Below are 57671 nucleotides of genomic sequence, written 5' to 3' on the forward strand. Positions count from 1 at the left end.
TCCTTTTCTTCATCCCAATTAGAGTCCCCCCGGGTGGAACACGCAAAATCCTACCAGAGGAAACGGAAAATAAAAGACAACGCAGGGGTCTCCTCGAGCAGTTTTCGGTTTAAGGGGGCAGGTTGCACAAACCCCAATGCCGGGTACAATACCTTGGCTAAATTCTAATGTAAACGCCGAAGTGCTGGCATTAACAGCGGGATCCAGCGCAGCAGTGTGGCAGGTACGCTCCCCGGAACCACTCCCCTAAAGACTTTGCAAAAGTAAAGGGGGCGGGCGTATAATTTTTTTTGGATATCAAAATCAATTAAGACGGAAAAACCGCAGCTTAATAACACGCGGAGGGAACCATGACAGCGAAGAACGAAACGCTCCGTCAGCACCTGGCCGCCGTCAAGGCGGGAGAAAGGGTATTCGAAAACGCCTTCCAGGGGATCATCAGGATGATCCTGGAGCCGGGGTTCGAGAAGGTCGTCGTGAACGGCAAGACGACCTACGACTTCAACATCTTCCGGACCGGGCGCAAACACACCATCGGCATGTACGACGAGATCAACAGCTTCGTCTCCTTCGTGAAGGACGCGGCCGAAGGTGGCTCCAGCAAGGAGATGGCGTTCGTACTTGTGGGGGAACCGGGCAACGGCAAGACCTTCTTCGTGGAGTTTCTCTGCGGCAAGTACCGCAACTTCCTGCAAGGTCGCAACCGGAAGTACAGCTTCAGGTTCCTGAACATGGATCAGCTCGGGAACTACGGCCGCATCCGGGAGATCGACTCGGAGACGTACGAAGACCCCATGATCCTCGCCATGAACCTCTTCGAGGACCCGGAGGAGAGCCGCCGCTTCATCGGCGAGCAGGGGTTCTCGGAGGTCGAGCTGGACAACCTGTACCGGAACTACCGGCCGCTCGGCGCGAGCACCGGCTACATCCTGAACGAGATCCGGATGCACCACGACAACGACATCGAGAAGGTGCTCGACTCTATCGCGGTGCTACCGGTCCCGATGAGCGAGAGCCTCGGCACGTTGACCGGCAAGTACCCGGCCAAGGACAAGATCACCTCTTCGGCGGTCGACCTCCTCGGCGAGGAGTCGATACAGCGCCTCTTGCACCTCTCCGACACCAACAACCCGTACCGCTTCGACCTGCGTCGCGGCGCACTCGCCCGCGTGGCGGGCGGCGGCATCCACTTCTCGGATGAGATCTTCAAGAACAAGAAGGACCTGGTGCAGGTGTACTTGGGGGTGATCCAGAACCGCGCCATCGAGATCGACGGGTACAAGTGGCCCATCGATTCCATGATCATCGCGACGAGCAACAACTCCGAGTTCAACCGGTTCCTGGCGGAGAAGGAGGAGGCGCCGATCGTCGACCGCTGCCGCATCTGCTACGTCTCCCACAACACCAATTACCGGATGCAGGAGGGGCTCACCGCTTACGCCATCGGCGGCGAGTCGAAGACCACCCTCACCAAGGAAGAGCTGCACCAGGACCCGAACCTCAATTACGCGGCATCGGTGGGGGTCGTGCTGACCAGGCTCCCGAGATCGGAAAAACTCACCCCGATCGAGACCATGAAGCTCGCCGCGGGCGAGGTGGCCGGCGAGAAGAGCATCAAGGCGCTCGCCGAGGTGATCGACACGCTCGGGCAGGAGCCGGACATCACCAAGCGCTTCGGGCAGCGCGGGCTCGGGCACCGCAGCCTCGGGAGGAGCATCCAGATTTTGAAGGAGAGCTCGGAGACCAACGAGGGGCGCTGCATGGTCGCCTACGACGTCTTCAAGAGCCTCGAGCGGGTGGTGCTTGACTACGTGGTCGAGCCGAACGAGCGGGCCAAGTACCTCGAAGACCTGAAGACCGGTAAGAAGCTATACCGCGAACGGATCATGACCGAGATGTTCAACGCCTACATGGACGAGCCTTTCGCGATCAAGAAGGACGTGCAGAACTACGTCAACATGATCATAGGCATCGACGCCGAGAACCTGGGGCCGGACCGGATGTGGAAGTACAAGGACCCGCAGAGCGGCGAGCTGAAGGCCTTGAAGATCGACGAGCGCTACGTGAAGAGCGTCGAGGAGCGCATCGGCCTCAAGACCGAGGAGCAGCGTGCCTCGTTCCGGACCTCGATCAGAAAGATCTACGGCCAGAAAATCTCGGTGGACCCGAGCTACGACTTCATGGACAACCTGGAGCTGGTGAAGGCGGTCACCGACGTGCGGCTGAAATCCGACATCGCCGGCGCCGGGAGCCTCATCGGGGCGCTGGCCAACCGGACCAACGAGGAGAACCAGAAGCTCTACGACAGGATGATCGTCACCATGCTAGGAAAACTCGGCTACTGCCGCACCTGCGCCCAGAAGACCATCGAGTACTTCTGCACCCAGGAGGACGAGAGCTAGCTCAGTGATGCCGGCGAAAGCCCGATCCCTCTCCCCCCGGGAGAGGGTGGCCGGAGGCCGGGTGAGGGCGTTGCCGCGAAGAGACGGATTGCAGGGGACTGATGCCCTCACCCCTGCCCCTCTCCCGAAGGGCGAGGGGGTGGACGCAAACGATAGGGGCGAATGATCATTCGCCCGCCTTTATAGAGGCGGCAGACGCCATGAAAGATCCTCAAAAATACCTCGAAGAGCTGAAGGCCAAGGGGCTCGAGCCCGAGCGCGAGGAACGCTTCAGGGAGGAGCTGCGCGTGACGAGGGAGTTCCCTCCTGACCGCGGGCACGGTCCTTTCCCCGACTTCTCCCGAAGCCTCTACGCCTGGCAAGACCTCGCCGTCCTCATGGGGCAGGAGCGGGTGCCGAACCCTTACCAGCTCCACATGAAGGCGCTGGACGATCTTCTGGAAAGGGACCGGCAGCGCGAGAAGGACGGCTTCCCCAGGAAGATCCGGGTGGGGCGGCTTATCAAGCCGGGCAAGGCGGGTAAAGGGAAAATCGTCGTCGTCCCCTCGACGGAAGAGGAGAAGTTCCTTCACGACCCGACCATCCGCCCTCCCGGTGAGGGGGGCTCCACCGGCGGCTCCGGCAAGGGTGAGGAAGGTGAGGTCATCGGCGAGCAGAAGGTGCGCGAGACCGGCGAAGAACCGGGGCAGGGGCCCGGCCAGGGTGAGGGGGAGGCCCACGAGATGGGCGCCTCGGCTTACGAACTCGGGCGGGTGCTCACCGAACAGTTCCAGCTCCCGAACCTGAAAGAGAAAGGGAAGAAGCGCTCCTTCACCCGCTACATCTACGATCTCACCGACCGCAACCGCGGCTCGGGGCAGGTGATGGACAAGAAGGCGACGCTCAGAAAGATCGTCGAAACAAACATCTCGCTCGGCAACCTGCCCGACCCGGCCGACCTCGATCCCACCCGGTTCCTCATCTCGCCGCGGGACAAGGTCTACCGCATCTTCTCGCAGGAGAAGGATTACGAGCCCCAGGCCATGGTCTTCTTCCTGCGCGACTACTCCGGATCCATGGCGGGCAAGGTGACCGAGCTCGTGGCAACCCAGCACGTGATGATCTACAGCTGGCTTTTGTACCAGTACGCGGGGCAGGTGGAGTCCCGTTTCATCCTGCACGACACCGAGGCGAAGGAGGTGCCGGACTTCGACACTTACTACAACTCGCGCGTGGCGGGGGGGACCGAGGTGGCGAGCGCCTACCGCCTGGTGAACGAGATCGTGGAGAAGGAAAACCTTGCCGCCGACTACAACATCTACGTATTCCACGGCACCGACGGCGACGACTGGGACACCGGCGGCGACAAGTCGATCCCCGAGCTGGTGAAGATCCTAAGCTACGTGAGCCGCATGGGGGTCACCATCGCCGAGCACGCCGGTACCCAGTGGACCGAGGTGGCGCGCTACCTTGAGAACTCCGGGCTCCTGCGCGACAAGCCCGACCTTTTGCGCATGGACATCATGCACGAGGACGCCGAGGAGGCCAGGGTCATCGAGGGGATCAAGCGACTCATCTCGTAAGAGGCAGTCATGGAACTCATCAACCAACATACCAAAGCGATCATGGAAGGGTGCAAGGAGCGGGCGCGGGCCGCCGGGCTCACCTTCACCGACGAGAGCCTCGAGTACATCGTCACGAACCGCGACCTGATCGAGCTCTCCCCGAAGGTAATGATCCCGACGCTCTACGACTACTGGGTGCACGACGTCGAGGTGCTCCGCGGCAAGGGGGAGTACGAGCTCTACCCGCACAACCCCTACGAGACGGTGATCAATACCCGTCCCCCCATCTCCTTCTACAACGACAACAACCCGGACTGGCTCAACGTGATGATCTTCTATCACGTGCTGGGACACATCGACTTCTTCCAGAACAACCTCTACTTCCGCCACACCTGGGAGTACGACTTCACCGGTCAGGCCCTTTCCGACAAACGGGTCATCGCGAAGCTGAGAGCGGAGAAGGGGCGCTGGGTCGACTACATCCTCGAGTTCGCCCGCTCCATCGACAACCTCGTGGCCTACCACGACGAGCTTTCCCCGCTCTTCGCGGCGCCGGAGGCCGCCACCTCGAGCCGGCTCGACTACTACTTCGACGTGTTCTTGCAGGTGGAGAAAAAGCTCCCGGTAGGCGATTACCTGAAAGAGGTGGCGCGTTACAACGAGGCCATCGCCCAGAACAGGGAAGAGGGGGAGCGCATCTTCTTTGCCGAGGTGACCGCGAAGTACCCGGAAATGGAAGCGCATTTCGCCAAGGCGCAGAACGTCAAAAGGGTGGAGCGCCGCGACCTCATGAAGTTCCTGATCGAGAACTCGGAGTTCCTCGCCCGCGACGAGAACCAGTGGATGCGCAGCGTCCTCGAGGTGGTGAGAAAGACCTCGATCTTCTTCCAGCCGCAGATCCGCACCAAGATCATGAACGAGGGGTGGGCGAGCTACTGGCACGAGAAGCTCTTCCTCGTCGATGACCGCATCAAGGGGCACGAGGTCGACTTCGCCCGCGTTCACGCCGGGGTCACCTCGATGCCGCGGGTGGGGATGAACCCGTATGCGCTCGGCATGCGCCTCATGTACCAGCTGAAGGAGGCGGGGGACAAGGGGAAGACCGGTTACGAGTTCAACCGTCTCTCGGACCGCGAGCAGAGGCGGCACTTCGATACCGAAGCCGGCAAGGGGGAAGAGTACCTCTTCAAGATCAGGAGCAACTACTGCGATTACCTCTTCATCAAGGACTTCATCGACCAGGACTTCACCGACCGCTACGACCTTTTCGTGACCGGCAAAAGGCTCGACCCGCAGCGCATGGTCTGGCAGTACTACGTGAAGAGCCGGGACGCCGGGGAGTATCGCGACATGGTGCTCGCCTCGCTTTACCACCCGCCCCACATCGAGATCGCGCCGGAGCGGGGCGAGGAGGGGAGCCTTTATCTGGTGCATCATTTCGAAGGAAAGCAGCTCGTTTCCGAGTACATCGCCAACACCATGGTGGGGATCGAATACCTTTGGGGGGCGCCGGTGCAGCTCGAAACGAGCGAGGCGCACATCGAGCAGCCGCGCGGCGGCGCAGGGCGTGATGGGATGGAAGAAGCGGACATCACCTGGCAGCGGGTGGTCTACACCATGAAGGACAAGGTTCTCAGCCGGCAGGAACTGTGACAGGCGGATAAGCTATGCCAGATCTAGAGACAGTCATGAAGCAGTTGAGCCGCACCATCGTCGAGCACAAGAAGGCGGCGAACATGTCGTTCGAGGAGTATATGCGTCTCGCCACGGAGCAGCCGGAACGGGTGATGCGCAACATCTTCCAGCTTTTCCACGACATGGTGCAGAGCTACGTGAACGAAGGGAACGACGAGTATCCCGAAGACCCGGAGTCCATCAACTTCGTCCCGTACGACACGGGGAAACTCTTCGTGCGCGACTCCGACCGCCCCTTCTTCGCGGACCGCCTGTTCGCCAACCGCTTCATGAACCATGTGGCCGCCATGAAGAGCGGGGCGCGCCAGAACAAGATCTACATCTTCGAGGGGCCGCCGGGCTCCGGCAAGAGCACCTTCCTGAACAACCTCCTGATGAAGTTCGAGGAGTACGCGAGCACCGAGGAGGGGAAGACCTACGAGGTGGTGTGGCACCTCGACCGCCGCGTCCTGGCGAGCTTCAAGGAGCACCAGGTGAGCGCCTTCGTCGAGAAGCTTTCGCACCTTCTGGACGAATACGAACTGGAAACCCACGACCACATCGACCCGCGGGCGCTGTTGCGCGGCGGCGACGTCGTCGAGGTCCCCTGCCCGTCGCACGACAGCCCGCTCCTCATGATCGACAAGGCGCAGCGCCGGGCCTTCTTCGACGACCTGTTCCAGAACGATTCCTTCAAGTGGAAGCTCTTCACCGAGAAGGAGTACGACTGGGTCTTCCGCGACTCCCCGTGCACCATCTGCACCTCCATCTTCCAGGCACTCTCTGCGCGGCTCGAGGACCCGGCCGAGATCTTCAGCATGATCAAGGTGCGTCCCTACCGCTTCAACCGCAGGCTCGGCGAGGGGATCACGGTCTTCAACCCCGGCGACAAGTCGATGAAACAGAACATCCTGACCAACGACATGCTGCAGAGGAAGATCGATCTCCTTTTAGGGGACAGCAACGAGGTGAAGTACCTCTTCTCGAACTTCGCAAAGACCAACAACGGCATCTACGCCCTCATGGACGTTAAGTCTCACAACGCGGAGCGGCTCCTCGAACTGCACAACATCATCAGCGAGGGGATCCACAAGGTGGAGGACATCGAGGAGAACGTGAGGAGCCTTTTCATCGCTCTCATGAACCCCGAGGACGAGCGGAGCATCGAGGGGGTACAGTCCTTCTCGGACCGCATCGAGTTCATCAACATCCCCTACGTCATGGACCTGAACACCGAGGTGGAGATCTACCGCAACATCTTCGGCAAGCACATCGATGCGAGCTTTTTGCCGCGGGTTTTGCACAACTTCGCCCGGGTCATCATCTCCACCAGGATGAACGTGAAGTCCGACGCGCTTTTGGAATGGATCGGGGACCCGGAGAAGTACCGCCTCTACTGCGACGAGAACCTGCAGATCCTGAAGATGGAGATCTACACCGGCCACATCCCGGACTGGCTCTCCGAAGACGACAGGAAGAGGCTGAACGCGAAGCGGAGGAAGAAGATCATCGCCGAGAGCGAGCACGAAGGGGACCACGGCTTCTCGGGGCGCGAGTCGATCAAGATCTTCTCCGACTTCTACGCCGCCTACGCGCGCAAGGACAAGATGATCAACATGAACAACCTGTCCACCTTCTTCACGAGATGGCACAAGGAACTCAAGGAGTCGATCCCGGACGGCTTTATGGAGAGCCTCGTGCACAACTACGATTACGTGGTGCTCCAGGAGGTGAAGGAGGCGCTCTACTACTACAACGAGGCGCAGATCGAGCGCGACATCCTGCACTACATGTTCGCGGTGAACTTCGAGCCGGGCGCCGTCGAGGTCTGCCGCTTCACCGGCGAGAAGCTCGAGATCACCGAGGAGTTCCTGGCCTCGATCGAGCGGCGCCTCCTGGGGGCGAAGGTGGAGGACGAGGCGCGTCTCGCCTTCCGCCAGGAGACCCAGCGCGAATACACCGGCCGGACCCTGACGCAGGAAATCATGGTCGAGGGGAGAAGGGCCCAGGAGACCCAGCTATACCAGTCGCTGCACGACCGCTACGTCTTCAACCTGAAGGAAAAGGTGCTCGAGCCGTTCCTAGAGAACGCGAACTTCCGCCGCGCCATCAAGGACTTCGACACCGAGGCCTTCAAGACCTACGACAAGAGGATCCGCGACGACGTCACCTTCCTGATCAACAACCTGAGCTCCGAGAAGTTCAAGTACACCAAGCAGTGCGCCAAGGAGATCTGCGTGTACGTAATCGACAACGACCTGGCGCGCAAGTTCCATGTGTGATCAATTGACAATGGACCATTGACAATTGACAACTAAACCCGCTGTGCCTCGGGAGCAAAAACAAGGGGGATGACTGCGATGCCTTTCGGCGGCGGTCCATCCCCCATTTTTGTTTGCGGCTAAGTTGTCGCCCAGGTTCTTCGCTTTACGTCGTCAATTGGTTTTAAACCGGTTCACCATCTCCTGCAGCGACTGTGCGGAGCGGGCGAGTTCCTCGGCGGCGAGGGCCGACTCCTGGGCTCCGCTCGCCGTCTCACGCACCACGTCCATGATCTGTCGCATGCTCTCGGAAATGTCGTTGGTCGTCGCGGATTGCTCCTCGGCGGCGGTGGCCACCTGGGATACGTCGTCCAGCAACGGGGTGATCTGTTCCTTGATGGTGCCGATGGCCCGGCTGGAGTGATGCACGTCTTCCGTCCCGCTTCTGACGCTCGTCGCGCTCCGCTCCATGAGCCCCACGACGTTTCTTACATCCCCCTGCAGCGATGCGATGATGGTCTGGACTTCCCTGGTCGACGAGGTTGTCCGCTCGGCAAGCCTTCTCACCTCGTCCGCCACGACGGCGAAGCCGCGCCCCTGCTCTCCGGCCCGCGCCGCCTCTATGGCGGCGTTCAGTGCCAGGAGGTTGGTCTGATCGGCGATGTCCTGGATGGCCACCACGATGTCGCCGATCTTGTCGGAGTTGGTCCCCAGTGCTTTCACCGCCTCGACGGTACCGGTAACCATCGTCTCGATTTCATCCATCACCGCGATCATCCGGGCGATGGTCTCTTCCCCTTTGCTGGTGGCGCTGTTGGTGCTGCCGGCGCGCTCGGCCATCTTCTGGCAGCTCTCGGCGATGTTGTTGCTCACCCCGGCCATTTCCCCGACCGCACTCGAGACCGAGTGCGACTGGTGCGAGGCATGCTCGGTTCCCTGGGCGATCATGGTAGAGGTGCTGCTCAGATCGTTGGAGGCGCTGGTCAGGTGATCGGCGGTTTGCTGAATCCCCGCGATCATGCCGCGCATCGAGCCTTGCAGCTTCTGCAGGGCACGCAGCATCTGGCTGATCTCGTTGCGGCGGTTGATGACGATTTCCTCGCTCAGATCGCCCTGCGCCATGGTCTCCAGGTAGCCGACCGCCCTTACCAGAGGAGTCCTGATCGACCAGATGTTGATACAGCCGAAGATCCCCCCCAGCACGATGAAAAGTGCGACGGAGCCGTACTTGATGATGATCGAGTCTGCCTGGGCTGCCCATGCTGCCGCGATGAGACAGAGGCTGTAGCAAAAGCACAAGAGGCTCAGCCTGAATTTGATGGTGAGGTTTAGGTAGTAGTTCCAGATTTGAGTCATTTCCATCTCCTTGCGTTGCAGCCGCTGCCAATGAAACAGTTCCTCACGCCTAGCAGTGATCCTTTAACGGACATGGCTCTTATCGGGGGAGGAGGTTCGAACTTGAACGTTTCTTCAAGGATAACAACGGAGTTAGAGGAAAATAATGCAAAAAAAGGGGCACCCAGCCGATGCTGAGTGCCCCTCTGTACATGTAACGTCGCCGGGTCGGTTATCCTTTTTCCTTCCCTTTCGCCGCCATCGCCATCTGCATCGCCTCTCCCATCCTCGTCGGGCTCGATGCCACGATGACGCCGCACTCGGTAAGGGTGCGGATCTTGTCTTCCGCCTTCCCCTTGCCGCCGGTGATGATGGCGCCGGCGTGCCCCATCCTCTTGCCCGGCGGGGCGGTCACCCCCGCAATGAAGGCGGCCACCGGCTTCTTCATGTTCTCCTGGATCCAGTGCGCCGCCTCTTCCTCAGCGGCCCCGCCGATCTCGCCTATCATGAAGACCCCTTCGGTACCCGGGTCCTCGTTGAAGAGCTTGAGCACGTCGACGAAGTTCATGCCGATGATGGGGTCTCCCCCGATCCCGACGCCCGTGGACTGGCCGAGGCCCGCGTCGGAGAGCTGCTTCACCGCCTCGTAGGTCAGCGTGCCGCTGCGCGAGACGACGCCGATGCTCCCGGGTTTGTGGATATGGCCAGGCATGATGCCGATCTTGCATTCGCCGGGGGTTATGACGCCGGGACAGTTGGGGCCGACAAGGCGCATCTTGCTCTGCTTGAGGATCGCCTTCACCGGGACCATGTCCCGGACCGGGATCCCCTCGGTTATGCAGACGGCGAGCTCGAGCCCCGCGTCAGCCGCCTCGAGGATGGCATCCGCCGCGCCCGGGGGCGGAACGAAGATCATGGATACGTTGGCGTTGGTGTATTTCACGGCCTCGGCCACCGTGTTGAAAACCGGGATCCCCTCGATGTGGATCCCGCCTTTGCCCGGAGTCACCCCCGCGACGATGTTGCTGCCGTACTCGCGGCACTGCTGGGTGTGGAAGAGCCCGCTGCGGCCTGTGATCCCTTGGACCACGATTTTCGAGGATTTATTTACCAGTATGGACATGTCGCTATCTCCCTGAAGTTTCGATCCCTACCCCTTTGGGGGGAGCTATCCAAGCATACCCACGATCTTGGAGGCCGCGTCGCCCAGGTTGTCGCTGCACTGGACGTTCAGGCCGCTCTCGGTGAGGAGGCGTTTCCCCTCCTCGACCTGGCTGCCGTCCATGCGCACCACGATGGGGAGGGTGCAGTTCACCTCGCCGGCCGCCTCGATGATGCCGTGGGCGATGACGTCGCAGCGCATGATGCCGCCGAAGATGTTGACGAAGATCCCTTTCACGTCGGCGTCCTGCAGGATGATCTTGAAGGCCTCGGCGACCTTTTCACGGGTGGCGCCGCCGCCGACGTCGAGGAAGTTCGCGGGCTCGCCGCCGTACTCCTTCAGGACGTCCAGGGTGGCCATGGCAAGCCCGGCGCCGTTCACCAGGCAGCCGATCGAGCCGGAGAGCTTGATGTAGGCGAGGTCGTACTTGCCGGCGTTGATTTCGAGCGGGTCGAGCTGCGAGTAGTCCATCATGTCGGGGTACTCGCGGTGCCTGAAGATGGCGTTGTCGTCGAAGGTGATCTTCGCGTCCATCGCCATGAGCCATCCGGCCCGCGTCACGACCAGCGGGTTGATCTCCACGAGCGCGCAGTCCTTCTCCAGGCAGACGCGGTAGAGGTTGAGGATCAGGTTGACGCAGTCCTCGCAGACGCTGCCTGAGAGCCCCAGTTGCAGTGCGATCCACCGCGCCTGATAGGACCTGAGACCGGTGAAGGGATCGATGGTGAGGGTGTGGATCTTCTCCGGGGTCTTGCTGGCGACCTCCTCGATCTCCATCCCCCCTTCGGCGGAGGCGATCAGGACGTAGCGGGAACTGCTGCGGTCCAGCGTTATGGAGAGGTAGAACTCGCGCGCGATGTCCACCGCCTCCTCCACGAGGATGCGGCGCACCTTGAGCCCCTCCGGACCGGTCTGCGGCGTGACGAGGGTCTTGCCGAAAAGCTCCTTCGCGTATTCCTGTGCCTGTTCGGGATGGTGGATCAGCTTGACGCCGCCTGCCTTGCCACGGCCACCGGCGTAGATCTGGGCCTTGACGACGCAGCGGCCTCCCATCTCTTTGGCGGCTCGTTCCACCTGATCGGCGGTGAGCGCCACGCGGCCACGCGGGATAGGGATGCCGTACGCATTCAGTATCTCCTTGGCCTGATACTCATGAATGTTCATCACGATCTCCTCTGATGCGGCTATGGATTTTCAGAGCTTGCGGGGTAAGCGTCCGTTCTGCTTGTCTTTATCGCCAAGCGGCATGTGGGACTTATCGGCAGCAACGGGTGGAATTTCAAATTAAGAGTAAATAGTAACATAGTTTAAAAAAAAGGAGCCCGATGGGGCTCCCGTTTTGACCGCAGTTACGACTATTCGGATGAGGTGCTAAGGCAAGGTCTGCAGCGAGCGGTGCACCTCGAAGCTTTCCGTCCCCCTGGTGCAGTGCAGCTCCACCTCCGAGACCGCCCTGAAATTGCCGCCGGGATTTTTGCGCGCCGCCCTTGCCTGGCGTTCGCGCGCGATGATCTTGCATTGGGCGAGGACCGCGTTCACGTCGCTTCCGGTGACGTCGGCCACCTCGAAGCGGTGCTTGCGCGCCACGATCCCTTCCCCCTGGGTGCTAAAGATGTTGCCGCGGCAAAAGAGTTCCTCCGCGCCGGCGGTGCCGGTCAGCAAAAGAAGCAGGATTGCCGGTGCCATGGATCTCTTCACGGGGTTCCTCCGGGGCGTATTATTCGTCCGCCGCGTTGATCCGCGCCCTGCGGGCCGCCCGGCGTTCGGCGAAGCTGGTGGGGCGGCGAGAGGATGGCGTGGTCGCCTGCGGCTGCGGTGCCGGCTGAGGCTGAGCTACAGCGGCCGGCCCAGGCGGGGGCGTCGCCGGTTGCCCGGCAGCGGCTGCGGCAGGATCTGGTGAGGGGGCCGCGGTGGGCGGTGCGGCAGGCTGCGCGGTCGCCGGAGCCGGCAGCGCCAGTGGCGCCCTTGCCGTGGCGGACGCCACCGGTTGCGCCGGTGCAGCGGGCTGCGCGGTGGCGAGGCCACCCAGCTTGCCCGTGGCCACGTCCAGGACCCGAGCCTTTTTCAGGTACTTCGCAGGGATCTCGTGCAGGCTGTTGGTGTAAAACCTGGTTCCCTTGTTGTCTTTCCAGGTGTAAATGTCGGCCGACGCGGCGGTGGCCGAAAACGTGAGCAGCAATAATGCCAGAAGCGCCTTCATCTTCCCTCCAGATGCTGACTTGCAGCGTTACCTATTATTCAGGATAAGCTCTCCCTGTTCAACCCCAAACTGGCATTACTCTTCGGCAAAGAGCGATGAATCTTCAGTCCGGAGCTGCCATGCAATAATTGACGCCGTATGTTATCCTGAGTCTGTGCAACAGAAGACGTTCCAACAGTGTAGAGGAGGCAGACGCCATGAAGAAGGCCGGACTGATAATGGGCTTTTTGTTCTTTCTGGCGACGGCATTAGGTATCGAGGCCGACGCCGCTTCCAAGCTCAAAGTGTACTCCGCGGAAAAGGGGAGTTATATCATGACTGAAGAGGTAGTAAAGACCAACGCGGAATGGAAGAAGATACTCACTCCGGAGCAGTACCACATCCTCCGTGAGAAAGGGACCGAGCGCGCCTTCACCGGCAAATACGCGACGACCCATGACCACGGGGTTTACCGTTGCGCCGGGTGCGGGCTCGACCTGTTCAAGTCGGAGGACAAGTTCGAGTCGGGCACCGGGTGGCCAAGCTTCACCCGTCCCATCGCGCCGGAGAACGTGAAGACGGCGGTGGACAGAAGCTTCTTCTCCACCAGGACCGAGGTCCTTTGCCGCCGCTGCGGCGGGCATTTGGGTCACGTCTTCAATGACGGTCCGAAGCCGACCGGGCTGCGCTACTGCATGAACTCAGCGGCGCTGCAGTTCGTGGCGACCAAGTAGCTGAAGGCTGTTTTGGAGAGACGACTATGAAAACTCTGACTGCAGTGACGCTTGCCTTCCTGTTCCTGCTGACGGCGGCGGGTTCGCTGCCGGCCGCCCCGCTGCAGAAGGCGACCTTCGCCGGGGGGTGCTTCTGGTGCATGGAGCACCCCTTCGACGAACTGCCGGGGGTGGTTTCCGTCACCTCCGGGTACACCGGCGGACATACCAGGAACCCGACCTATGAGGAGGTTTCCGCGGGAGGCACCGGCCACGCCGAATCGGTGCAGGTCATCTACGATCCCGGGAAGATAAGTTACGACAAGCTCCTCACGCGCTTCTGGCACAACATCGACCCGACCTCCAAGGACCGCCAGTTCTGCGACTCAGGACACCAGTACCGCAGCGCCATCTTCTATCACGACGAGGAGCAGCGCCGTCTGGCGCTCAAGTCCAAGCAGGCCCTCGAGGCGAACAAGCCGTTCAGGGGGGCGATCGTGACCGAGATCGTACCGGCGACTGAGTTCTATCCGGCCGAGGAATATCACCAGCACTATTACAAGAAGAACCCGTTGCGGTACTCTTACTACCGCTTGAGCTGCGGCCGCGACCACAGGCTGAAGGAGCTTTGGGGCGACCAGGCCGGGCACTGAGCTAGACGACGGAGACGAAATCGCATCGCACCACCCGCCTTGATCGTTCGTGCAGCGTCCCCTCCCCCGGAGGGGGAGGGCTAGGGAGGGGGGAGGTCCGTATGAAAAACCGCGAGATAGCGCGGATCTTCGATGAGATCGCCGACATCATGGAGATCCGGCAGGACAACATCTTCAAGATCAGGGCCTACCGCAGGGCGTCCCTGAACCTTGAAGGGCTGAACCGCGACCTCGCCCAGATGACGCACAAGGAGCTCCTGGAGATCCCGGGTGTGGGGGCGGACCTCGCGGCGCGCATAGAGGAATACCTGCAGACCGGCGCCATGGCCTACTACGAGCAACTGAAGAAGGAGATCCCGGCGGGGGTGTTCAACATGCTGGCCGTCCCGGACCTGGGCCCGAAGACCGCCAAGGCGATCTACGACGCCCTGCAGATAGCGAGCCTCGAAGAGCTGGAGAAGGCCGCCCTGGAACACCGCTTGAGCGGCATCAAGGGGATAAAAGAGAAGACCGAGGAGAACATTCTCAAGGGGATACAGGCGGTGAAGCGGGGGCGCGAGCGCCAGCCGCTCGGGCGCATGCTGCCGGCGGCCGAAGAGCTGGTGGCGGCGCTTAAAGAAAAGGCGCCCATCGAGCGCATCGAGGTGGCCGGGAGCATCCGGCGTCGCCGCGATACCATCAAGGACATCGACATCGTCGCCACCTCTCCCGATCCCGCGGCTGTGATGGAGGCCTTTCTCGGCCTCACCCAGGTGCACGACGTGATCATGAGGGGACCGACCCGGGCCAGCGTCACGATTCGGGAGGGGGTGCAGGTGGATCTGCGCGTGGTCGAGCCAGCCTCGTACGGCGCGGCGCTCGCCTACCTGACCGGTAGCCAGTCCCACAACGTTCGCTTGAGGGAGATGGCGCAGAAACGTGGGCTGAAGATCAACGAGTACGGCATCTTTCGCGAGGAGGACAACGCCCGGCTCGGGGGCGAGAACGAGGAGGACATCTACCGCCTGCTGGAGCTTTCCTTCGTCCCTGCGGTTTTGCGCGAGGACTTAGGTGAGATCGAGGCGGCGCTCAAGGGGCGGCTGCCGCGACTGATCACCGCGCAGGATGTGCAGGGGGACCTCCACGTCCACTCCCGTTGGAGCGACGGCGCCCACGGCATCGCGGAGCTCGTCGAGGCCGCCCGGCTCAGGGGGCTCTCCTACATCGCTGTTACCGACCATTCCCAGGGGCTCGGCGTCGCCCGCGGTCTCACCGTGGAGCGCCTCATGGAGCAGCAGGCGGAGATCCGGGCACTGAACCGGGAGCTCGTCGGTTTCCGGGTGCTGCACGGCACCGAGATGGACATCCGCAATGACGGCTCCCTTGATTTTCCCGACGAGGTGCTGGCGAAGCTCGACGTGGTGGTGGCATCGATCCATTCCGGCTTCAACGGGACGAAGGAAGCGATGACGGCGCGCATCGTGGCCGCCATGCGCAACCCGCACGTGCACATCATCGCGCATCCGACCGGCCGCATCATCGGGGAACGTGAGGGGTACCAGCTCGACATGGAAGAGGTGCTGCAGGTCGCGAAGGAGACCGGGACGGCGCTCGAGATCAACGCCTATCCCCTGCGGCTCGACCTCGAGGACCGCTACGTGCGCCGCGCGAAGGAACTCGGCGTGAAGATCGCCATCAACACGGACACGCACGCGAAGCTGCAGTTCGAGACTCTGCCTTGGGGAATTTCCGTGGCACAGCGCGGCTGGCTCGAGCGGGAGGACGTGCTGAACACGCTGTCGGCGGAGGAACTGCTGAAGCGGTTGAAAAGGAAGAAAACGAAGTGAGGAGCACAATGAAAGGAACACAAGACATGCCAAACTACTGGCTCTTCAAGAGCGAACCCTCCAGTTTCTCCCTCGACGATCTCAAAAGCCGTCCCGATGCCACCGAGCACTGGGACGGGGTCCGCAACTTCCAGGCGCGCAACTTCCTGCGCGACCAGATCAAGGTCGGTGACCAGGTCCTCTTCTACCACAGCAACATCGCGGAGCCCGCCGTCGTGGGGCTCGCCGAGGTGGTGCGGGAAGGGTATCCCGACTTCACCGCTTTCGACCCCGCAAGCAAGTACTTCGATCCGCGCAGCAATCCGGAAAAGCCGACCTGGTTCATGGTGGACGTACGCTTCGTGCGCGCATTGCCGCGGCCGGTGACCCTGGCGGAGCTGAAGACCATCCCGGAACTCTCGGAGATGGCTCTCTTGAACCGCAGCCGCCTGTCGGTCCAGCCGGTGCGCAAGGAAGAGTGGGACAGGATCATGAAGCTCGCCGGCATCGCCCCCTGAAGTACCGCGCGGAACATAGCACCTGGAACATAGAACCGGGGTTCCCATGACATCCATAAAGAAGCGCTCGAAAAAGGCGGGCCTTGCGCCGGGCACGCTGATCCATATGGGGCGCGCCAAGGCGGGCGCCACCAGGGTGGACCTGGTGGAATACGACGCGACCCACCTCGAGAAGCACGTGGTCTCTTCCCTGGACCGCTGCCTGATCCGGCCGGACGCACCGACCGTCTCGTGGGTCAACGTGGAGGGGCTCTCCGACCTGGAGGTACTCAGGCACTTCGGGAGTTGCTACGGCATCCATCCGCTGGTCCTCGAGGACATCCTTGCCACGGACCAGCGCCCGAAGGCCGCCGACTACGGGGACTACCTCTACGTTGTCTTGAAGATGATCGAACTGGACGACGCGACGGGGGAGATCAAGAGCGAGCAGGTGAGCCTGGTCCTGGGGCGAAACTACCTCATCTCGTTTCAGGAGGGGCTGGAGGGGGACGTGTTCGAGCAGGTCCGCAACCGGCTCGGCAATGAGAAGGCGCGGCTGAGGGGCATGGGGGCGGACTTCCTGCTGCACGCCCTTTTGGACGTGATCGTGGACCACTACTTCCTGGTGCTCGAGAAGCTCGCCGACCGGATCGAGGACCTCGAGGACGAGGTGATCGAAAATCCCGCCCCTGCCACGGTGCAGTCCATCTACCACCTGAAGCGGCAGATGCTCTTCCTGCACAAGGCGGTCTGGCCGCTGCGCGAGGTGGTGAGCGGCCTGCAGCGGCGCGACTCCCGGCTCATCGACGACGCCACCATCATCTACCTAAGGGACCTCTACGACCACACCGTCCAGGTGCTGGACACCCTGGAGACCCTGCGGGACATGCTCTCCGGCATGCTGGACATCTACCTCTCGAGCGTCTCGAACCGGCTGAACGAGGTGATGAAGGTGCTCACCATCATAGCCACCATCTTCATGCCGCTCGCCTTCGTGGTGGGTTGGTACGGCATGAACTTCAAAAACATGCCCGAGCTGGACTGGAGCTTCGGGTACCCCATGGTCTTCATCCTCTGCCTCACCATCGCCGGCGGCATGCTCATCTATTTCAGAAGGAAGCGCTGGCTGTGAGGTGTCCTATCGGCTCGAGTGCAGCAGCGCGTAGTGCCTGAAGGCCTCCCCCACGTTCTCCTTGATGTCGTTCTCACCCCACGGTTTGTACATGACCTTGTAGACCGCCCCGAGGTTGACCGCATTGGTGATCGCGTTGATGTCGGCGTACCCGGAGAGCATGATGCGCACCGTGTCCGGGTAGAGCTCCCTCGCGCGGCGCAGAAACTCGGCGCCGTCCATCCCGGGCATCCTGAAGTCGGAAAGGATCACCAATACCCGGTTGAGCGACAGCAGTTCGAAAGCCTCCTCCGCGCACGTCGCCGTAAGCACGTTGTATCCCTCATCGAGAAGCACACGCTGCAGCGCCCCGAGGATCCCCTCGTCGTCGTCCACCACCAGCACCGTTTTTTCCGGGCATACGGCTCCCGGCTCGCGGACCCGGAGCAGCCTTTGTTCCGCGAGGAGCCTTTCGAACTCACCCGCCGGGACCGGCTTGCTGAGGAAATACCCCTGGATCTCGTCGCACCCCTGGCTCTGCAGGTAGTTCAACTGCCCCTGGGTCTCCACCCCCTCGGCGATCACCTTGAGGTGCAGGCTGTGCGCCATGGAGATTACCGCCTTGGCGATGGCGGCGCTGTCGGGATCGCGGGTTATCTCCCGCACGAAGGACTTGTCGATCTTAAGCTTGTCGAAGGGGAAGCGCTTCAGGTATCCGAGGCTTGAATAGCCGGTCCCGAAGTCGTCCATGGCGAGGGTGAGCCCCATCTGCTTCAGCTCCCCAAGCACGGCGGTGACCCGAGTCGCATCCTGCATCACCATCCCCTCGGTGATCTCCAGCTCGAGCAGATGCGGTTCGAGCCCGGTCTCGGCGAGGACCTGCGCCACCACCGCGGTTATGTCATGCTGCCGGAACTGGCGCGGCGACAGGTTGACGGCCACGGGGGGGGACGGTATCCCGGCGTCGCGCCAGGCGCGGTTCTGGGCGCAGGCCGTCTTCAGCACCCAGGCCCCGATGGAAAGGATGAGGCCGGTCTCCTCGGCGAGCGGGATGAAGGTGTCGGGGGGGACCACCCCGAGCTCCGGGCTGTGCCAGCGTAAAAGGGCCTCCATCCCGACCACGGCGCCGGAGGAGAGGCTCGCCTTGGGCTGGTAATAGACGACGAACTCCTGACGCTCCAGGGCGTGGCGCAGGTGGTTTTCCAGGGTCATCCGGGCGAGGGATCGCGCGTTCATCTCGCCGGTGTGGAACTGGAAGTTCTGGTGCCCCAGTTCCTTGGCGCGGTAGAGCGCGGCCTCGGCGTTGCGCAAAAGCGTCGGCGCGTCCTCGCCGTCCCTGGGATGTACCGCGATACCGACGCTCGCCGTCACCGCCACCTCCCGCCCCGCAAGCCGTACCGGGCGGGCCACTGCCTCCTGGAGCTTGCCGGCGATGAGGGCTGCGTTGTCGGAGGCGGCGGGATCCGAGATGAGCACCACGAATTCGTCGCTGTCGCGGCGCGCCACGGTGTCTTCGGCCCTGACGCAGCCGGCCAGGCGTTCGGCGATCACCTTGAGCAGGCGGTCCCCCTCGTCGTGGCCGATGGCGTCGTTCACCGCCTGGAAGCTGTCCAGGTCCAGCATGAAAAGTGCGACTTCGCGCCGCTCCCGGCGGGACATAAGCAGCGCCTGGCGCATGCGGTCGGCGAGCAGGTTGCGGTTCACGAGCCCGGTCAGGAGGTCGTAGCTCGCCTGGTATTCGAGCTGCTCTTCGTATCGCTTGCGCTGGGTGATGTCCTCGAGGGACTCGATCACCGCCAAGAGCTTCCCGCTCCCGGAGCGGACCGGGGCGGCGTCGAACACGATGTAGCGGTCCTGCCCGTTCAGGTCGCTGTACCACCCCTCGGCCTGGAGCCCTTCCGGGATGAGATGGGACTGCCGCACCTGCCCGCACCCCTCGCGCGCCCTTTCCAGTTCGCCGGTGATCACGAGGTCGGCGAGGACCGGGGTAGGGGAGGGGTAGAAGGCTTGCCAGGCGAGGTCCGTCCCGACCATCTCCCGCGACGTCCTGCCGGTCAGCTCCTCGCAGGCGCGGTTCCAGATCAGCACGCGATGCTCGGGATCCAGCACGAAGACGGGGACGGCGCTTTGCTGCAGGAGGCTCCCCAAAAGAGCATGCTGTTCCTCGGCTGCGGCGAGCGCGCGTTTCAGGGGCCTGATGTCGCGGACTATCGCGATGAACTTCCCGCCGCGCGGCAGTTCCAGCTCTCCCACCGATACCTCCACGGGGAGGAGGGTGCCGTCCCGGTGCCGGCCGCGGCTCTCGCCGGGGGGACGCCGCCAGGAAAGGGGCGCTTCGCTTTGGGCGATTTCGGGCAGGACGAGGAGGATGTCGCGTCCCTCCATTTCGCCGGCGGCGTAGCCGAAGATGGTTTCGGCGGCGTGGTTCAGGGTGTAGATGGTCCCGTTCGCGTCGAAGAGGATCACCGCTTCGGCGATGGAGCGAAGTACCGTCCGGGCCGTGGCCGATTCCCGACGCGCGAGGAGTTCCAGCGGACGTGCGATGAGCCACCAGACCGCCGGGGCGCTCAGGGCGGTAAGGAAAAGGGCGTCGGTGAAGACCGCGGGGAACCCGTCAAGGGAGGGGAACAGGTAGGAAAGAAGGGACATCACCACGGATTCGGTGACGAAGGTGACCATGAGGAGCAGGCCGAGGATGGCCAGCGGCCGCGCGGTCAGCAGGTTGTCTTGAGGCGTGGTTTCTTTCATAGGTCGGCCGATAAGCGGCTCCTCCGTCCAAAGTGGTTCCGGATGAGCTACTTATCGGCCGCTTTTTCATTATCTGAAGGGGATAGGAACCTACAGGCTCTTCTCCGCCAGCTCGTAGACGTCGCGGGCAAGCCCGGGCTCGGCGAGGATGCGCTCCAGCTCCTTCTTCATCAGCTCCTGGCGGGCTGCGTCGAAGCGGCGCCAGCGGCTGAACGGGGTGAGCATGCGCGCGGCGATCTGCGGGTTGATCGCGTTCAGGCGCAGGATCTGGTCGGAAAGGAAGCGGTAACCCCGACCGGAGGCGTCGTGGAAACGGACCTGGTTCGCCTGGCTGAAGGCGCCGACCAACGAGCGCACCCGGTTCGGGTTGCGGATGTCGAAGTCGGGGTGCTCCAGGAGTGCGAGCACGCGGTCCATGGTGTCGGGAAGGCGCGAGGTCGCCTGCAGCGAGAACCACTTGTCGATGACGCCGCGGTCGCCGCGCCATTTGTCGTAGAAAAATCGGAGCGCCTCGTCGCGCTCAGGGCAGGCGCATCCGGCCAGGGGCGCGAGGGCACCGAGGGAGTCGGTCATGTTGTCGGCGCCTTTGAACTGGGCCATGCACATGTCTACGGCGTCCTGCCCGCCTGCGGCCATCAGGTAGGAAAGGCAGAGGTTTTTAAGCCTGCGGCAACCGGCGAGCCCGTCGTCGGGGCGGTAGGGGGCGGCGGGCGCGCAAGTCTCGCGCACGCGCAATAGCTCGGCGGACAGCCTCTCGCCAACCGTCGCGCGCACGAGCTCGCGGGCCGCGTGGATCGCCGAGGGATCGATCACCTCCATCTGCTCGGCGAGGTAACTCTCGGCGGGGAGGGTGAGCGCCTCGGCGAGGAAGGCCCGGTCCTGGCGGTCGTCGTCTAAAAGCCTGCGGAACGACTCGATGAAGCTTTCGGAAACGCGTGCATCGCGCCCCGTCTGGAAGTCGGCGACGAGCCCCATGATCTGCTTCACCGCCTGCACCTGTCCCGCCTCCCAGCGCACGAAGGGATCGCTGTCGCGGGTCATGAGGAGGGTGAGGTCCTCGTCGCTGTAGGGGTAGTCGAGCTTCACCGGGGCGGAGAAGTTCCTGTTCAGCGAGGGGACCGGGCGGCTCGAGAGCCCCGTGAAGACGAAGTTCTCCGTCTCCCGGGTAAGTTCAAGCACCCGCTGCGTCCCGGACGGGGCGGCTTCACCTGCGAGCGCAAGCGGAAGTTCGTTCCCGTCTCGGTCCAAAAGCCCCATGGCGAGCGGCATGTGGAAGGGCTTCTTCTCGGGCTGCCCCGGCGTCGGCGGGCAGCTCTGCGTGACGGTGAGGGTGTAGCTGCCGCTTGCCGCGTCCCAGGCGTCGGTGACCGTGAGGACCGGGGTGCCGGCCTGGTCGTACCAGAGCATGAACTGCGAGAGGTCGCGCCCGCCGGCGTCCGCCATCGCCTGCACGAACTCGTCGACCCGGACCGCCTGGCCGTCGTGCCGCTCGAAGTAGAGGTCCATCCCCTTGCGGAAACCCTCCCGGCCGAGCAGGGTCTCGAGCATCCGGATCACCTCGCCACCCTTGTGGTACACGGTCATGCTGTAGAAGTTGTTGATCTCGACGTACGACTCCGGGCGCACCGGGTGGGCCAGGGGCCCCGCGTCCTCGGCGAACTGGGCGCTTCTCAGGCTCTTCACGTCGGCGATCCTCTTCACCGGGCGCGACTGCATGTCGGCCGAGAATTCCTGGTCGCGGAAGATGGTGAGCCCCTCCTTCAGCGAGAGCTGGAACCAGTCGCGGCAGGTGATGCGGTTGCCGGTCCAGTTGTGGAAGTACTCGTGCCCGATCACCTCCTCGATCGCCTGATAGTCGTCGTCGGTGGCGCTCTCCGGGCTTGCCAGCACGTAGCGCGAGTTGAAGACGTTCAAACCCTTGTTCTCCATGGCGCCCATGTTGAAATCGTCCACCGCGACCACCATGTAGACGTCCAGGTCGTACTCGCGGCCGAACTTCTCCTCGTCCCAGCGCATCGCGTTCGCGAGCGAGAGAAGCGCGTGGCCGCACTTGTCGCGGTTTCTCTCCTCGACGTAGATCTCGAGCGTCACCTCGCGCCCGCTCATGGTGGTGAAGCGATCCGAGATGTGCACGAGGTCGCCTGCGACGACCGCGAAGAGGTAGCTCGGCTTCTTGAAGGGGTCGCACCAGACGGCGTAGTGGCGCCCGTCCGGAAGGTCTCCCTTTTCCACGCAGTTGCCGTTGGAAAGAAGGACCGGGCAGGCCGCCTTGTTGGCCCTGAGCGTCACGGTGTAGACCGCCATGACGTCGGGGCGGTCCAAAAAGTAGGTGATGCGCCGGAACCCCTCCGCCTCGCACTGGGTGCAGAGCATGGGGCCGGAGGCGTAGAGGCCGGAGAGGGCGGTGTTCGCCGCGGGGTTTATCCTGGTGGTCACTTCGAGGACGAAGCGCTCCGGCGGTGCCTCGATGACGAGCCTTTCCTCCTCGACCCGGTAGCGCTCGGGTGCCAGCTCGGCGCCGTCCAGCTTCAGCGACAGCAGGGTCAGCTCCTCGCCGTCCAAAACGAGCGGGCGCGGAGCCGCGCCGCGGTCGTGGTTGCTGCGCAGGGAGAGGCGCGAGACCACCCGGGTCTCTTCCGGATCGAGGTCGAACTCCAGTTCGACTGACTCAATCAGGTAGTCGGGAACGGTGTAGTCTTTCTGATGGATGGTCTGGTGCCGGCACTGTGACATGGTTTCCCTCTCAAGGTGGTATTTACGCTGGACAAGGGAGCTATTGTACCGGCACGGCACTCTCTTTTCAACGCCCGGGCGCTCTTAGTGGGATATTCCTGCCATAGCCCGTAGCGTTTTGAGAGAAAACGTCGCCGGGGTAATGGGGGAAATGTTGACTTTACAGGTAGATGGGGATATACAGGTGCGCATGAAAAGAGCCCTCCTCCTGATCCTTTTCGTTTCCTGTCTCTGGACGGCCGTCCCGGCCGCCGCCACCGAAATTTACGCGCAGCAGACCGGCAAGAGCTGCGAGGTCTGTCACCTCGACCCGGCAGGCGGCGGGGAGCTCACCGCGGCGGGCAAACAATTTGCCGCCTCCCGCACCGCGAAGAGCGAGGCGCCCGCCATGGGGGGCGCCGCCAAGGCCTTCCGTTTCGTGGTCGGCTATCTGCACATGCTTACCGCCATCCTCTGGTTCGGCACCATCCTCTACGTCCACCTCGTGTTGAAGCCGGCTTATGCCGCGGGTGGGCTGCCGCGGGGCGAGGTCCGGGTCGGCGTCCTTTCCATGGTCGTCATGGGGGTCACCGGCGCCGTGCTCACCCACTTCCGCATCACCTCACTGGACATGCTGCTGCACACCCGTTTCGGGGTGCTGCTTTTGATAAAGATCTCCCTCTACCTGGTCATGGTCCTTTCCGCCGCCTACGTGGTCCTCTTCATCGGGCCGAAACTCAAGGCGAAACGGAGGGAGCCGGTCGCCCTTCCCGCCGGGAGCGAACTGACCGTGGACGAACTCGGCTCCTTCGACGGCAAGGAGGGGCGTCCCACCTGGTTCGCCTACGACGGGAAGCTCTACGACGCGAGTGCCAGCCGCCTCTGGAAGCAGGGAGTGCACATGGGGCGCCACAACGCAGGCGAAGACCTTAGCGAGGCGCTCAAGCTCGCGCCGCACGGCCCGGAGAAGGTGCTCGCCATGCCGCAGGTGGGGACGCTCTCGACCGGAGAGCGCAAGGCCCCACTGCACGAGCGGGTCTTCTTCTTCATGGCCTACATGAACCTCAGCATCGTCTTCCTCATCGTGCTGATACTGTCGCTCTGGCGTTGGGCCTGACGCGGCTCCCGGTACGCCGGGACCAAGGAATCACCGTGAAGCTGTTACGCATCTTTACCTACGCCGACGCCAAGAGGGACCCCGATTCCCTGCTGCGCCTGTTCGTTTCCATCGCCCTCCTTTCCATGGTCCTGATCACCTCCGGGGCCGGTTACGCCTTCTTCCATCTCCTGTACCGAAACGTGATCGTCAGCGCCGAGGACGACGCCGTCAAGGTGAGCCAGGCGCTTCTTGAGAATCAGCGCAAACGCATCCTCTCGGTCGACGGCAGCGGCAGCAGGGTCGCCGTGGCGCCGGAGGACCTAGGCGAGCTCGACGACCGGCTGAGAAAATTCCTCGCCCCTTTCGACATCGTGAAGATAAAGATCTATTCCTCCGATGCCCGTATCGTCTACAGCACCGAGGCGAAGCTGATCGGCGAGACTGACCGCGGCAACAAGCGGCTTGCGAACGCCCTTGCCGGCGCGAACGATTCCAAGCTGGAGAGAAAGGAAGAGGTGAAGGACTTAGCGGACGAGCGGAAGTTCAACGTGGACGTGGTGGAGACCTACATCCCGATCCGGGACCATGGCCGGGTGATCGGGAGCTTCGAGGTCTACATGGATGTCACCGGTTACCGCAGGCAGAGCGTCAACGCCGGGCTCCTCTCGCTGGCGTCCCTGGTCGCCATCCTGGTAGCCGTCTTCGGCATCTCCTACTTCGTCATCCGCAGGGGGACCCGGGAGCTCAAGGAGACCCAGGAGGTGCTCCGCAGACAGACCATCACCGATCCGCTGACGGGAACCTTCAACAAGCGGCAGATAGAACTGATCGGGCGGAGGGAATTCGCGCATGCCTTGCGGCGCATGGAGAAGGGGATTTCCGGTGCGGGAAGCGGCTTCCTGATGATCGACATCGACCGCTTCAAGGAGGTGAACGACCGCCACGGGCACCTGGCCGGCGACGACCTTTTGCGTCAGTTCGCCGAGCGGATCGCCGCGTCGCTTAGAAGCTACGATTCGCTGGGGCGATTCGGAGGGGAGGAGTTCCTGGTGGTTATCCCCGGTTCGGACCCGGCACAGACCCGCGCGGTGGCGGAGAAGATCCTCACGCTGATCCGGCGGGAGCCTTTCAGCCTCGATGGGGCTCCCCTTAAGCTCACCGCCAGCATCGGCATGACCACGGTGGAGGAGGGGGACGAAGACCTCATGCAGGTGCTGCGCCGCGCCGACCGCAACCTCTACCGGGCGAAGAGCGACGGGCGCGACCAGGTAGCTTAGGGGGACCGCTCGGCATCGTTGCACCCGGCGATGATGCTCGCTATCTCCTCCTCGGTGACCTCTTCGTCGATCCGGATCGCGCCGTCCGCTTCCCGGCGCAGTTCCGTAATCCCCGGGTAACTCTTCTCCAGGTACTTAAGCTCCTGCGACTGGCGCTTCACCGTCCTCAACAGGCGGCGGTTTTCCTCTTCCAGGTCGTACTTCTCCACGGCGCTTCTCAGCGCAAGCTTCAGCTCCGTTTCGTCCCATGGTTTCGTGAAGAACCGGTATATCTCGCCGCTGTTGACCGCGCGCATGGTCGCTTCGACGCTTGCGTGCCCGGTGAGCATGATGCGCACCGTTTCCGGGTAGAGATCCTTAACCGCGCCCAGGAACTCCGCGCCGTCCATCCCCGGCATCTTCTCGTCGGAAATGACCACCTTGTAGCGGTGCTGCGCCATGAGGTCGAGCGCCTCCTTTCCCCCGTGCGCCCCCGTGATCAGGTAGGGCTCCTCGTCCAGCCCGCGCACCAGGGCCGAGATCACGTGCGGCTCGTCGTCTACTAACAGGATCCTCGTTTCATCGTTCATCTTGTACCTCCGGTACTTCGACTCCACAGTGACGCAGTCGGTGTGTGGATGGCGGCTTTTCATCCCCTTTCGGGAATCGTGGCACTCACGTTCCCCCCTTTGCGAAGGGGGGACAGGGGGGATTTGCCTTGATAGGCCATGTAACCAGTGCGATCACGCAAACTGGGCAGGCGGATGACAGATGCTGACTTCTGTCCGGACGTGCCGAAAAAAAGCAAATCCCCCCAGCCCCAGCGTTGTCCGGTTAGGTTGTTGCAGCCGCCGAAAAGCCCCCCTCCCCTTGCGGGAGGGGGTTAGGGGGTGGGGGAAGGTGCCATTATCTCCATTGGCTTGCGGCTTCACCCACCCCCCCGGCCCCCTCCCGTCAAGGGAGGGGGAGGCTCGAAACGTCTGGATTTTAATAGTGCAAGCACCAAACCGGACAACGCTGCCCCAGCCCCCCTTCGCAAAGGGGGGAGCTTAAAGACCTCATTTTTCAGCAAAGATGCCCGCTACTCCCTTGCCGCTCCGCAGTGCGGGCAGTTCGCCCACTCGGGCTCCAGGGGGAGCTTGCAGTCGCGGCAGAGGTTGCGGCGCAGGGTGCCGCAGAAGGGGCAGAAGAGGTATTTCGCGTCCACCATGCGGTTGCAGCAGTCGCACCGGCGCTGGTGCAGAAGCTGCGGCCCCAGGACCCGCAACAGCTCCTCGAGGGTGGTGAGCCCCAGGCGCACCTTCTCGAGGCCGTCCTCGAGTAGGGTCCGCATCCCGCCGGCGCGCGCCATGTCGAAGAGCTCGGTCTCCTTGTAGCTCGTGCTGATGAAATGCCGGAAGTCCTCGTTCATGGTGAAGAGCTCGAAGACCCCGGTCCTCCCCCGGTAGCCGGTCTTGTTGCACTGATCGCAACCCTTGCCGCGGCGCACCGCCCCGTCGAGGTACCCCGGCGGCACGCGCAGCATCTCCATGATCTCCCGGTCCGGGTCGACCTCGGTGCTGCAGGCGGGGCAGACGCGCCGCACCAGGCGCTGCGCGAAGAGCCCTTCGAGCGCCGAGGCGATGATGTAAGGCTTCACCCCCATGTCGATGAGCCGCGTGATGGAGCCGACCGCGGAGTTCGTGTGCAGCGTGGAGAGGACCATGTGGCCGGTGAGCGCCGCCTTGAAGGCGACGTCCGCGGTCTCGGCGTCGCGGATCTCTCCGACCAGGATCACGTCCGGGTCCTGGCGCAAGGTGGAGCGCAAGACGCTCGCGAAGGAGAGTCCGATCTTCTCCCGCACCGCGACCTGGTTCGCCTCTTCGACGAAGTACTCCACCGGCTCCTCGATGGTCTCGAAGTTCCTGCTCCCCTCGAGCATGGTGGAGAGGATCGAGTAGAGCATGGTGGTCTTGCCGCTCCCCGTGGGGCCGGTCGCGATGATCACCCCCTGCGGCTTCTTCACCAGGGTGCGGATCTTCTTAAGCCCGTCCGGCAGCACGCCGAGGTCGGGAAGCTCCTTGATCGAGGCGCTCTTGTCCAGGATGCGCAGGACGAGCTTCTCGCCGTTCAAAGTCGGCATGGACGAGACGCGCATGTCGACGATCCGGGTCCCCGCCTTCACGGTGATGCGACCGTCCTGGGGCTTTCTCCGTTCGGAGATGTCCATCTTGGCGAGGATCTTCACGCGCGAGACGATGGCTGGGTGCAGGTCGGCCGGGATCTTGATCTTGCTGTGCAAAAGCCCGTCGATGCGGAAGCGCACCAGGGTGTACTTGGTCTTCCCCTCGATGTGGATGTCGCTTGCGTGGTAACGGATCGCCTCGGAGATCACCGCGTTCACGATCCGGATCACCGGCGGGATTTCGGAGGAGCCGATGAGCTCGGTGACGCTCACCTGGCTTTCCTCGTCGTCGATGATGATGTCGATCTCGTCGATCGGCTCCAGGTCCGCCGCCTGCTCCAGCTCCGGCCCCTCGGCCCAGGCCCGTTCCAACAGGGCGAGGATCTCGGAGCCGGTGGCGATGAGGGGGACCACGGCGAGCCCGGTCATCATGGAGATGTTGTCGACCTTGTAGATGTCGGAGGGGTCGGCCATGGCCACGGTGAGCTGGCGGCCGGTCATGCGGATCGGGACCATGCGGTTTCTCTCGCACAGGTCGCGCGGCAGAAAGCGCACCGCCTGGGGCGTGATCTCCGCCGAGGCGAGATCCACGTAGTCGATGTTCAACGCGCCCTGCAGCGCCTTCACCACCTCCCCTTCGGTGACGACGCCTAAGCGCACCAGGGCGTCGGTGACCAGTTCGCCCTGGGAGCGTTCCGTCGCGGCGCGCGCCAGATCCTCCCTCGTCACCGCCCCCGCCTTCAAGAGGATGTTGCCGGCCATGCCGCGGTTCTCGTCGAAGAGGCTCGCGTAATTCTTGATGCGCTGCTGCTGCGAGCGGGTGAGCTCTTTGAGGTTCTGGTTTTCCTGCATCAGCACGTACTGTTGCAGGGCGAGGCTCACCGTGAGGCGCAGGTCGTCGTCGTTCCAGGGCTTGGTGATGAACTTGTAGACCGCGCCGTCCTTCACCGCTCCCATCACCGAGTTCACGTCGGCATGCCCGGTGAGCATGATCCTGATCACCTGGGGCCAGCGTTCCTTCACCGTCTTCAGAAGCTCCGCGCCGGTCATGCCGGGCATGCGGTGGTCCGAGACGATGAGCTGCACCTCGTTCTCCTCCATCACGGTGAGCGCTTCCGCGCCGCTTGCCGCGGTGAAGAGACGGTAGTTCTCCTCCATGAAGATGCGGCGCATCGCGGAGAGGACACCTGCCTCGTCGTCGACGAAGAGGACGCCGAAACTCTTGGCGGAGGGTTCCTGCACCTCCCGTTCCTCCCCCTTGGCCGCCGTCTTGAATAGCTGTGAATATCTCGACATCGTCTAGTTCCTACCTGCGGGGATGGTGATGATGAAGTCGGCGCCTCCCCCCGGGGCGTCGGCTACGGCAACGGTTCCTTGCAGCTTGAGTACCGCCTCCCAGACCACGGCGAGCCCCATGCCGGTCCCGGAGCCGACCGGCAGCGTGGTGAAGAACGGGTCGAAGATCTGCCCCCTGAGCGCTGAGGGGATGCCGGGGCCGTTGTCGGCGATGCTGATCCTGATCCTCTCCCCGTCGAAGCAGCTCGAGAGGGTGATGCGCGGCGAGGCCCCGGCGTGGGTGAGGGCGTTCTGGATCAGGTTCAAAAAGATCTGCCCGGGGAGCTGCCCCTGGCATTTGATCTCCGGGAGCGGCTGCAGCTCCTTGACGATCTCGGCGCGGCCGGCCAACTGGTGCGATAAAAGCGTGAGGGTCCGCTCCAGCTCCTGGTTCAGGTCCACGACGCTGTCGCCGCTCTCGTCGACATGGGAGAAACCCTTCAGGTCGGCGACGATGCGGGAGACCCGCTCGGCCCCGGCGAGGCTCTGTGCCATCAGGTCGCCGACGTCGGCCATGACATGCGGGAGCTTCAACTCGCGCCACTTCGTCTCGGCCTCGGCAACGAGCCGTTCGCGCGGCTGCTCGAGCTCCAGGTGCTCGCGGTAGAACTGCAGCATGGCGCAGAAACGGGCCACGTACTTCTGCAGCGTGTGCAGGTTGGAGGTGATGAAGCCTAGCGGGTTGTTGATCTCGTGGGCGACCCCGGCGGCGAGCTGACCCACCGCAGCCATTCTCTCCTGCTGCAGCAGGTGCGCCTGGGTGCGCCGCAGTTCCGCGGTCCGCTCCTTCACGCGCAGTTCCAGGTTCTCCGCGAGCTCGCGGTAGCGCGCCTCGCTTTTGGTGAGCTCCGCGTTCATGGCGACGAGCTCCTCGTGCGAGCTGTTCACCACAGAGGTGTGGATCTCCGTGGTGAGGACCCGCTTCAGGGAGTTCCTGAGCACGGTGTCGAGCGCCACGATAAGGAGCGAGGCGAGCGGTTCAAGACGCTCGCGCCCCTCCGGTGCCCCGAAGAGCTCCAGATGTGCCACCGGTTCCCCCTCGAGCAAAAGCGGCAGGGTGCGGATGAGCTCGCCCCGTCCGGCTGGAGCACACGCCCCCCATAGTTCCTCGCCGTCGTCCCCGGTGACCCGGGCGCACGAAGCCCCAGCCGCGAGCGCCCCCTTGAGCAGCGGGATGACGTCCGCGTCGAGCAGTAGTTCGCGCACCTTTTTCTCTTCCCCGACCACGAAATGCAGCGTGTCTGCGCTCATGGCTCCTCCTTGAGCGAGGTGAGCTGGGCGATGAAGCGCTCGCGCGTAAGCCCGTGCGTTGCGGCGAGGGCGAAGCGGGCGTCGATCCGGTCGTAGACGAGCCCCGCCAGCACGGCGAAGGTCTCGGAAACCCCCACCCCGTTCAGCGCGCTCGCCAGCACCACCGGGATTCCGGTGGGGTCCCAGGTGGTGCGGATCTCCTCCTCGGGGACCGCTGCCGGGAGGTCGCGCTTGTTGAACTGGATCACCAGCGGGATGCTGTCGATGTCGAGCCCGACCAGGGAGAGGTTTCTTTCCAGGTTGTCGAAGCTCGTCACGTTGCTTCCCGCTTCTGCGCGGTTCGAGTCGGCGACGAAGACCACGCCGTCGGCGCGCTGCAGGACCGCCTTTCTCGTCGCGTCGTGGCAGACCTGCCCCGGCACCGTGTAGACCTTCACCTTGATCTTCAGCCCGCTCGGCGCGGTGAGGAAGAAGGGGAGGAGATCGAAGTAGATGGTCCGGTCTCCGCTCGTGTCGAGCACCATGAGCTCGCCGCGCCCCTGCCGGGTGAGCAGGTCGTGCAGCTGCAACAGGTTGGTGGTTTTCCCAGAGAGCGCCGGGCCGTAGTAGACCAGCTTAAGCACCATGCGCCGCTCTTTCTCGTCGAACTCGATCATCGCGCCTTCTCGTCCGTCACGTAGACCCCGCACGAGGGGGGGTCGATCTGGTAGTAGCGCAGCACGGCCTCGATGCTGCCGCGGTTCAACTGCGTCCCCTCGGTCAAAAGCAGAAGCCCCGTCCCGCTGTAGAGGTTCCTGGTGAGCCGCATCCCTTCCTTGAGCCGCTTCGGCTCGACCTCGCGCTCGGGCACCGCCTCGGTCACGGTGATCTTCACGCTCCCCGCCTCGCTGCGCCCTGAGGGGGCCCAGCTGACGAAAATCCCCCCCGACGGGGGATCGACCTGGTAGCTGCGTACGACGGCCATGATGCGTCCCGCGTCGAGCACGGTGCCGCGTTCCGCGATGAGCGCACCGGACCCGCTGTGGAGGTCGCGGGTGATGGTCATCCCCTCGAGAAGCTGCTTCGGGCGGAGCTCCTTCTCAGCCGCCTCGGCGCGCCTGGAGTACGCTGCCAAGTAGAGCTCGCGCACGTGCCGTTCCGCGGCGGGGTAGAGTTCCGGGTCGAGGCTCTTGCCGAGCTCCTTAGTGATGCGCGTAAAGAGGGCGGGGAGTGGATCGTCACCGCGCTGCTCGGTGAGCTCGCGGTCCACGAAGTCGGCCATGGCGATGATGCGGGCGCCCAGGGGGATGCCGGTGCCGCTCAGCCCGTCGGGGAACCCGGCGCCGTCGTAGCGCTCGTGGTGGTGCCTTATCAGCACCCCCGCCTCGCGCAGCTCCTCGACCGCGTCAAGCGTCGCCTGTCCGCGCACCGCGTGCTGCAGGAAGATGCCGGTTTCCTCGCGGGTCATCGCGGCCATCCGCTTCTGCAGGATCTCCTGGCTGATCCCGATCACGCCGATGTCGTGCAGAAGAGCGGCGGTGCGTACCGTCTCGACATCTTCGGGGGAGAGCCCCGCCTCGCTGGCGAGCCGCACGCTCAGCTCGGTGACGTTTCGGGTGTGTTCCTGCAGCCGGCTCGAGTGGAGCTCGATGAGCCGGGAGAAGGCGACGATGGTCTCGCGGAAGGCGTGCCCCACGCGCCGGTTGCGCTCCTTCAACTCCTCGTTCTGCCGCCTGATGGTCGCCGTCTGCTCCAAAACGCGCCCCTTCAGGTTGTCGTTCCAGGCGGAAAGTTGGCGGTTTTGCTCCTCGACGAGGGCGGTCAGGCGCCGGTTCTCCTGAACCAGGTGGTACTGCTGCACCCCCTCCTGGATGGTGCGCACGAGCACGTCGTCGTCCCAAGGTTTCAGGAGGTAGCGCGAGGCGCCACCCTTGTTGATGGCGTCCATGGTGGCCGCCATGTCGGCATAGCCGGTTAAAACCATGCGCACCGCGTCCGGGACGAGTCCCCGCGCCTGCTCAAGGAACTGCGCGCCGCTCATGCCGGGCATGCGCTGGTCCGAGAGGATGAGGGCGACGTCGGGGTGCTCCCTGAGCCTCTCCAGCCCCTCGGCCCCGGAAGAGGCCCGCAGCACCTCGAGCTCCACCTCCTGCTCCATGAGCAGCCGAGAAATGGATCGGGTGATGTTCTCCTCGTCGTCGACCAGAAGCACCTTGTGCGGTGCGGTTTCGGTTTGTATGTCCATCTGTTGCTCCTCGTTTGCGTCATAGGGCGCGTGCGCCGCAGAGGGCGCCTTACGCCGCGTCACCTCACGCCGCGCGGGCGATGGTGACCACCAGCTCCACCGCACCGTCACCCGGCGGGTGGAACTGCCGCAGGTTCAGCCGGTATCCCCCGGTCTCGATGGCGCCGGAGCCGGGCGTCGACGCGGAAAGCCCGTCGGAGAGGTCTGCGAACTGCGGCAGCGCTTCGGCGAGGCGCCGCCCCACCAGTTGCCCGTCGGCGACCTGCAGAAGATCCGCCGCCTCCCGGTTCATCTGCAGCACGACGCCGTCGCCGTTCAGGGCGAGCACCCCGAACGGCAGATGGTCCAGGATGACGGCCGCGTGCGCCAGCGCCTCGTGTTCCTGCATGAAACCGCAGGAGCAAGAGGCGGCCCGCCGCGCGAGGTCAGCGTTCAGCTCTCTCAACTCGTCCGTCTTGCGCCTTAACTCCTCGGCCAGCTGCTCGTTCCTGCGCTGGGTGGCGAAATGTTCCAGCGCCTTGGCTACGGTCACCCTCAGCTCGTCGTCGTTCCACGGCTTCGGGATGAACTTGTAGATCTTCCCCTCGTTGATGGCGGCGACCACCGCCGCGGTGTCCGCGTACCCGGAGAGGACGATACGGATCGTCTCTGGATGGGTCTTGAACACCTCCTTCAGGAACTCGACCCCGTTCATACCCGGCATCCGGAAGTCCGAGATCACCACCTGCACCTGCGGCGAGGCGTTCAGAAGTTCGAGCCCCTCCTCGCCGGAGGCTGCGGTGAGTATCTCGTAGTCGTCGTCGATGAAGATGCGCTCTAGGGCGCGGAGCACGTTGCGCTCGTCGTCCACGCACAGGATCCTGGTCTGGTGATCACTCATCTGAGCCAACCCCCTCTATCGGGAGCCTGATGGTGAAGGTGGTGCCGACCCCGACCTCGCTTTCCACCTCGATGCTCCCGTGATGTTTCTTGATGATGTCGTAACTGATGGAGAGGCCGAGCCCGGTCCCCTTGCCGACCTCCTTGGTGGTGAAAAACGGTTCGAAGATGCGGCTTCTGAGCTCCTCGGGTATGCCGCCACCCGTGTCGCTGATGGCGACGGCGACCTGATCCCCCTCGCGCCTGGTGGCTACGGTGATCTCACCCTGTTTCTCGATGGCGTGCGCCGCGTTCACCAGCATGTTCAGGAACACCTGGTTCAACTGCTGGGGGAGGCACTTCACCGGCGGGAGCTCGCCGTAGTCGCGGATGAGCGTGGTCTTGTACTTGAGCTCGTTCCAGGCGATGGTGATGGTGCTCTCGATGCATTCGTTCAGGTCCACGTAGGTGGCCTGCGCGTCGTCCACCCTGGAGAAGCTCTTCAGGTTCTGCACGATGTTGCGCACCCTCTCCGCTCCGTCCTGGGACTCGGCCAAAAGGCTCCGCGCATCCTCGAGGATGTAATCCACCTTGAATTTCTTGCGCGCCTGGGCGATGCGCTCCCTCGCCTCCGGCGGCGCCGCGGCGAGCCCGTCGGACTGGGCCTCCAGGAATCCTTCCAGCCGCTCGAGGTATTTCCCCATGGTGCCGAGGTTGCTGGAGATGAACCCCATGGGGTTGTTGATCTCGTGGGCGACCCCCGCCGCCAGCTGCCCTATCGAGGCCATCTTCTCCTGCTGCAAAAGCTGCGAGTGGGTCGCCTTCAACTCCTGGTAGGCGACGATGAGCTCCTCGGAGACCCGCTTTATTTCGGTCAGGTCGTGCAGCATGATCACCTGCGATCCCTGTTCGCCGTACGGATAGATCCTGAGGGTGAACCAGCGCCCGGATGCCTCGTGCTGCAGCTCGGCCTGCCCGCGGTCCAGGGTGCTAAGGTCGAGCCCCGCCCCCTGCATGAGATCGCGCCAGTTGGCCGAGACCAGGCGCGAGTAGGAGTTGCCGGTCAGCTGCTTGAACGCGCGGTTGCAGCGCCTGACCCGCCCCTGGCTGTCCACCATGGCCACCAGGTCGTCGACGCAGTCCATGGTCTGTTCCCATTCCCGTTTCCCCTTCTCCACCTGCCGGAACAGCTCCGAGAGCTGCTCGTGCTTCAGTACCATCTCCGCCTGGTTCTTCAAAAGCTGGCGCTCGGCGTTCTTCTTCGCCGTGATCTCCTCTTTCACCCCGAGGAAGTGGGTGATGCGCCCCTGCTGGTCGCAGATCGGGGCGATGGTTGCGTTCTCCCAGAAGAAGGTGCCGTCCTTGCGCTTGTTGTTGAACTCGCCGTGCCATTCCTTCCCGGCCGTTATGGTCTCCCACAGTTGCCGGTAGGTTTCCTCCAACTGCCGTCCCGACTTCAGGATGCTCGGCTTTTGCCCGAGCGCTTCCTCCTTCTCGAAGCCGCTCACCTCGCAGAACTTCCGGTTCACGTACTGGATCACCCCCTGGGCGTCCGTGATCACGATGGCACTCGCACTCTGTTCCACCGCCTGCGAGAACAGGTGCAGGGATTCCTCGGCGCGGGCCCGCTCGGTGATGTCGTACAGCGTTTCCACCACCGCGATGGTCTCGCCGTCCCTGGTGACCGGTGCCGCATCGAAGAAGAGGTAGCGTTCCCTGCCGTTCAGGTTGTGGTACCACCCCTCGGCCCTGATGATCCCCTTCATCACCACGTCGCAGCTGTAGGTCGGGTAGAGCTCGCCGGCCCGGTCGGTCTCCCCCGACATGAGCAGGTCGCAAAGGGTGGGGCGTTTGCTCGGGTAGAAGGGTTCCCACTGCCGGTCGGTGCCTAGCATCTCGGTCGCCGGCATACCGGTGAGCTCCGCGATGGCGCGGTTCCAGACGATGATGCGGTGGTTTCTGTCGATGACGAAGAGCGGCGTCGAGGTGTTCTCCAGAAGGCTCTCGACGAAACGGCGCTCCTCCTCCAGCATCCCCTCCAGGTGTCGGTCCATGGAGATGTCCCTGAAGCTGCCCCGCATGCCCAGGTTCTCGTCGTCGGCGCCGCGCACCACCCGGCAGGTGTACTTGAACCAGCGCTGCTCCCCGTTCTTCGTGTTGAGGCGCAACTCCACCGGGGACGCCGGCTTGTCCCGGTCCGCACAGTTGCCGCTTCTGCACCACAGCTCGCGGTCTTCGGGGTGGATGATGCTTTCCAAAAGGCCGCGGTCGGCCAGGAACTCGCGGTCGGTGTGGCCGGTCAGCGACTCGCAGTTCGAGGAGATGTAGCGCAGCGAGCCGTCGGGGTTGGTGAGTATGGCGAGTTCCGAGGTGAACTCGGCGATGATGCGGTAGAGCTCCTGGTTCTCCTCCAGGGTTTCCTGCCGTTTGTCCATGGTTATCACCATGTCGTTCACCGCAAGCGCCAGGTGCTCCAGCTCGTCGCCGGTCGCTATGGATACGAGCCGTTCAGGCCCCTTCTTTTGGCTCAGGGTGCCGACGTGGTTCACCAGCCGGGCGAGCGGTTCGGTGACGTGCCGGATCAGGCGCCATAGCGTCACCTGGGTCAAAATGAGGATGATGAAGAGGGCCGCGGCGAAATAAAGGCGCGCCTCCCTGAGCGGTTCGTACGCCTCCGCTTCGGGGTACTGCACCGCCACGATGAAGTTCGCGTTTTTCAGCGGAAGGGCCGTGGTGATCCAGGTCTCTCCCGCGGCGTCCCGGGTCTCGCCGCCGGCCATGACGTTTCTCTGCAGCGCGTCGTCTATGGCAGGGTTCTCCCCGGGGGTCAGGTAGGACATCACCTGGCTTTGGTCCGGATGCCAGACGATGGTGCGGTTTCTCTCCATAACCAGCAGGCGCCCGCGCTTTCCGACCGTGTGGAGCGCCCGGTCGGTTCTGCCGTCTTCGTAGAGGTCGTGATGTCCAGCCAAGAGCCCGGCCACGCTGCCGTTGGCGCGCAGGATGGGGACCCCGAAGCTGATCAGGGGGTGTTTGGGGGGGACGGAGGAGAAGTAGGGGGCGGAGATGTACGGCTTGCCGGTCGCGAGGGTGAAGGCGACGTAGCTGTTCCCCTTCTTGATCGGGCTCAGTGCCGTACGGGGGCTTTGCGCGATGCTGCGCCCTTCCGCATCGATCACCTCCAGCCCGCCGTTGAAAAAGGTGCGCGCCGCGCGGAACTGGTCGAGCGCCTGCTGCATCTTCTTCGGGTCTTCGAGCAGGGCGGGGTCGATTCCCTTGGCCATCAGATCGAGCATCTGCCGCGAGTGCAAAAGCTCGTCATCGATGTAGCGCGAGGCGAGGGCCAGCGTCGCCGCGTGCTGCCGCGTCACGGTCTCGGTCAGTGCGTGGGAGAGGTAGCGGTACCCCGCCAGGGTGAGCAGCACCATAAGCGATGACACCAGCAGGAATACCGGCCCCGATATCTTGGTCTTGATCCTCATTGCTTGCGCTCCGCAGAGGGCGTAGGGCGACTTCGCGTGACGAGACTAGTCTCCATCCCGCTTGCTCTTCCCATCGGAAAAAACGCTGTTTTCTTAAGAGGAATATTGCGCTAACTTGCCGGAATGAAAAGGTTAAAGTCTTTTAATTCAGAGTGGTCGCGCCGGCGAGGTGCCGGGAGAGGGGGAGTTCGACGCGAACGCAGGTTCCGGAGGCGTCGCTGGAGATGAGGATGCGCCCGCCGTGCCCGGCGATGAAGCGCTGGGCGATGGTCAGGCCGAGGCCTACGTGGCTGTCAGGGGCCTTGGTGGTGAAGAAGGGATCGAAAAGCGAGGGGAGGTTTTCCGGCGGGATGCCGGGTCCGCTGTCGGCGATGACGATCTCGGCGAGTTCGCCCTGCGCGGCGACCGAGACGTTGATGGTGCCCGGGGCGCTGCCGAGCGCCTCGCAGGCGTTTTTCAAAAGGGCGACCAGCGCGGTGTTCAAGAGGGTGAGCGCCCCCTGCACGAAGACGCCGTGCTCGGGCTGGGACCAATGCACCTGGGTTCCCGGGGGGGTGAGCACCGTAATCATGTCCACGAGCGGCTTCATGAGGCCGACGAGTTCCAACTCCTGCATCGCCTGGTTCGCAAGGCCCAGTTCCAACTGCGCCATCTGCTGCACGATGAGGGCGATACGCTGCCCCCCCTCCCTCGTCTCGTACAAGAGGGCGGGGAGGTCGAGGTTTATCTGGCGCAGGCGGTGCTTCTTTTCCAGTTGCAGGATCGCCTGGGCGGAGTCGGGGTCGGCGGCACGCAAAAGGTCCGTGAGCGCGTTTGCGTGCTGCTGCAGGGCGAAGGCGTAACGCTCCAGGGTCGAGAGGTTGCTCATCACGAACCCCAAAGGGTTGTTGATGTAGTGGGCGGCCCCGGCGGCAAGGCGTGCGACGGCACCCACTTTTTCCTGTTCGACCAGTTTCCTCTGGGTCTTCTGCAGCTTGGCGAGGGTCTGCTCAATTTCGTGTCGCGCCCTGGTGAGGGCGGTCTTCTGGCGGGTATTGCGCACGGCGGCACGGATGCGGGCGAGGAGGTCGATCTCCTGGAACGGCTTCACGATGTAGTCATCGGCCCCAAGGTCGAGGCCTGCGGCGATCTGCTCGTGGGTCCCCTGGGAGGTGAAGAGGATCACGGAGTACATGCGGTCGTGCAGCGGGGGCGCGCGCAGCACGTCGAGGCCCGAGAGCCCCGGCATCTCGACGTCGAGGAGCATCACGTCCGGAGGAGCGCTGGTCAAAGCGACGAGGGCGCTCGCCCCGTCCACCGCCTCGCGCACCCGGTAACCGTCCTGGGAGAGGAGGGCAACCACGTAGCTGCGTATGGCGGCGCTGTCGTCAACGACGAGTATTTCAGGCTGCTCTGGGAATTCGGTCATAGGTCCAAACCCGCATCGGCGTGTTTCTGGGCGGCGCCGTCGTTTGCCTCTCCGGCGCACCTTTCTCATCGGCGGGGGGTGACATCCACTGAAGCCTTTTTCGTTGCCGTACCTGACGCTTTTCCTGTAGTATCCGTGACCATGCCGGCTGCGCCGGCTTTTAACGTACAGGAGACAAAACCCATGTCCATAGACAGAAACCTGCGCCTGGAGGGGATCTACCCCCAGCGCCAGAAGGAGTTTTTCATGCAGCGCGTCAAGCTCCCGGCCGGGATCATCTCCGCCGACCAGGCGCAAAAGGTGGCGCAGCTAGCCGGGGTCCACGCGCGCGGCCTCGTGCATCTCACCACGAGGGGGAGCATCGAGCTGCACTGGCTTTCCGAGGAGGCGCTCCCGTCGGTCGCGGCCCAGCTCGCCCAGGTCGGGTTGTACAACCGCGGCGCCTGCGGGGGCGCGGTGCGCGGCGTCATCTGCGGCAGCCTCTCCGCAGCCGGAGCCCCCGCCCTGGAAGCGCTGGTCAGGAAGATCCACCGGCACTTCACCGGTAACCCCCGCTTCGAAAGGCTCCCGAAGAAGTTCAAGATCGGCGTCGAGGCGGACACGGCAAGCCGCAGGCACCTGATCCAGGACCTCTGCTTCATCCCGGTCCCCTCCGATGACGAGCGGTCGCGCTACGACGTCTACGCCGCCGGCGGGCTCGGGCGCGAACCGACCCCGGGCTTTTTGCTGGCGCAGGGGGTTTTGGAGGACGCGCTCATCCCGCTGACCGAGAACGTTTTAAGGGAGTACGAGGCGAACACCCCGCCGCCCAAGCGTCTGAAGCACCTCGTGCGCGAGATCGGGCAGGAGGAGTTCCGCCGCAGGGTGATGGGGGAAGGGGCGCTCGAGGAGCTCACCACCGTTCCCACCCTGACCGGAAGCCTGGTGCCGGTACCCGCCCATTCCGAGGATCGGCTCGAGGCGCACGTCTTTGCCGGGGAGCTTCAGGCTGAAGGTCTCGCCGCCCTTGCCCGTGTGGCGGCGCAGTTTTGCGGAGGGGTCCTCATGGTGACCGGGAACCAGACCGTGGTGATGCACGTGGTAGAGGGGGCGGATCGGGAGAAGGCGCGCGAGGCCCTGGCGCAGGCCGGGTTTGCCGGAGAGAGCGCGGCGGAGCGGGTGGTCTTCCGGTGCTGCCCGGGGAGCCACGAGTGCATCATGGGGCTTGCCCCGACCCGGGAGGTGGCGGCCGCCGTGGTGGCGGAGCTTGGCGAGGAGGCGCTGGCCCTGAACTGGGCCATTTCCGGTTGTCCGAACTGCTGCGCCCAGCCGCAGCTCGCTCAGGCGGGGATCGTCGCTTCGCGTCTGGTGAACGACCAGGCCGGGCGCGCGCCGCGTTTCGACCTGTACCGTGCCGGTGCCGGCCCCTTCGCCGAGCCGGTGCAGCAGGGGCTCACCCTGGCCCAGCTCATAGCGGCGGTCAAGGAAGTCTAAAAAACGTTCTACGTTCTACGTTCTACGTTGAAAACCCCTCTCGCTTCTGCGCCGGAAGGGGACTGGCTCCGCAGGTGCCTGTCCCCTTTTCCGCTCGGGTGAAGAAGGTGCCAGGAAGAGCTCCTGGCGCAGCCGCCGGCGCCCTCACCCCCGCCCCTCTCCCGGAGGGCGAGGGGAGCTCCCACCTGCGTAAGCCGTATCCAGACGACATGAATGCCGGATGCCCGCCGTAAAACGTTGAACGTTGAACGTTGAACGTCCGTTTAAGCCTCGTCCAGTATCTCCCTCACCTTCCCGAGTAGTTCGTTGATCTTGATCGGCTTCGACACGAAGTGGCGGGGGTCCCCCTTGGTCAGCGTGTCGGTGACGATGTCCGCGGTGTACCCACTCATGAACATCGCCTTCACCCCGGGAGAGATGGCGGCTATCGCCTCGTAGGCGTCGCGCCCGTTCATGCGCGGCATGATCACGTCCAGGATCACCAGCGCAATCCGGTCTCCCGCCACCTTGAACTTCTCCACCGCGTCGATCCCGTCCACCGCGGTGATCACCCGGTACCCGAAATCCTGCAAAAGCTCCCGCACCATGTCCCGGATCACCGCATCGTCCTCGACGAGAAGGATGGTCTCGTCCCCACCCCGCACCGCCTGGTCTTCTGGCGCACTCTCGCTTCCCGCAGGGAGGTCGATCAGCGGAAGGTACACCCGGAACACGGTGCCGTGCCCGAGCTCGCTGTAGCAGTTGATGAAGCCGCCGTGCTGCTTCACGATGCCGTACACCATGGCGAGCCCGAGGCCGGTCCCCTTGCCCGGCTCCTTCGTGGTGAAGAACGGCTCGAAGATACGGTCACGGGTCTTTTCGTCCATCCCTGTGCCGGTGTCTGCGACGGTGATCAGGGCGTAACTGCCCGGCTCCCCGTAGCCGTGGGAGTCGATGAACTCCTGGTCCAGGATGATCGGATCGGTGCTGATGCGCAGGATCCCCCCTTTGGCCATGGCGTCCCGCGCGTTCACGGCCAGGTTCATCACGACCTGCTCGATCTGGCCCGCATCGGCGAGTACGGAGAGTTCCTCCTGGCAAAGCTGCATCCTGAACTCGATATGTTCCGGGATCAGTCGTCGCAGCATCGCCTGGACGTTGGAGAGAATGGCGTTCGTGCCGACCGGAACCGGGTTGCTCACCTGCTTGCGGCTGTAGGCGAGCAGGCTGCGGGTGAGGCTCGCGGCACGCTCGGAGGCGCGCACGATTTCGGCCACCTTCGCCTGCATGGGGTGTTCGGGCTCGAGCTGCAGCTGTATCATGGTGCTGTACCCGATGATCGCGGTCAGGATGTTGTTGAAATCGTGCGCGATCCCGCCTGTCAGCGTGCCGATCGCCTCCATCTTCTGGGACTGGGTCAGCTGGTGTTCCAGTGCCCTTCTCGCCTCCTCCGCCTCGAGCCGGTCGGTCACGTCGTAGCAGGTCCCGATGTACCCGGCGAAGTTCCCGTCCAGCCCGTTGAAAGGCCTTCCCATGTCCACGACCCACCGGTAGTTCCCGCTATGGTGCCTCAGCCGGTACTGCATCTGGAAGGGTGCCCGCAGGGCGAAAGCGTTGCGGTAGATCGAGACGCACTCTGCCACGTCCTCGGGATGGACCCCCTCGGTCCAGCCGTCTCCCAATTCGTTCTCCAGGGGGCGACCGGTGAATTCAAGCCAGGTGTGGTTGAAGTAGTTGGCCTCGCCGTCGGTGCCGACGCGCCAGATCAGGGCGGGGAAATTCTCGAAGAGGGTGAGGTAGAAATCCGCCGAGCGCTCGAGTTCGAGCAGCATCCGGTTGAAGGTGCGCGACATCTGCCCGATCTCGTCCTCCGAGGTCACCGGGGCGAGGCGTTGCGCGAGTTCCCCCATGGCCGGAAGCTGCTCCAGATGCCTCGTGAAGGAAACGAGCGGCCTCGTGAGGTGTTGCATGAAGGGCCATACGATGAGCAGCGACAGGATCGCCGCCGCCAGCGAACCGGCGAGCAGGTAGTTTCTGGCGGTACGCAGCGGCCCGTACGCCTCGTCAAGCGGATAGCTGACCGCTAGTACCCACCCGGTGGACTTCAGACGTTTCACCGACCTGAGCACGGGGATTCCGGTTTGCGTCATCGTCTCGGCGGTTCCCTGGAAACCGGCCAGGGCGCGATCCAGCATCTCGTTGCGGCCGGGAGGGTCCCGGCGCAGCACCCGCTTCTTATCCGGGTGCATGAGCACGTTGCGGTGCGCGTCGTAAAGGGACAGGAATCCGTTCGGGCCGAGTTTCAGCGAGGCGAGGGAGCGCAGGAAATGCTGTTCGCGCAGGTCGATGCTGCCGGACAGCACCCCGATCAGCTTCTGTCCCGGACCGAAAAGGGGGACGGTGAACATGATGATCGGCCGACTCTGGCGCTGCAGAGAGGCGAAGGGGCCGGAGATGTAGTTTCTGCGCAGCCTCACCGTCTCCCTGAAATATTCACGGAAGGAAAAATCCCGGCCGATGTAGTTGAGGTCATGGGGAGTGGCCGCGACGAGGATCCCCTTCTCGGAAAAGAGAAACAGGGAGTTGTCGAAGAACGGGCGCTGCCTGATCTGGGAGTCCAGAATACGCTGCGCCTTTTTAGGGTGTTCCAGGATGTCGGGGGGGAGGGTACTGGCCAGGTGGCCCAGTTCGGCGGTGAAGTCGAAGATGCGGTCGTCGATCTGGTTGCCCAAAGAGTCGAGTAGTATCGACTGCTGCTGCGAGATGTTCTGCTTGAAGGTTCTTTGCAAAAAGAGCAGGGAGGTGACGGCGGTCGCCGACATCAGTACGCCGACCATGAGGAAGACGGCAAGCGTCATCTTGGTTTTCATGCTGTTGAAAAGCACACGAACTCCGATTGGCGCACAAGAGGCCAGCTCAAGACCGGCAAAAGCCAGTCACAGCAAAACTTATAAACGTTCCGTGAGAAATGACAACGCGCTCTATGAGCAAATTCGGCGACGGGGTAATGATTCTACCTTCTTTTTGTGAGAGATAAAAGCGTACTTATTATAGGGTGTCAAATCGCCGCCCTGCGCAGGGGGATGTGACACGGTTTCCTGCCCGGCACCAGTGGGGGCGGCACCCGGCCGGGAGACAAAAACGTCAAGGAAATGTCGGGAACTCGTTTTGTCCGGGCAAAGTGGACAACTATCAAGGCCTTAGGGATGTTTACGGTGCGGAGCGTTGCTGGATGATGCTCTTCTATCCACGTGACCTGTGGAAAAGTATGTGGAGAAATGGGCGGGAAAGGGGACTATTGGCAACAAACCGGATATTTCTAGCAAATTGCCTAAATTTTAGGCGGCGTAAAAGGGCGTTATTGCTGTGTCGCCAAGGTTTTGGCGGCCGGGCGAAAAAAAAGGGGGGCTCGTGCCCCCCTTTCGCGTGCATTTGGCCTTGCCGCTTTAGGATAAAACGAAAAGGAGCTCCTCTTTTTCCACCTTTCCGCCCTCCTTGCACTTCACCTCGGCGATGCAGCCGTCCTCCTTGGCCTTGATGTTGGTCTCCATCTTCATGGCCTCGGTGACCGCGAGGATGTCCCCCGCCTTGACCGCGTCCCCCGGCTTCACGTTGAGCTTGATCACCTTGCCCGGCATCGGAGCCCCGACCTGTTTCGGATTCGACTTGTCCGCCTTCTCGTGGCCGGCCTCGTCGCTTTGCACCGACTGGTCGCGCACGGTGACGCTCCTCGCGTTGCCGTTCAGTTCGAAGTAGATCTTCTTGGTGCCGTCGGGCTGGGTCTTGCCGATGGCGTTCAGCTTCACGATGAGCGTCTTGCCCGGCTGCAGCTCGATGGAGGTCTCCTGTCCCGGCTCGAGACCGTAGAAGAAGATCGGCGTCGGGATCACCGAGACGTCGGAGAACTCCTGGCGGTGCTTCGCGTACTCCACGTAGACGCTCGGGTACATCATGTACGACATGAGCTCCTCGTCGTTCACAGGGTGGCCTACCTTCGCCTCGGCGGTCGCGCGCTCCTTCTCGAAGTCGGCAGGCTCCAGGAGCTCGCCCGGACGGCAGGTGATGGGCTCCTGCCCCTTGAGGATGATCTTCTGCAGCTCCTTCGGGAAGCCCTGGTAGGGCTGGCCGATCATCCCCTTGAAGAAGCCGACCACCGATTCCGGGAATGCCAAGTCCGCGCCGGGGGCGAAGACGTCCTCGGGCTCGAGGTTGTTCTTCACGAGGAACATCGCCATGTCACCGACCACCTTGGAGGAAGGGGTGACCTTGACCACGTCGCCGAAGAGGAGGTTCACCTTGTGGTACATCTCCTTGCACTCCTCCCAGCGCTCGATGAGGCCCAAGCCCGCGACCTGCGGCTTGTAGTTCGAGTACTGCCCCCCCGGGATCTCGTGGTGGTACACCTCGGCGGTGCCGCTTTTAAGCCCGGACTCGAAGGGGCTGTAGTAGTCGCGCACCGTCTCCCAGTAGTTGGCGAGCTGCTGCATGCCGCGCTCGTCCACCTGCGGGTCGCGCTCGGTTCCCTTGAGGGTCGCCACCAGGGCGTTCAGGTTGGGCTGCGAGGTGAGGCCGGAGATGGAGGAGAGCGCCGCGTCGACGATGTCGACCCCGGCCTGCGCCGCCATGAGAAGGAGCGCGCCGCCGTTGCCGGAGGTGTCGTGGGTGTGCAGGTGCACCGGGATGCCGATCTCGTCCTTCAGCGCCTTCACGAGCTGGTACCCCGCGTACGGCTTCAAAAGGCCCGCCATGTCCTTGATGGCGAGGATGTGGGCCCCCATCTTCTCCAGTTCCTTCGCCATCGAGACGTAGTAGGAGAGGGGGTACTTGGTGCGGGTGGGGTCGGAGATGTCGCCGGTGTAGCAGATGGCGGCCTCGCAGATCTTGCCCGACTTCTGCACCGCCTCCATGGCGACCTGCATGCCGCGGGTCCAGTTGAGCGAGTCGAAGACGCGGAAGACGTCGACGCCGCTCTCGGCGGCCTGGGCCACGAAGCGCTGCACCACGTTGTCCGGGTAGTTCGTGTAGCCGACCGCGTTCGCTCCCCTCAGAAGCATCTGGAAGAGGACGTTCGGGATCGCCTCGGAGAGGGCGTGCAGCCTCTGCCACGGGTCCTCTTTCAAAAAGCGCATCGAGACGTCGAAGGTGGCGCCCCCCCAAAGCTCCAGCGAGAAGAGGTCGCTCGCGAGGTGCGAGGTCGGCTCGGCGATCTTCAGGAGATCGTAGGTCCTCACGCGGGTGGCGAGCAGCGACTGGTGCGCGTCGCGCATCGTGGTGTCGGTGAGGAGGAGCTTCTTCTGCTCGAGAACCCACTTGGCGAGCCCCTCGGCCCCCTTCTCGCGCAGGATGTCCTTGGTCCCCTTCGGCTTTTGCGCGAACGGTTCGATCTGCGGGACGCAGGCCTCGATGAGTTCGGCCGAACGCAGCGGTTTCGCGACGCCGGCGGAGCCGTTCACGATCACGTCGCCCAGGAAGTTCAGCACCTTGTTGGCGCGGTCCTTCTTCTCGGGGATGACGAGGAGCTCGGGGTGCTGGTCGATGAAGGAGGTGTTGCACTCGCCCGCCAGGAAGACCGGGTGGGTGATCACGTTCTCCAAGAAGCCGATGTTGGTCTTCACGCCGCGCACGCGGAATTCCTGGAGGCTTCGATCCATGATGTGCGCCGCCTCGGTGAAGGTGAGGCCCCAGGAGCTCACTTTGACGAGCAGCGAGTCGTAGTGCGGCGTGATCTGCGCGCCGGTGAAGGCGTTGCCCGCGTCGAGGCGGACGCCGCAGCCTGCCGAGGAGCGGTAGGTGGTCAGCGTGCCGAAGTCGGGGGCGAAGTTGTTGGTCGGGTCCTCGGTGGTGATGCGGCACTGGATGGCGTAGCCGCGCATCTCGATGGAGCCCTGGTTCGGGATGTTGATCTCCGGGTCGGAGAGCCTTTTCCCTTCGGCGATGAGGATCTGGGCCTGCACGAGGTTACGGCCGGTGATCATCTCGGTCACCGTGTGCTCGACCTGGATGCGCGGGTTCATCTCGATGAAGTAGTAACGCCCTTCCTCGTCGAGGAGGAACTCGACGGTGCCGGCGTTACGGTACCCTACCTGTTTGGCGATCTTCAGGGCGTCGGTGCAAAGGGCCAAGCGGGTGTCGCCCGGAAGGGCGAGCGACGGCGCGAACTCGACCACCTTCTGGTGGCGGCGCTGGATGGAGCAGTCGCGCTCGTAGAAGTGCACGAGGCTCCCGTAGCCGTCGCCTAAGACCTGCACCTCGATGTGCTTCGGGTTTTTCAGGTAGCGCTCGAGGAAGACGGAGGGGTCGCCGAAAGCTGCTTTCGCCTCGGAAGAGGCCGACTGCAGTCCCTCGAGGAGTTCTTTCTGGTTGGTGGCGACGCGCATGCCGCGCCCGCCGCCCCCCGCCGCAGCCTTGATGATGATCGGGTAGCCGTGGTTCTTGGCGAACTTGAGCGCGTCCTCCTCGTGGACGATGGGCTCCTCGGTGCCGGGGACCGTAGCGACGCCGGCGGCCTTCGCCACCTTCCTCGCGGCGACCTTGTCGCCTAAGGCGCGCTGCATCTCGGCGGTAGGTCCGATGAAGGCGATGCCGTTTGCCTCGCACTTCTCGGCGAACTCGGCGTTCTCGGCCAGGAAGCCGTAACCGGGGTGGATGGCGTCGACGTCGCGCTTCTTGGCGAGCGCGATGATCTCGTCGATCCCCAGGTAGGCGTCGATGGGGGCTTTCCCCTTTCCTACCAGGTAGGCTTCATCCGCCTTGTAACGGTGCAGTGAGAGCTTGTCCTCGTCCGAATAGATGGCAACCGTGCTGATGCCGAGTTCGGTGCAGGCGCGGAAGATCCTGATCGCGATCTCCCCGCGGTTGGCTGCCATCACCTTCCTGAATTTCCGAGCTTCCATTTCTTCTCCTTTAGTGGGGTGTTTTTTACCGAGACTAAAACAAATGGTGGAAATTTTATTGCGATAATAAAACAGGTGCAGCTCTATTGGTAAAACCAATTTCTCTTTAATTTCTGAGGGTTTAATTATGTATTCAAAAAGGTGGCATATAAAAGCAGATTCGAATTCGAATGTCAATCCAGAATGTAGTTATATTTTTGTATGCTCACGCCAAACGGCGAGACATGCAGCGGCATCGTTCCTGCGGTCCACCGTGGGAACGAAAGCCCTGGACGGTCCAGCGTCAGCAGTACAAGACGCGGGAGCGTCTGACGATTACGTTCCCACGCTGGAGCGTAGGAACCATTTCCTTGTGGTTAAAGTATGACCCCTTGGCCTCAGCAAGGCGTGTGAGCCAGCTTTTTGCTTGCCTTGACGCCGACACCTGCCTTATCTTGGCGCGATGATCATGCAAGGAACGGCGGCAAACGCGGCGGCAATCGTCATCGGCGGCTTTATCGGCATCAAGGCGGGACATCTCATCTCCAGTCGTGTGAGGGGTACAGTCATGTCCGGGGTCGGGCTCGCAGTACTACTTATCGGCATGCAGCTCTCTTTGAAAAGTCAGCAGCCGTTGATAATTATCGGTTCGCTCATCGGCGGCGGCATCATCGGCGAACTCTTCGGCATCGAGGCGCGCCTGGAAGCGCTTGGGAACTGGATCGGCGACCGTTTCAAGGGAAGCGGCAAGGTGGCCGAGGGGTTCGTCACCGCGAGCCTTTTGTACTGCGTCGGCGCCATGGCCATCATGGGGGCGTTGCAGGACGGTCTCGGATCGCGCCCGGACATCCTTTACGCCAAGGCCGCTCTGGACGGCATCGCCTCGGTGGCGCTCGCCTCCACCCTCGGGATCGGGGTTCTCTTCTCCGCGCTGCCGCTCTTCGCCTACCAGGGCGCCATCACCCTCTCCGCGTCCTTTGCCCAGCAGATCATGACCCCCGCCGTGGTGCAGGAGATGAATGCCGTCGGTGGGCTTTTGATCCTCGCCATCGGCCTCGACATGCTCGGGGTGAAACGGGTCCCGGTGGGGAACCTGCTCCCCGCGGTTTTCCTGGCTCCTCCCCTGGTCATGCTCTTCGTCGCTTCCTGACCTCTCCGCTGGACGTAAACCTTGACACTCCCTCTAAAAATCTAATAACATCCAACCTTCGCCAAAAGCGCTACGGTGGACGGACCGGTTCCCCTTTCTATAGTCCCTCTCCCCCCGGGAGAGGGTGCCCGGAGGGCGGGTGAGGGATTCGCAACGCGCCGAGAAATCACCTGTGGGCAACGCCCTCACCCTGACCCTCTCCCCGAGGGAGAGGGTCAGGGTGGACAGTTCGTGCGGGTCGGCGAAGAATCCGCCCCAGTATAAATGAATGGAGAAAACAGTTTTGGCCTGGAAAGCAATCGGCATCTTCGATTCCGGCGTGGGCGGTCTTACCGTCCTGAAGGAAGTGATTCACACGCTCCCGCAGGAGGACACCATCTACCTTGGTGATACCGCCCGCGTTCCCTACGGCACCAAGTCGCCGGAAACGGTGATCCGCTACTCGCGCCAGATCGCGCGCTACCTTCTGAACCGCGACATAAAGCTCCTGGTCGTCGCCTGCAACACGGCCTCCGCCGTGGCGCTCGCCGCGCTGCAGCAGGAGTTCGACATCCCGATCGTGGGGGTGATCGAGCCGGGCGCCCGCGCCGCTGCCGCCGCCACCAGAAGCGGGAAGGTCGGCGTGATCGGTACCGCCGCTACGGTCGCCTCCTCCGCCTACACCAAGGCCATCAAGAGGATCAACCCGGACATCGAGGTGGTGAACCGCGCCTGCCCGCTCTTCGTGCCGCTCGCCGAAGAAGGGTGGGTGGACAACGAGGTCGCCAGGATGACGGCGCGCATCTACCTCGAGGACCTGAAACGTCAGGGCGTGGACACCCTGGTGCTCGGCTGCACCCACTACCCGATCCTGAAGGAAGTGATCGCCGAGGTGATGGGGCCGGAAGTGGCCCTGGTCGACTCCGCCGCCGAGACCGCGCGTACCGTGGCGCAGATCCTCTCCGAGGAAGGACTCTTGCGTCCCGAGTGCGAGCGCGGCAACCACCATTTCTACGTGACCGACATCCCGGCCGGCTTCATCAGGGTCGGCAACCGTTTCCTCGGTGGCGAACTGGGGGACGTTTATCAGGTGAGCCTGGAACAGGAACAGGAGGGCGAGGACGGTGAAGAGACGTACTAACAAGGCCAAAGGCGTCCTCCTGGTCGCATTCCTGGTGTTTGCCATCGTCGTGGGGCTTCTCGTCTTGCGCAAGTACCGGACCGCAAGCCAGCCGGCCGAGGTGCCTCAGCAGACCGAGCAGGCTCCCGACACGCGGGTGGTGACCCTTTTCTTCGGTAACGAGGAGGGGTCCGGTCTTGCCCGGGAGGGGCGTGAGATCGCCGTGGAGGATACCACCGACGACATGGTCGCAAGCGTCGTGGACGAGCTGGTGGTGGGGCCCCTGGGGAGTCTCGCGCCGAGCCTGCCGAACAATGCGCGGGTGCTCGGGGCGCACCTGAAGGGGGATTTGGCCGAGGTCGATTTCTCCCACGAGTTGGTGGAGGGGCTTCCCGAGGGGAGTTCCGCAGAGATGACCGCGGTGTATTCCGTGGTCGACACCGTGGCCGCCAACTTCCCGCAGGTGAAAGGTGTGCAGTTCCTGATCGACGGCAAGCCGGTGAAGGAACTCAAGGGGCACCTCGACCTCTCCACCCCGATCGCACCGGATTTCACGCTGGAAAAGAAATAACGTTCAACGTTCAGCGTTCAACGTTCGCCATTGAGGTTGCTCCTGGCTTGACCGGTTGCGCTGCATCAGCGGCACTGGGGCGGGCCGGAGGGAAGAAATTTTTTGAACGTTGAACGTAGAACGTTGAACGTTTCCTGGGGGTTAAGATGAAGATGCCGTTTATGCAGGCGGTTAAGGAGCGGGTGCTGGTTCTGGACGGCGCCATGGGGACGATGCTGCAGGAGCGCGGGCTCAAACCCGGGCAGTCTCCGGAGGAGATGAACCTGACCGCCCCCGAGGTGGTGGCCGGCGTGCACCGCGCCTACCTCGAGGCGGGTGCCGACATCATCGTCACCAACACCTTCGGCGGCACCAAGGCGAAGCTGGAGCACTACGGCCTGGGCGACCAGGTGACCCGCATCAACGCGGAGGCGGTGCGCCTGGCCCGCGAGGTCTGCGGCGAAAACGCCTACGTGGCGGGCTCCATCGGCCCCACCGGCCGCTTCGTGGAACCGGTCGGCGACATGAGCTTCGACGAGGCGTACGGCATGTTCCAGGAACAGGCGAAGGCGCTCATCGACGCCGGCGCCGACCTCATCTCGCTGGAAACCTTCCTCGACATCAAGGAGATCCGCGCGGCTCTCATCGCCATCCGCGACCTCTCTGCCGACATCCCGGTTATCGCCATGCTCACCTTCGAGGAGAAGGGAAGAAGCGTACTCGGCTCTCCGCCCGAGGCGGCGGCCATCACCCTCGAGGCTGCCGGCGCCTCCCTCGTCGGCTCGAACTGCGGCCTCGGCGTGGACGGCATCTACGACATCCTCTGCGCCATGAGAAAGGTGACCTCGCTTCCGCTCATCTCCCAGGCGAACGCGGGGCTGCCGGTCCTGAAAGACGGCGTCACCGTATTCCCCGGCACACCGGACGAGATGACCGCCTACCACGATCGCATGATCGGCCTCGGCGTGCGCGTCATCGGCGGGTGCTGCGGCACGACCCCCGCCCACATCAGGGCCATCAAGGACGCCCTCGCCGAAAAGCAGACCCCCTTCGTCCCGAAGGAGGATGACGGCACCACCTGGATCTCGAGCCGCGGCTCCTTCGCACCGATGGGTGCCAAACACCCGGCCGCGCTCATCGGCGAGCGCATCAACCCGACCGGGAAGAAGCTCTACTCGCAGGAACTCCGGGAAGGGAAGGTGAGCTACATCCGCCGCGAGGCGCTGGAGCAGACCGAACTCGGGGCGACCCTCCTGGACGTGAACGTCGGCACCCCGGGTATCGACGAGCCGGCCGCCATGGAGCGCGCCGTCTTCTGCATCACCGGCGCGGTGCAGACCCCGCTCGTGCTCGACTCCTCTTCCCCCGAGGCGCTGGAGCGTGGCCTCAAGGCCGCGGACGGCAAGGTGCTCATCAACTCGGTGAACGGCGAGGAGAAGAGCATGGCCGCCGTGCTGCCGCTCGCGAAGAAGTACGGCGCCGCCGTCGTCTGCCTCACCCTCGACGAGGCGGGCATTCCCGTCGAGGCTGACGGAAGGGTGGCCGTGGCGCAGAAGGTCGCCGAGCGTGCCGCGCAAATGGGGATCAAGCGGAGCGACATCGTCGTCGACTGCCTCACCCTCACCGTGAGCGCGGAGCCGAAGGGGGGACTCGTCGCCCTCGAGGCGGTGCGTAAGGTGAGTGAGCTGAACCTCAACACGACCCTCGGGGTGTCCAACATCTCCTTCGGCCTTCCCTGCCGTCCGCTCATCTCCTCCACCTTCTTCTCCATGGCGCTCGCCGCGGGTCTCACCTCGGCGATCGTGAACGTGAAGGAGGCGCCCATGATGGCGGCTTGGCGTAGCGCCATGGTGCTCCTCGGCAAGGACGTGAACGCCGCCGGCTACATCGACGCCTACAAGGGGCTGGCGGTGACCGCCTCGACCCAGCCCGCGTCGGCCGCTGCCGGCGCCCCCGTCGAAGCCGCCGTGGAACCGGAGGGGATCCGCGGTCGCCTCGCCAAGGCGGTCATCAACGGCGAGCTGGAAGGTGTCGTCGCCCTGGTAGAGGAGGCGTTAGCCCAAGGGCTTACCCCGATGGAGATCAGCTCCGAGGCGCTCCTCGTCGGCCTGGACGAGGTGGGCAAACGCTTCGGCAACGGCTCCTTCTTCCTCCCGCAGGTCATGGTCTCCGCGGACACCATGAAGGCCGCCTTCGCCCGTCTCAAGAACGAACTCGCCACCGGCGCGCTGAAGAGCATCGGGAAGATCCTCATGGCGACCGTCGAGGGGGACATCCACGACATCGGCAAGAACATCCTGGTGACCCTCCTTGAGAACAACGGGTTCGAGGTGATCGACCTCGGCAAGAACGTCCCGGCGGCCAAGATCCTCGACGCGGCGCGCGAGCACCAGGTGGACGCGGTGGGGCTCTCCGCGCTCATGACCACTACCATGGCCCAGATGGACAAGGTGGTGACCCTTTTGAAGTCGGAAGGGGTGAAGAGCTTCACCATGGTGGGAGGCGCGGTGGTGACCCAGCAGTATGCCGACGAGATCGGCGCCGACCTCTACGCCAAGGACGCCATGGAGGCGGTGGCGCGCATCAAGGAACTGCTGGCAAAATAAACGCTTTTTTGCCATATCGTAGGCCCGCGGCGTCCGCAACTATCGCTTGCAACGCCGAGCACCCTGTGTTAACGTGCCAGCGAGGTACGCCATTTGGCGTAGAGGGCGCTCATGGTTTTGGGATTCAACCACAATATCAGGTACAAAGGGGTTCTCTTCCACGTCCAGACCGAGGACAGCGGCAAGGCAAACCCGCACATAATCACCCTGCTCTACCGTGAAGGAACCATCATCGCTTCCGCCAAGACCAGCTACGCCGACATCATCAAGGTGGAGCAGCTGGAGGCGGTGGTCGAATCGATCATGAAAGAGCAGCACAAGGATATGATGCGCCGCCTGAAAAACGGCGAGTTCGACGCCCGGATCCCAGAGGCCGCGGCGGCGCCGCAGGAGCCGGCAGTCGCACCGCAAGCCCCGGAAGAACCGGCGCCGCAGGCCCAGGCCGCCCAGACCCAGGCCGCCGCACAGCAGACACCGGCCGCCGCACCGCAGGCACCGGAACCGCCCAAGGGCACACCCCCTACAACGCCAGCCAATCGCAGCCTGGATGAGGTTATCCTCGATTACCTCATCACCGGCGAGGACAAATAAAAAGCCAGCCTGAAAGGAACCTTCGTGAAAGAAAAGATTGCAGATCTGGAGGAAAAGGCGAGACGCCTGCGCGTCGCCATCGTGAAGACGCTGCACAAGTCGCAGTCCGGGCACACCGGCGGGTCGCTCTCCGCCATCGACATGGTGTGCGCACTGTACTTCAACAAGATGCGCCACAACCCGCAGGAGCCTACCTGGGACGGGCGTGACCGCTTCGTGCTCAGCAAGGGACACGCCGCTCCGGCGCTTTACGTGACCCTGGCCGAGTGCGGCTACTTCCCCTCCGAGGACCTGATGATGCTGCGCCGCCTCGGAAGCCACCTCCAGGGACACCCGGACAGCAAAGGGACCCCGGGCGTCGACGTCTGCACCGGCAGCCTCGGCCAGGGGCTCTCGATGGCCAACGGCATGGCACTGGGTCTGAAGCTCGACGGCAAGGATAACCGCGTCTATGCGGTCCTTGGCGACGGCGAGCTGCAGGAAGGGCAGGTGTGGGAGGCCGCCATGGCCGCAGCCCACTACAAGAGCGACAACCTCTGCGCCCTTATCGACTCCAACGGCCTGCAGATCGACGGCGACGTCTCCAAGGTCATGAACGTCTCCTCTATCTCGGACAAGTTCAAGGCCTTCGGCTGGAACGTCATCGAGATCGACGGCCATGACATGGGGCAGATCATCGCCGCTCTCGATGCCGCCGAGGCGCACAAGGGCGCACCGACCGCCATCGTCGCCAAGACGGTGAAGGGCAAGGGCGTGCACCTGTTCGAGAACAAGGCGTCCTACCACGGCGTCACCCCCAACGACGAAGAGCTTCCCGAGGCGCTCAAGTGCCTTGGCTGCTTCGACTAAGATACCGAAATCTTTCCCCCTCCCTGACCCTCCCCCTCCGGGGGAGGGAACATGGTGGCAGGGGCTTACTAGAAAGGAACACGACTATGATCGCAACGAGGGACGCCTACGGCGAGGTGCTGGCCGAGCTGGGGGGCGAGAACGATAAGATAGTGGTGCTCGACGCCGACCTCTCCGGCTCCACCAAGACCGGCGTATTCGCCAAGAAATTCCCGAACCGTTTCTTCAACATGGGGATCGCGGAGGCCAATATGGTGGGGACCGCGGCAGGTCTTGCCTCGGTAGGCAAGATCCCCTTCCTCTCCACCTTCGCCATCTTCGCCGCGGGCCGCGGCTGGGAGCAGATCCGGCAGGCGCTCGCCTACCCGAAGGCGAACGTGAAGGTCGTCGCCACCCACGGCGGCGTCACCGTCGGTGAGGACGGGGGAAGCCACCAGTCCGTCGAGGACGTGGCCATCATGCGCGCCATCCCGAACATGACCGTCATCGTCCCCGCCGACGGCGAGGAGACCAAGGGGGCCATCCGCGCCGCCGCGGCGCACAAGGGGCCCGTCTACGTGCGCCTTGGCCGCAACAAGGTGCCGAGCGTCTTCCCGGCGGGTCACAAGTTCGAGATCGGCAAAGGGGTCGTCGTCGTTCCCGGCACCGACCTTACCTTCATCACCACCGGCCTCATGACCGCACAGGCGGTCATCGCCGCCGAGAAGCTTAAAGCTGAAGGGATCTCCGCGCGCGTGCTGCACATCGGCACCATCAAGCCGCTCGACAAGGAACTCGTGGAAGAGGCGGCACGTGAGACCGGCGCCGTCATCACCGCCGAGGAGCACTCCGTGGTCGGAGGCCTGGGCGGCGCGGTTGCCGAGTTCCTCGGCGAGACCTGCCCGACCCTCATGAAGCGCGTCGGCGTGTACGACCGCTTCGGTACCTCCGGCAAGTCTGACGAACTCCTCAAGTATTTCGGGCTGAACGCGGAAACCCTCATCGAAGAGGCCAGGGAGATCGTCTCGAGGAAGAAATGATGCCCAGGGTGCTCCGGTCCAAGGGGGGCTTCACCTATATCGGCGCCCTGGTGATGGTCATGATCGTAGGGGTCATGGCCACCAGGGCCGCCGCGGTCTGGAGCACCTCGGCCAAGCGCGAGCGCGAGGCGGAGCTCCTCTCCCGCGGCACGCAGGTCCGCGATGCGCTGCGCAAGTGGTACAAGGTGAAGGTCGTGGACGGGAAGCTCGTTTCTAGCGTCACACCCGCCGCGGGCGCCCAGCCCGCAGCACCTACGGCGGTTACCGGACCCACGGACCTGAAGGCGCTGCTGCGCGATCCCAACAGCGTTTCCAAGGAGCGTTACCTGAGACCCTACTGCCTCATCGATCCCATCACAGGCAAGGAGTGGGACGTGATCCGGGTGGAAGGGAAGATCGTCGGCGTGAAATCGACGAGCTCGCAGGACCCGGTCAAACAGGGAAATTTCCCCTTCGACCTGCATCCGCAGGACTTCGAGAAGAAGCAAAAGTACAGCCAGTGGGAATTCATCTATGACCACGTCCCCCCGATCACTGCAACAGGCGGCGCCGTAACCGGCCTCGGGGGGAGCAAGAGTTCCGTCAAATCGACTTCGACCGGAACCGGCACGACCGGAACGACCGGTAACTCAACCACGACGACTACGCCCTAGCCGGCAGATGGAACCGGAGGCACCCTGATTTTCAAGAGTCTCACATCGCGCGTTATCGTGCTCTCCATCTGCCTGCTCGTCTTCGGCATCGGGACCTTCGCGTTCCTGACGCTCAGGCGCGAGCAGATGCAGCTCATCAACTCCGCCCGGGAGTCGAGCGAGCTGCTGCTGGACACCATCGAACGCTCCCTGTACAACTCCATGCGCCACGGCAACACCGAGGACGTCAAGGTCATCCTCGAGATGGTGGGGCAGAGCGAGAACCTCGTGGGGGTGCGCATCTTCCATCCCCACGGCGTCATCCTCAAGTCCTCGCAGGGATCCGAGGTGGGGCGCGTCGTAGACGACCACGACTTCAAACTCTTCCTGGACAACAAGCGCGAGGGGGTCTTCACCCTGGACGGGCACGGCGAGGTGCTCGGCATGGTGAAGCCGATCTACAACAACCGCCAGTGCAACCTGTGCCACGGCTCCAAAAGCCGCATCATCGGCCTTCTCAACGTCAACTACTCGCTGGTCGAGACCAGGCGCCGCATCGTCGAGCTGACCAAGCTCTTCGTCATGTCGACCGTCGCGATCATCGGCTTCCTTTCGCTTGCCATCTCCCTTGTGATGCTGAAGTTCGTCAAGAAGCCGCTGCACCAGCTTGCCAGGAACATGGCGCGGGTGGAGGCGGGCGACCTCTCGGTGCGCATGACCCCGGAGGGCAAGGACGAGATCGGGCGCCTCATCGTCTCCTTCGACTCCATGGTGGACCGGCTGGACCGTGCGAAAAGGGAGCTGGAGACCTACCACTTCCAACAGATGGAGCGCGCCGACCGGCTCGCCTCGGTTGGTGAGATGGCCGCCGGCATAGCCCACGAGATCAAGAACCCGCTCACCGGGATCGCGGCCGCCATCACCGTCTTGAAGGACGACTTTTCCCCGGAGGACGGGCGCGCCCTGATCATCGGCGAGGTACTGGAGCAGATCTCGCGTCTGGACAAGACGGTGAACGACCTCCTCTTCTTCGGGAAGCCGACCGTTGCGGAGCCGACCTGCACGGACATAAACAGCGCCCTCAAGAAGATCCTCATCTTCGCTTCGCAGCACAGGGGCGGCAAGAACATCGAGAAGAAGCTGGAGCTCGCCGAGGACCTGCCGCCGGTCTACGTGGACCCGAAGCAGATCCAGCAGGTCTTCCTGAACCTCTTCTTGAACGCGGTGCAGGCTATGCAGGCGGGTGGAACGCTCACCGTCACGAGCAGGCTCGCGAGGATCGACGATATGGACATGGTGCAGGTGAAAGTTGCCGACACCGGCCAGGGGATCCCGCCGCAGATTCTGGAGAAGATCTTCACCCCGTTCTTCACCACCAAGGCCCAGGGGACCGGCCTTGGCCTCGCCATCAGCCACCGTCTCATCGAGCAGCATGGCGGGCGCCTCTCCTGCGTAAGCCAGGACGGCGCGGGAACCACCTTCACCGTGGAACTCCCCGCCTACTGCCCGACGCAGGCCGAGCTGGAAGAGGCGATGGCGGGCTCGGGGACCATCGGTTGAAAACGGCAGTAACGGCAGCAACCGGCGCATTCCGGTGCTGAGCCCGGCACATCATCCTAAGGAGCCGCTATGCGCAGAGCTAAGATAATGGTCGTCGATGACGAGCACCTGATCCGGTGGTCCCTGGAGCAGAACCTCAAGAAGCAGGGTTACGAGGTCTGCACGGCGGGGACCGGAGAGGACGCCATAAGGCTCGCCAGGGAGGAACAGCCCGAATTGGTGCTGCTCGACTACCACCTCCCCGGTATCAACGGCCTCGAGGTGCTGCAGCGCCTGAAGGAGATCGACGACGAGTTGCTCGTCATCATGGTCACCGCGCAGGGAGGGCTGGAGACGGCCGTGAACACCATGCGGCACGGGGCGTACGACTACATAAACAAGCCCTTCAACCTGGACGAGATGTCGCTCGTGGTCAGGAAGGCGCTCGAGACCTCCGAGCTGCGCCGCGAGGTGGTCCAGCTAAGAAGCGAGCACAAGAAGCAGGGGCCGCCGAAGATCATCGGTAACTCCAAGCACATGAAAAATGTGCTCGAGATGATGGCGAAGGTGGCCAAAAGCGACGCCTCCACCGTCCTCGTGCAGGGGGAATCGGGGACCGGCAAGGAGCTGGTGGCGAAGTACATCCACTACGAGTCCTCCCGCGCGGAAAAGCCGTTCGTCGCCATCAACTGCGCCGCGGTCCCGGCCACCCTCCTCGAGAGCGAGCTCTTCGGCCACGAGAAGGGCGCCTTCACCGACGCGAAGACCTCCAAGAAGGGGCTTTTCGAGCTGGCCGACGGCGGCACCGTCTTCCTCGACGAGATCGGCGACATGGAACTCGGCATGCAGGCGAAGCTACTCCGCTTCCTCGAGGACCGCACCTTCCGGCGCATCGGCGGCTCCAAGATGATCCCGGTAGACGTGAGGATCGTTTCCGCGACCAACAAGGACCTTTTGAAGGCGATCGAGGAGAAGACCTTCAGAAACGACCTGTACTACCGTCTCCAGGTGATCCCGATCTTCCTCCCGGCGCTGCGCGAGCGCAAGGATGACATCCTGCTCATCGCCAACCACTTCATCGAGTCCTTCTCCCGCGAGTTCGGCAAGCCCACCAAGGGGATTTCGAGCATGGCGGAAAAGCTCCTTGTCGAGTACAACTGGCCCGGCAACATCCGGGAGCTGAAAAACGTCATCGAGCGCGCCATCATCCTTGGCAACGACGACACCCTGCTTATGGAGAACCTCCCGCTCGAGATCATCGCCAAGGCCTCGCAGGTGACCGTTCCCCTCACCACCTTCAAGCTTCCCGCGGAGGGGATCGACATCGAGGAGGTGGAGCGCGAGCTGATCAAGCAGTCGCTCGAGATGACCGACTGGAACCAGTCCAAGGCGGCGAAGAAGCTGAACCTCGGCATCGACGCCTTCCGTTACCGCATGAA

The 57671-nt window shown here is 63.4% G+C and carries 39 protein-coding genes (1 of these 39 cut by a window edge); 22 read left to right on the forward strand and 17 right to left on the reverse strand.

What is annotated here, in order from left to right; genetic code table 11:
• Positions 1-350 precede the first annotated feature (350 nt).
• The 4 genes from D6Z24_RS04550 to D6Z24_RS04565 all read left to right on the forward strand — a co-directional run bounded on the left by D6Z24_RS04550 (position 351) and on the right by D6Z24_RS04565 (position 7902).
• Complete coding sequence (locus D6Z24_RS04550) at positions 351-2402, forward strand: serine protein kinase PrkA (RefSeq protein WP_129125334.1); 2052 nt, start codon at positions 351-353, stop codon at positions 2400-2402.
• Positions 2403-2602: 200 nt separating this feature from the next.
• Positions 2603-3964, forward strand: a complete 1362-nt coding sequence (locus D6Z24_RS04555) for a DUF444 family protein (RefSeq protein ID WP_129125335.1) — start codon at positions 2603-2605, stop codon at positions 3962-3964.
• Positions 3965-3973: 9 nt separating this feature from the next.
• Complete coding sequence (locus D6Z24_RS04560; RefSeq protein WP_129125336.1) at positions 3974-5599, forward strand: SpoVR family protein; 1626 nt, start codon at positions 3974-3976, stop codon at positions 5597-5599.
• Between the two features lie 14 nt (positions 5600-5613).
• Entirely contained in the window at positions 5614-7902 is a 2289-nt protein-coding gene (locus tag D6Z24_RS04565; protein ID WP_129125337.1) for a serine protein kinase PrkA, read from the forward strand.
• A gap of 153 nt (positions 7903-8055) precedes the next feature.
• On the opposite strand, the gene D6Z24_RS04570 is transcribed toward D6Z24_RS04565, so the two are convergent.
• From D6Z24_RS04570 to D6Z24_RS04590, 5 genes are all read right to left on the reverse strand, one after another.
• Complete coding sequence (locus D6Z24_RS04570) at positions 8056-9237, reverse strand: methyl-accepting chemotaxis protein (RefSeq protein ID WP_129125338.1); 1182 nt, start codon at positions 9235-9237, stop codon at positions 8056-8058.
• Between the two features lie 211 nt (positions 9238-9448).
• Positions 9449-10339, reverse strand: a complete 891-nt coding sequence (gene sucD / locus D6Z24_RS04575) for a succinate--CoA ligase subunit alpha (protein ID WP_129125339.1) — start codon at positions 10337-10339, stop codon at positions 9449-9451.
• 45 nt (positions 10340-10384) lie between these two features.
• Positions 10385-11542, reverse strand: a complete 1158-nt coding sequence (gene sucC / locus D6Z24_RS04580; RefSeq protein ID WP_129125340.1) for an ADP-forming succinate--CoA ligase subunit beta — start codon at positions 11540-11542, stop codon at positions 10385-10387.
• Between the two features lie 207 nt (positions 11543-11749).
• A complete protein-coding gene (locus D6Z24_RS04585) occupies positions 11750-12076 on the reverse strand; it encodes a hypothetical protein (protein ID WP_246014557.1) in 327 nt (108 codons plus the stop codon).
• 19 nt (positions 12077-12095) lie between these two features.
• Positions 12096-12578 (reverse strand): DUF4124 domain-containing protein, encoded by a 483-nt coding sequence (locus tag D6Z24_RS04590; RefSeq protein WP_129125341.1) that lies wholly within the window; start codon positions 12576-12578, stop codon positions 12096-12098.
• 197 nt (positions 12579-12775) lie between these two features.
• Here D6Z24_RS04590 and msrB point away from each other — a divergent pair, with 197 nt between their 5' ends.
• From msrB to corA, 5 genes are all read left to right on the forward strand, one after another.
• Positions 12776-13291: a peptide-methionine (R)-S-oxide reductase MsrB gene (gene msrB, locus D6Z24_RS04595; protein WP_129125342.1), complete on the forward strand. Its 516-nt coding sequence runs from the start codon at positions 12776-12778 to the stop codon at positions 13289-13291.
• A 26-nt stretch (positions 13292-13317) separates the two neighbouring features.
• Positions 13318-13923: a peptide-methionine (S)-S-oxide reductase MsrA gene (gene msrA, locus D6Z24_RS04600; protein ID WP_129125343.1), complete on the forward strand. Its 606-nt coding sequence runs from the start codon at positions 13318-13320 to the stop codon at positions 13921-13923.
• A gap of 101 nt (positions 13924-14024) precedes the next feature.
• Positions 14025-15749, forward strand: a complete 1725-nt coding sequence (polX, locus tag D6Z24_RS04605; protein ID WP_129125344.1) for a DNA polymerase/3'-5' exonuclease PolX — start codon at positions 14025-14027, stop codon at positions 15747-15749.
• Between the two features lie 26 nt (positions 15750-15775).
• Positions 15776-16246 (forward strand): EVE domain-containing protein, encoded by a 471-nt coding sequence (locus D6Z24_RS04610; RefSeq protein WP_129125345.1) that lies wholly within the window; start codon positions 15776-15778, stop codon positions 16244-16246.
• 46 nt (positions 16247-16292) lie between these two features.
• Complete coding sequence (gene corA / locus D6Z24_RS04615) at positions 16293-17357, forward strand: magnesium/cobalt transporter CorA (RefSeq protein ID WP_129125346.1); 1065 nt, start codon at positions 16293-16295, stop codon at positions 17355-17357.
• A gap of 6 nt (positions 17358-17363) precedes the next feature.
• On the opposite strand, the gene D6Z24_RS04620 is transcribed toward corA, so the two are convergent.
• Together D6Z24_RS04620 and pepN are read right to left on the reverse strand one after the other, a co-directional pair.
• A complete protein-coding gene (locus tag D6Z24_RS04620) occupies positions 17364-20084 on the reverse strand; it encodes an EAL domain-containing protein (protein ID WP_129125347.1) in 2721 nt (906 codons plus the stop codon).
• Between the two features lie 90 nt (positions 20085-20174).
• Positions 20175-22817 (reverse strand): aminopeptidase N, encoded by a 2643-nt coding sequence (pepN, locus tag D6Z24_RS04625; RefSeq protein ID WP_129125348.1) that lies wholly within the window; start codon positions 22815-22817, stop codon positions 20175-20177.
• 190 nt (positions 22818-23007) lie between these two features.
• Between pepN and D6Z24_RS04630 the strand changes: the two genes are divergently transcribed.
• Complete coding sequence (locus D6Z24_RS04630; protein ID WP_129125349.1) at positions 23008-23913, forward strand: CopD family protein; 906 nt, start codon at positions 23008-23010, stop codon at positions 23911-23913.
• Positions 23914-23948: 35 nt separating this feature from the next.
• Positions 23949-25172, forward strand: a complete 1224-nt coding sequence (locus D6Z24_RS04635) for a GGDEF domain-containing protein (RefSeq protein WP_129125350.1) — start codon at positions 23949-23951, stop codon at positions 25170-25172.
• Here D6Z24_RS04635 and D6Z24_RS04640 read toward each other — a convergent pair.
• The 8 genes from D6Z24_RS04640 to D6Z24_RS04675 all read right to left on the reverse strand — a co-directional run bounded on the left by D6Z24_RS04640 (position 25169) and on the right by D6Z24_RS04675 (position 37873).
• On the reverse strand, positions 25169-25741 hold the full coding sequence (locus tag D6Z24_RS04640) for a response regulator (RefSeq protein ID WP_129125351.1): 573 nt from the start codon (positions 25739-25741) through the stop codon (positions 25169-25171). The genes D6Z24_RS04635 and D6Z24_RS04640 overlap by 4 nt on opposite strands.
• Positions 25742-26232: 491 nt before the next feature.
• Positions 26233-28611, reverse strand: a complete 2379-nt coding sequence (locus D6Z24_RS04645) for an ATPase, T2SS/T4P/T4SS family (RefSeq protein ID WP_129125352.1) — start codon at positions 28609-28611, stop codon at positions 26233-26235.
• A 3-nt stretch (positions 28612-28614) separates the two neighbouring features.
• On the reverse strand, positions 28615-29901 hold the full coding sequence (locus tag D6Z24_RS04650; protein ID WP_129125353.1) for a sensor histidine kinase: 1287 nt from the start codon (positions 29899-29901) through the stop codon (positions 28615-28617).
• The gene (locus tag D6Z24_RS04655) at positions 29898-30557 is read right to left on the reverse strand and encodes a GTP-binding protein (RefSeq protein WP_129125354.1); all 660 of its coding nucleotides are present in this window, start codon (positions 30555-30557) and stop codon (positions 29898-29900) included. The genes D6Z24_RS04650 and D6Z24_RS04655 overlap by 4 nt, the downstream gene beginning before the upstream one ends.
• Positions 30554-32125, reverse strand: a complete 1572-nt coding sequence (locus D6Z24_RS04660) for an HD domain-containing phosphohydrolase (protein ID WP_129125355.1) — start codon at positions 32123-32125, stop codon at positions 30554-30556. The genes D6Z24_RS04655 and D6Z24_RS04660 overlap by 4 nt, the downstream gene beginning before the upstream one ends.
• A 64-nt stretch (positions 32126-32189) precedes the next feature.
• The gene (locus tag D6Z24_RS04665) at positions 32190-33005 is read right to left on the reverse strand and encodes a response regulator (protein ID WP_129125356.1); all 816 of its coding nucleotides are present in this window, start codon (positions 33003-33005) and stop codon (positions 32190-32192) included.
• Positions 32998-36465 (reverse strand): PAS domain S-box protein, encoded by a 3468-nt coding sequence (locus D6Z24_RS04670; protein ID WP_129125357.1) that lies wholly within the window; start codon positions 36463-36465, stop codon positions 32998-33000. Before D6Z24_RS04670 ends, D6Z24_RS04665 begins: the two co-directional genes overlap by 8 nt.
• Positions 36466-36607: 142 nt before the next feature.
• On the reverse strand, positions 36608-37873 hold the full coding sequence (locus tag D6Z24_RS04675; protein ID WP_129125358.1) for a sensor histidine kinase: 1266 nt from the start codon (positions 37871-37873) through the stop codon (positions 36608-36610).
• A 183-nt stretch (positions 37874-38056) separates the two neighbouring features.
• Here D6Z24_RS04675 and D6Z24_RS04680 point away from each other — a divergent pair, with 183 nt between their 5' ends.
• Positions 38057-39346, forward strand: a complete 1290-nt coding sequence (locus D6Z24_RS04680) for a nitrite/sulfite reductase (protein ID WP_129125359.1) — start codon at positions 38057-38059, stop codon at positions 39344-39346.
• Between the two features lie 263 nt (positions 39347-39609).
• Here the strand turns inward: D6Z24_RS04680 and D6Z24_RS04685 are convergent, their stop codons facing one another.
• Both D6Z24_RS04685 and D6Z24_RS04690 read right to left on the reverse strand, forming a co-directional pair.
• Positions 39610-42210: a cache domain-containing protein gene (locus D6Z24_RS04685; protein WP_129125360.1), complete on the reverse strand. Its 2601-nt coding sequence runs from the start codon at positions 42208-42210 to the stop codon at positions 39610-39612.
• A 561-nt stretch (positions 42211-42771) separates the two neighbouring features.
• Positions 42772-46218, reverse strand: coding sequence for a pyruvate carboxylase (locus tag D6Z24_RS04690; protein WP_129125361.1), 3447 nt, complete (start codon positions 46216-46218; stop codon positions 42772-42774).
• 448 nt (positions 46219-46666) lie between these two features.
• Between D6Z24_RS04690 and D6Z24_RS04695 the strand changes: the two genes are divergently transcribed.
• From D6Z24_RS04695 to D6Z24_RS04740, 10 genes are all read left to right on the forward strand, one after another.
• Entirely contained in the window at positions 46667-47347 is a 681-nt protein-coding gene (locus tag D6Z24_RS04695) for a DUF554 domain-containing protein (protein WP_246014558.1), read from the forward strand.
• Between the two features lie 283 nt (positions 47348-47630).
• Positions 47631-48467 carry a glutamate racemase gene (gene murI, locus D6Z24_RS04700; protein WP_129125363.1) on the forward strand — a complete coding sequence of 279 codons (837 nt, stop codon included), beginning with the start codon at positions 47631-47633 and terminating at the stop codon, positions 48465-48467.
• Positions 48451-49017, forward strand: a complete 567-nt coding sequence (locus D6Z24_RS04705) for a GerMN domain-containing protein (protein WP_129125364.1) — start codon at positions 48451-48453, stop codon at positions 49015-49017. Before murI ends, D6Z24_RS04705 begins: the two co-directional genes overlap by 17 nt.
• Positions 49018-49163: 146 nt before the next feature.
• Positions 49164-51602, forward strand: coding sequence for a homocysteine S-methyltransferase family protein (locus tag D6Z24_RS04710; RefSeq protein WP_129125365.1), 2439 nt, complete (start codon positions 49164-49166; stop codon positions 51600-51602).
• 111 nt (positions 51603-51713) lie between these two features.
• A complete protein-coding gene (locus tag D6Z24_RS04715; RefSeq protein ID WP_129125366.1) occupies positions 51714-52193 on the forward strand; it encodes a hypothetical protein in 480 nt (159 codons plus the stop codon).
• Positions 52194-52217: 24 nt separating this feature from the next.
• Positions 52218-53042, forward strand: coding sequence for a transketolase (locus D6Z24_RS04720; protein ID WP_129125367.1), 825 nt, complete (start codon positions 52218-52220; stop codon positions 53040-53042).
• An 86-nt stretch (positions 53043-53128) separates the two neighbouring features.
• Positions 53129-54061 carry a transketolase family protein gene (locus tag D6Z24_RS04725; protein ID WP_129125368.1) on the forward strand — a complete coding sequence of 311 codons (933 nt, stop codon included), beginning with the start codon at positions 53129-53131 and terminating at the stop codon, positions 54059-54061.
• Positions 54061-54714 carry a type II secretion system protein gene (locus tag D6Z24_RS04730; RefSeq protein WP_246014559.1) on the forward strand — a complete coding sequence of 218 codons (654 nt, stop codon included), beginning with the start codon at positions 54061-54063 and terminating at the stop codon, positions 54712-54714. Before D6Z24_RS04725 ends, D6Z24_RS04730 begins: the two co-directional genes overlap by 1 nt.
• A 57-nt stretch (positions 54715-54771) precedes the next feature.
• Positions 54772-56253, forward strand: coding sequence for a two-component system sensor histidine kinase NtrB (locus tag D6Z24_RS04735; protein ID WP_246014560.1), 1482 nt, complete (start codon positions 54772-54774; stop codon positions 56251-56253).
• 69 nt (positions 56254-56322) lie between these two features.
• Positions 56323-57671 carry the 5' portion of a sigma-54-dependent transcriptional regulator gene (locus tag D6Z24_RS04740; protein ID WP_129125370.1) on the forward strand. It continues 22 nt past the right edge of the window, so 1349 of the gene's 1371 nt are visible here — the first part of the coding sequence; it begins with the start codon at positions 56323-56325; the stop codon falls past the right edge of the window.

The organism is Geomonas oryzae, assembly GCF_004117875.1.
Classification (GTDB): domain Bacteria; phylum Desulfobacterota; class Desulfuromonadia; order Geobacterales; family Geobacteraceae; genus Geomonas; species Geomonas oryzae.

Excerpts from the sequence above, each read along its gene's own strand:
- D6Z24_RS04550 (WP_129125334.1), top strand. The coding sequence starts at position 351 with ATGACAGCGAAGAACGAAACGCTCCGTCAGCACCTGGCCGCCGTCAAG.
- D6Z24_RS04555 (WP_129125335.1), top strand. The coding sequence starts at position 2,603 with ATGAAAGATCCTCAAAAATACCTCGAAGAGCTGAAGGCCAAGGGGCTC.
- D6Z24_RS04560 (WP_129125336.1), top strand. The coding sequence starts at position 3,974 with ATGGAACTCATCAACCAACATACCAAAGCGATCATGGAAGGGTGCAAG.
- D6Z24_RS04565 (WP_129125337.1), top strand. The coding sequence starts at position 5,614 with ATGCCAGATCTAGAGACAGTCATGAAGCAGTTGAGCCGCACCATCGTC.
- D6Z24_RS04570 (WP_129125338.1), bottom strand. The coding sequence starts at position 9,237 with ATGACTCAAATCTGGAACTACTACCTAAACCTCACCATCAAATTCAGG.
- sucD (WP_129125339.1), bottom strand. The coding sequence starts at position 10,339 with ATGTCCATACTGGTAAATAAATCCTCGAAAATCGTGGTCCAAGGGATC.
- sucC (WP_129125340.1), bottom strand. The coding sequence starts at position 11,542 with ATGAACATTCATGAGTATCAGGCCAAGGAGATACTGAATGCGTACGGC.
- D6Z24_RS04590 (WP_129125341.1), bottom strand. The coding sequence starts at position 12,578 with ATGAAGGCGCTTCTGGCATTATTGCTGCTCACGTTTTCGGCCACCGCC.
- msrB (WP_129125342.1), top strand. The coding sequence starts at position 12,776 with ATGAAGAAGGCCGGACTGATAATGGGCTTTTTGTTCTTTCTGGCGACG.
- msrA (WP_129125343.1), top strand. The coding sequence starts at position 13,318 with ATGAAAACTCTGACTGCAGTGACGCTTGCCTTCCTGTTCCTGCTGACG.
- polX (WP_129125344.1), top strand. The coding sequence starts at position 14,025 with ATGAAAAACCGCGAGATAGCGCGGATCTTCGATGAGATCGCCGACATC.
- D6Z24_RS04610 (WP_129125345.1), top strand. The coding sequence starts at position 15,776 with ATGCCAAACTACTGGCTCTTCAAGAGCGAACCCTCCAGTTTCTCCCTC.
- corA (WP_129125346.1), top strand. The coding sequence starts at position 16,293 with ATGACATCCATAAAGAAGCGCTCGAAAAAGGCGGGCCTTGCGCCGGGC.
- D6Z24_RS04620 (WP_129125347.1), bottom strand. The coding sequence starts at position 20,084 with ATGAAAGAAACCACGCCTCAAGACAACCTGCTGACCGCGCGGCCGCTG.
- pepN (WP_129125348.1), bottom strand. The coding sequence starts at position 22,817 with ATGTCACAGTGCCGGCACCAGACCATCCATCAGAAAGACTACACCGTT.
- D6Z24_RS04630 (WP_129125349.1), top strand. The coding sequence starts at position 23,008 with ATGAAAAGAGCCCTCCTCCTGATCCTTTTCGTTTCCTGTCTCTGGACG.
- D6Z24_RS04640 (WP_129125351.1), bottom strand. The coding sequence starts at position 25,741 with ATGAACGATGAAACGAGGATCCTGTTAGTAGACGACGAGCCGCACGTG.
- D6Z24_RS04645 (WP_129125352.1), bottom strand. The coding sequence starts at position 28,611 with ATGTCGAGATATTCACAGCTATTCAAGACGGCGGCCAAGGGGGAGGAA.
- D6Z24_RS04650 (WP_129125353.1), bottom strand. The coding sequence starts at position 29,901 with ATGAGCGCAGACACGCTGCATTTCGTGGTCGGGGAAGAGAAAAAGGTG.
- D6Z24_RS04655 (WP_129125354.1), bottom strand. The coding sequence starts at position 30,557 with ATGATCGAGTTCGACGAGAAAGAGCGGCGCATGGTGCTTAAGCTGGTC.
- D6Z24_RS04660 (WP_129125355.1), bottom strand. The coding sequence starts at position 32,125 with ATGGACATACAAACCGAAACCGCACCGCACAAGGTGCTTCTGGTCGAC.
- D6Z24_RS04665 (WP_129125356.1), bottom strand. The coding sequence starts at position 33,005 with ATGAGTGATCACCAGACCAGGATCCTGTGCGTGGACGACGAGCGCAAC.
- D6Z24_RS04670 (WP_129125357.1), bottom strand. The coding sequence starts at position 36,465 with ATGAGGATCAAGACCAAGATATCGGGGCCGGTATTCCTGCTGGTGTCA.
- D6Z24_RS04675 (WP_129125358.1), bottom strand. The coding sequence starts at position 37,873 with ATGACCGAATTCCCAGAGCAGCCTGAAATACTCGTCGTTGACGACAGC.
- D6Z24_RS04680 (WP_129125359.1), top strand. The coding sequence starts at position 38,057 with ATGTCCATAGACAGAAACCTGCGCCTGGAGGGGATCTACCCCCAGCGC.
- D6Z24_RS04690 (WP_129125361.1), bottom strand. The coding sequence starts at position 46,218 with ATGGAAGCTCGGAAATTCAGGAAGGTGATGGCAGCCAACCGCGGGGAG.
- D6Z24_RS04695 (WP_246014558.1), top strand. The coding sequence starts at position 46,667 with ATGCAAGGAACGGCGGCAAACGCGGCGGCAATCGTCATCGGCGGCTTT.
- D6Z24_RS04710 (WP_129125365.1), top strand. The coding sequence starts at position 49,164 with ATGAAGATGCCGTTTATGCAGGCGGTTAAGGAGCGGGTGCTGGTTCTG.
- D6Z24_RS04715 (WP_129125366.1), top strand. The coding sequence starts at position 51,714 with ATGGTTTTGGGATTCAACCACAATATCAGGTACAAAGGGGTTCTCTTC.
- D6Z24_RS04725 (WP_129125368.1), top strand. The coding sequence starts at position 53,129 with ATGATCGCAACGAGGGACGCCTACGGCGAGGTGCTGGCCGAGCTGGGG.
- D6Z24_RS04730 (WP_246014559.1), top strand. The coding sequence starts at position 54,061 with ATGCCCAGGGTGCTCCGGTCCAAGGGGGGCTTCACCTATATCGGCGCC.